The 53,220-nt window shown below is 52.5% G+C and carries 56 protein-coding genes; 47 read left to right on the forward strand and 9 right to left on the reverse strand.

The features are described 5' to 3' along the window. Positions 1-28: 28 nt before the first annotated feature. From LWH94_RS09675 to LWH94_RS09685, 3 genes are read left to right on the forward strand one after another with little or no spacing between them, the layout of a single operon-like run. On the forward strand, positions 29-814 hold the full coding sequence (locus LWH94_RS09675; RefSeq protein ID WP_232902054.1) for a ParA family protein: 786 nt from the start codon (positions 29-31) through the stop codon (positions 812-814). 3 nt (positions 815-817) lie between these two features. Further along, the gene (locus LWH94_RS09680; RefSeq protein ID WP_442914982.1) at positions 818-1,966 is read left to right on the forward strand and encodes a ParB/RepB/Spo0J family partition protein; all 1,149 of its coding nucleotides are present in this window, start codon (positions 818-820) and stop codon (positions 1,964-1,966) included. A gap of 40 nt (positions 1,967-2,006) precedes the next feature. Beyond that, entirely contained in the window at positions 2,007-2,300 is a 294-nt protein-coding gene (locus LWH94_RS09685) for a helix-turn-helix domain-containing protein (RefSeq protein WP_232902055.1), read from the forward strand. A 45-nt stretch (positions 2,301-2,345) separates the two neighbouring features. Here LWH94_RS09685 and LWH94_RS09690 read toward each other — a convergent pair whose 3' ends face one another. Beyond that, the gene (locus LWH94_RS09690) at positions 2,346-2,495 is read right to left on the reverse strand and encodes a hypothetical protein (RefSeq protein WP_232902056.1); all 150 of its coding nucleotides are present in this window, start codon (positions 2,493-2,495) and stop codon (positions 2,346-2,348) included. 192 nt (positions 2,496-2,687) lie between these two features. Between LWH94_RS09690 and LWH94_RS19415 the strand changes: the two genes are divergently transcribed. From LWH94_RS19415 to LWH94_RS09765, 16 genes are all read left to right on the forward strand, one after another. Then, a complete protein-coding gene (locus LWH94_RS19415) occupies positions 2,688-2,930 on the forward strand; it encodes an SPFH domain-containing protein (RefSeq protein WP_269802546.1) in 243 nt (80 codons plus the stop codon). A 37-nt stretch (positions 2,931-2,967) separates the two neighbouring features. Beyond that, positions 2,968-3,636, forward strand: a complete 669-nt coding sequence (locus LWH94_RS09695) for an SPFH domain-containing protein (RefSeq protein WP_442914983.1) — start codon at positions 2,968-2,970, stop codon at positions 3,634-3,636. A 56-nt stretch (positions 3,637-3,692) separates the two neighbouring features. Continuing rightward, the gene (locus LWH94_RS09700; protein ID WP_232902057.1) at positions 3,693-4,136 is read left to right on the forward strand and encodes an NfeD family protein; all 444 of its coding nucleotides are present in this window, start codon (positions 3,693-3,695) and stop codon (positions 4,134-4,136) included. 54 nt (positions 4,137-4,190) lie between these two features. Then, a complete protein-coding gene (locus LWH94_RS09705) occupies positions 4,191-4,709 on the forward strand; it encodes a hypothetical protein (protein WP_232902058.1) in 519 nt (172 codons plus the stop codon). 12 nt (positions 4,710-4,721) lie between these two features. Then, positions 4,722-4,979 carry a hypothetical protein gene (locus LWH94_RS09710; RefSeq protein ID WP_232902059.1) on the forward strand — a complete coding sequence of 86 codons (258 nt, stop codon included), beginning with the start codon at positions 4,722-4,724 and terminating at the stop codon, positions 4,977-4,979. Positions 4,980-5,075: 96 nt separating this feature from the next. Continuing rightward, on the forward strand, positions 5,076-5,975 hold the full coding sequence (locus LWH94_RS09715) for a ParB/RepB/Spo0J family partition protein (protein WP_232902060.1): 900 nt from the start codon (positions 5,076-5,078) through the stop codon (positions 5,973-5,975). A 244-nt stretch (positions 5,976-6,219) separates the two neighbouring features. Then, entirely contained in the window at positions 6,220-7,446 is a 1,227-nt protein-coding gene (locus tag LWH94_RS09720) for a transposase (RefSeq protein WP_232902061.1), read from the forward strand. Positions 7,447-7,664: 218 nt separating this feature from the next. Further along, complete coding sequence (locus LWH94_RS09725) at positions 7,665-8,078, forward strand: hypothetical protein (protein ID WP_232902062.1); 414 nt, start codon at positions 7,665-7,667, stop codon at positions 8,076-8,078. Further along, positions 8,059-8,367 (forward strand): hypothetical protein, encoded by a 309-nt coding sequence (locus LWH94_RS09730; RefSeq protein ID WP_232902063.1) that lies wholly within the window; start codon positions 8,059-8,061, stop codon positions 8,365-8,367. The genes LWH94_RS09725 and LWH94_RS09730 overlap by 20 nt, the downstream gene beginning before the upstream one ends. Before the next feature lie 17 nt (positions 8,368-8,384). Next, positions 8,385-8,645 (forward strand): hypothetical protein, encoded by a 261-nt coding sequence (locus tag LWH94_RS09735; protein ID WP_232902064.1) that lies wholly within the window; start codon positions 8,385-8,387, stop codon positions 8,643-8,645. 533 nt (positions 8,646-9,178) lie between these two features. Further along, positions 9,179-9,439, forward strand: a complete 261-nt coding sequence (locus LWH94_RS09740; protein ID WP_232902065.1) for an AbrB/MazE/SpoVT family DNA-binding domain-containing protein — start codon at positions 9,179-9,181, stop codon at positions 9,437-9,439. After that, positions 9,439-9,801: a type II toxin-antitoxin system PemK/MazF family toxin gene (locus tag LWH94_RS09745; RefSeq protein WP_232902066.1), complete on the forward strand. Its 363-nt coding sequence runs from the start codon at positions 9,439-9,441 to the stop codon at positions 9,799-9,801. The genes LWH94_RS09740 and LWH94_RS09745 overlap by 1 nt, the downstream gene beginning before the upstream one ends. A gap of 74 nt (positions 9,802-9,875) precedes the next feature. Further along, complete coding sequence (locus LWH94_RS09750) at positions 9,876-10,121, forward strand: hypothetical protein (RefSeq protein WP_232902067.1); 246 nt, start codon at positions 9,876-9,878, stop codon at positions 10,119-10,121. A gap of 277 nt (positions 10,122-10,398) precedes the next feature. Beyond that, positions 10,399-10,584 carry a hypothetical protein gene (locus LWH94_RS09755; protein ID WP_232902068.1) on the forward strand — a complete coding sequence of 62 codons (186 nt, stop codon included), beginning with the start codon at positions 10,399-10,401 and terminating at the stop codon, positions 10,582-10,584. Between the two features lie 209 nt (positions 10,585-10,793). Further along, positions 10,794-11,018: a hypothetical protein gene (locus tag LWH94_RS09760; RefSeq protein WP_232902069.1), complete on the forward strand. Its 225-nt coding sequence runs from the start codon at positions 10,794-10,796 to the stop codon at positions 11,016-11,018. A 17-nt stretch (positions 11,019-11,035) separates the two neighbouring features. Beyond that, positions 11,036-11,284, forward strand: a complete 249-nt coding sequence (locus LWH94_RS09765; protein WP_232902070.1) for a hypothetical protein — start codon at positions 11,036-11,038, stop codon at positions 11,282-11,284. A gap of 89 nt (positions 11,285-11,373) precedes the next feature. Here the strand turns inward: LWH94_RS09765 and LWH94_RS09770 are convergent, their stop codons facing one another. Genes LWH94_RS09770 through LWH94_RS09790 form a run of 5 tightly spaced genes read right to left on the reverse strand, consistent with a single transcriptional unit; the run spans position 11,374 to position 15,380 of the window. Beyond that, entirely contained in the window at positions 11,374-11,679 is a 306-nt protein-coding gene (locus LWH94_RS09770; RefSeq protein ID WP_232902071.1) for a hypothetical protein, read from the reverse strand. 17 nt (positions 11,680-11,696) lie between these two features. Beyond that, positions 11,697-13,913 (reverse strand): DNA topoisomerase III, encoded by a 2,217-nt coding sequence (locus tag LWH94_RS09775; RefSeq protein WP_232902072.1) that lies wholly within the window; start codon positions 13,911-13,913, stop codon positions 11,697-11,699. A 21-nt stretch (positions 13,914-13,934) separates the two neighbouring features. Continuing rightward, a complete protein-coding gene (locus LWH94_RS09780; RefSeq protein ID WP_232902073.1) occupies positions 13,935-14,513 on the reverse strand; it encodes a hypothetical protein in 579 nt (192 codons plus the stop codon). Further along, positions 14,476-14,775, reverse strand: a complete 300-nt coding sequence (locus LWH94_RS09785) for a hypothetical protein (protein ID WP_232902074.1) — start codon at positions 14,773-14,775, stop codon at positions 14,476-14,478. The genes LWH94_RS09780 and LWH94_RS09785 overlap by 38 nt, the downstream gene beginning before the upstream one ends. After that, on the reverse strand, positions 14,748-15,380 hold the full coding sequence (locus tag LWH94_RS09790) for a hypothetical protein (protein WP_232902075.1): 633 nt from the start codon (positions 15,378-15,380) through the stop codon (positions 14,748-14,750). Before LWH94_RS09790 ends, LWH94_RS09785 begins: the two co-directional genes overlap by 28 nt. 136 nt (positions 15,381-15,516) lie before the next feature. Between LWH94_RS09790 and mobH the strand changes: the two genes are divergently transcribed. The 20 genes from mobH to traN all read left to right on the forward strand — a co-directional run bounded on the left by mobH (position 15,517) and on the right by traN (position 42,948). Then, on the forward strand, positions 15,517-18,567 hold the full coding sequence (gene mobH, locus LWH94_RS09795) for a MobH family relaxase (protein ID WP_232902076.1): 3,051 nt from the start codon (positions 15,517-15,519) through the stop codon (positions 18,565-18,567). Beyond that, complete coding sequence (gene traD, locus LWH94_RS09800; protein ID WP_232902077.1) at positions 18,564-20,429, forward strand: conjugative transfer system coupling protein TraD; 1,866 nt, start codon at positions 18,564-18,566, stop codon at positions 20,427-20,429. The genes mobH and traD overlap by 4 nt, the downstream gene beginning before the upstream one ends. A gap of 51 nt (positions 20,430-20,480) precedes the next feature. After that, complete coding sequence (locus LWH94_RS09805) at positions 20,481-21,032, forward strand: hypothetical protein (protein ID WP_232902078.1); 552 nt, start codon at positions 20,481-20,483, stop codon at positions 21,030-21,032. Further along, positions 20,989-21,618 (forward strand): DUF4400 domain-containing protein, encoded by a 630-nt coding sequence (locus LWH94_RS09810; RefSeq protein ID WP_232902079.1) that lies wholly within the window; start codon positions 20,989-20,991, stop codon positions 21,616-21,618. The genes LWH94_RS09805 and LWH94_RS09810 overlap by 44 nt, the downstream gene beginning before the upstream one ends. Before the next feature lie 501 nt (positions 21,619-22,119). Continuing rightward, complete coding sequence (gene traL, locus LWH94_RS09815; RefSeq protein ID WP_232902080.1) at positions 22,120-22,401, forward strand: type IV conjugative transfer system protein TraL; 282 nt, start codon at positions 22,120-22,122, stop codon at positions 22,399-22,401. Then, positions 22,398-23,021, forward strand: coding sequence for a type IV conjugative transfer system protein TraE (locus tag LWH94_RS09820; protein ID WP_232902081.1), 624 nt, complete (start codon positions 22,398-22,400; stop codon positions 23,019-23,021). The genes traL and LWH94_RS09820 overlap by 4 nt, the downstream gene beginning before the upstream one ends. After that, positions 23,011-23,958, forward strand: a complete 948-nt coding sequence (locus LWH94_RS09825) for a TraK domain-containing protein (RefSeq protein WP_232902082.1) — start codon at positions 23,011-23,013, stop codon at positions 23,956-23,958. The genes LWH94_RS09820 and LWH94_RS09825 overlap by 11 nt, the downstream gene beginning before the upstream one ends. Next, complete coding sequence (locus LWH94_RS09830) at positions 23,955-25,280, forward strand: TraB/VirB10 family protein (RefSeq protein ID WP_232902083.1); 1,326 nt, start codon at positions 23,955-23,957, stop codon at positions 25,278-25,280. Before LWH94_RS09825 ends, LWH94_RS09830 begins: the two co-directional genes overlap by 4 nt. 12 nt (positions 25,281-25,292) lie before the next feature. Beyond that, on the forward strand, positions 25,293-25,838 hold the full coding sequence (gene traV, locus LWH94_RS09835) for a type IV conjugative transfer system lipoprotein TraV (protein WP_232902084.1): 546 nt from the start codon (positions 25,293-25,295) through the stop codon (positions 25,836-25,838). Between the two features lie 15 nt (positions 25,839-25,853). Next, on the forward strand, positions 25,854-26,246 hold the full coding sequence (gene traA / locus LWH94_RS09840; protein WP_232902085.1) for a TraA family conjugative transfer protein: 393 nt from the start codon (positions 25,854-25,856) through the stop codon (positions 26,244-26,246). Positions 26,247-26,510: 264 nt separating this feature from the next. Further along, positions 26,511-32,000 carry an Ig-like domain-containing protein gene (locus LWH94_RS09845; protein ID WP_232902086.1) on the forward strand — a complete coding sequence of 1,830 codons (5,490 nt, stop codon included), beginning with the start codon at positions 26,511-26,513 and terminating at the stop codon, positions 31,998-32,000. 71 nt (positions 32,001-32,071) lie between these two features. After that, complete coding sequence (locus LWH94_RS09850) at positions 32,072-32,902, forward strand: hypothetical protein (protein ID WP_232902087.1); 831 nt, start codon at positions 32,072-32,074, stop codon at positions 32,900-32,902. A gap of 109 nt (positions 32,903-33,011) precedes the next feature. Then, positions 33,012-33,722: a DsbC family protein gene (locus LWH94_RS09855; RefSeq protein WP_232902088.1), complete on the forward strand. Its 711-nt coding sequence runs from the start codon at positions 33,012-33,014 to the stop codon at positions 33,720-33,722. Then, a complete protein-coding gene (gene traC, locus LWH94_RS09860; protein WP_232902089.1) occupies positions 33,719-36,169 on the forward strand; it encodes a type IV secretion system protein TraC in 2,451 nt (816 codons plus the stop codon). Before LWH94_RS09855 ends, traC begins: the two co-directional genes overlap by 4 nt. Positions 36,170-36,179: 10 nt before the next feature. After that, the gene (locus tag LWH94_RS09865; RefSeq protein WP_232902090.1) at positions 36,180-36,497 is read left to right on the forward strand and encodes a hypothetical protein; all 318 of its coding nucleotides are present in this window, start codon (positions 36,180-36,182) and stop codon (positions 36,495-36,497) included. Next, positions 36,494-37,009 carry a S26 family signal peptidase gene (locus LWH94_RS09870; protein WP_232902091.1) on the forward strand — a complete coding sequence of 172 codons (516 nt, stop codon included), beginning with the start codon at positions 36,494-36,496 and terminating at the stop codon, positions 37,007-37,009. The genes LWH94_RS09865 and LWH94_RS09870 overlap by 4 nt, the downstream gene beginning before the upstream one ends. Beyond that, positions 36,972-38,231, forward strand: a complete 1,260-nt coding sequence (locus LWH94_RS09875) for a TrbC family F-type conjugative pilus assembly protein (RefSeq protein ID WP_232902092.1) — start codon at positions 36,972-36,974, stop codon at positions 38,229-38,231. Before LWH94_RS09870 ends, LWH94_RS09875 begins: the two co-directional genes overlap by 38 nt. Next, the gene (locus LWH94_RS09880) at positions 38,228-38,911 is read left to right on the forward strand and encodes an EAL domain-containing protein (RefSeq protein ID WP_232902093.1); all 684 of its coding nucleotides are present in this window, start codon (positions 38,228-38,230) and stop codon (positions 38,909-38,911) included. The genes LWH94_RS09875 and LWH94_RS09880 overlap by 4 nt, the downstream gene beginning before the upstream one ends. Further along, a complete protein-coding gene (locus tag LWH94_RS09885) occupies positions 38,908-39,915 on the forward strand; it encodes a TraU family protein (RefSeq protein WP_232902094.1) in 1,008 nt (335 codons plus the stop codon). Before LWH94_RS09880 ends, LWH94_RS09885 begins: the two co-directional genes overlap by 4 nt. Positions 39,916-40,083: 168 nt before the next feature. Beyond that, a complete protein-coding gene (gene traN / locus LWH94_RS09890; protein WP_232902095.1) occupies positions 40,084-42,948 on the forward strand; it encodes a conjugal transfer mating pair stabilization protein TraN in 2,865 nt (954 codons plus the stop codon). Between the two features lie 53 nt (positions 42,949-43,001). On the opposite strand, the gene LWH94_RS09895 is transcribed toward traN, so the two are convergent. The 3 genes from LWH94_RS09895 to LWH94_RS09905 all read right to left on the reverse strand — a co-directional run bounded on the left by LWH94_RS09895 (position 43,002) and on the right by LWH94_RS09905 (position 45,746). Beyond that, positions 43,002-43,859 carry a hypothetical protein gene (locus LWH94_RS09895; protein WP_232902096.1) on the reverse strand — a complete coding sequence of 286 codons (858 nt, stop codon included), beginning with the start codon at positions 43,857-43,859 and terminating at the stop codon, positions 43,002-43,004. A gap of 113 nt (positions 43,860-43,972) precedes the next feature. Continuing rightward, positions 43,973-44,866, reverse strand: a complete 894-nt coding sequence (locus LWH94_RS09900; RefSeq protein ID WP_232902097.1) for a hypothetical protein — start codon at positions 44,864-44,866, stop codon at positions 43,973-43,975. A gap of 154 nt (positions 44,867-45,020) precedes the next feature. After that, the gene (locus LWH94_RS09905; protein WP_232902098.1) at positions 45,021-45,746 is read right to left on the reverse strand and encodes a hypothetical protein; all 726 of its coding nucleotides are present in this window, start codon (positions 45,744-45,746) and stop codon (positions 45,021-45,023) included. A gap of 294 nt (positions 45,747-46,040) precedes the next feature. Between LWH94_RS09905 and LWH94_RS09910 the strand changes: the two genes are divergently transcribed. The 8 genes from LWH94_RS09910 (at position 46,041) to LWH94_RS09945 (ending at position 52,916) form a co-directional block, all read left to right on the forward strand. Then, positions 46,041-46,454: a hypothetical protein gene (locus LWH94_RS09910; RefSeq protein WP_232902099.1), complete on the forward strand. Its 414-nt coding sequence runs from the start codon at positions 46,041-46,043 to the stop codon at positions 46,452-46,454. Positions 46,455-46,739: 285 nt separating this feature from the next. Next, positions 46,740-46,925: a hypothetical protein gene (locus LWH94_RS09915; protein ID WP_232902100.1), complete on the forward strand. Its 186-nt coding sequence runs from the start codon at positions 46,740-46,742 to the stop codon at positions 46,923-46,925. Between the two features lie 223 nt (positions 46,926-47,148). Beyond that, a complete protein-coding gene (locus tag LWH94_RS09920; protein ID WP_442914984.1) occupies positions 47,149-48,117 on the forward strand; it encodes an AAA family ATPase in 969 nt (322 codons plus the stop codon). Positions 48,118-48,129: 12 nt separating this feature from the next. After that, positions 48,130-48,777, forward strand: a complete 648-nt coding sequence (locus tag LWH94_RS09925) for a hypothetical protein (protein ID WP_232902101.1) — start codon at positions 48,130-48,132, stop codon at positions 48,775-48,777. Between the two features lie 59 nt (positions 48,778-48,836). Further along, complete coding sequence (ssb, locus tag LWH94_RS09930) at positions 48,837-49,253, forward strand: single-stranded DNA-binding protein (protein ID WP_269802547.1); 417 nt, start codon at positions 48,837-48,839, stop codon at positions 49,251-49,253. A 164-nt stretch (positions 49,254-49,417) separates the two neighbouring features. Continuing rightward, positions 49,418-50,419 (forward strand): phage recombination protein Bet, encoded by a 1,002-nt coding sequence (gene bet / locus LWH94_RS09935; protein ID WP_232902102.1) that lies wholly within the window; start codon positions 49,418-49,420, stop codon positions 50,417-50,419. Between the two features lie 63 nt (positions 50,420-50,482). Beyond that, on the forward strand, positions 50,483-51,493 hold the full coding sequence (locus LWH94_RS09940; protein WP_232902103.1) for a YqaJ viral recombinase family nuclease: 1,011 nt from the start codon (positions 50,483-50,485) through the stop codon (positions 51,491-51,493). A 295-nt stretch (positions 51,494-51,788) separates the two neighbouring features. Continuing rightward, a complete protein-coding gene (locus tag LWH94_RS09945) occupies positions 51,789-52,916 on the forward strand; it encodes a phosphohydrolase (RefSeq protein ID WP_232902104.1) in 1,128 nt (375 codons plus the stop codon). Positions 52,917-53,220 lie beyond the last annotated feature (304 nt).

Below are 53,220 nucleotides of genomic sequence, written 5' to 3' on the forward strand. Positions count from 1 at the left end.
GCAGACCAATGCAACGAATGAGGTACTCATGGCGAAAGTGATCAGCTACGCCAACCAGAAAGGCGGCGTAGGAAAAAGCACCCTTTGTATCCAGACGGCCTTCTACCTGGCGATTAAGCAGGGTAAGAAAGTGTTGGTCGTGGACATGGACGGGCAGGGAAACACTTCCAGCAGGCTGGCCCCAAGGCAAACGCATGAAGACGGGTCGTTTGAACCAATCCTCAGCGGCACAAAGACGGCAGATCTTTTTAAAGACTCTGTGCCGGAGATTGAGGTTATCAAGTGCCCTTCTGGTGTGGATCTGATCCACACCCCCAAGAACGATCCGGATCTGTTCGAGATGGAGGCGGTGCCACTAGACCAGGCAATGAACCCGGCCAAGAACATGGCTGAATTGTTCGATCAGTACGATTACGTCCTGATCGACTGTCCGCCAAGCCTGGGCCGTAAGCTCGTGGCAGCCTTGCTGATGTCTACCCACGTTGTTTGTCCGGTGAAGCTCTCTGGGTTTGCTGTCGATGGCGTGGAAGGCCTTCTGAGAACGATTGTGGGTATCCGGGAAGGGTACAATAACCAGCTCAACATCCTGGGCATCATCATCAACGACATGGATCGGTCGGTGAATCATGACCGCTCGCTGAAAGAGCTGGAATCTTCGGTTCCGGATCTGTTGTTTAAGAACAAAATCATGCACCGTCCGCCTCTGGATTTTGCCATTACCGAGGGCATCCCTGTCTGGGAGTTGCGATACGGGCATGTGGCCGCCAGAGAAGTTGAGGCGGTGTTGGATGAATTGCTGGCTAAGGTGGGGTAACACATGGCTATCGGAAATCTTCAGGGACTGTCCGACCTGGCGAAAGTCGCGGCTGGCCGGAAAGGAAAAGAGGTTCTGACCGTTTCTTTGGATGATGTGGAGTCCAAAGAGCAGGTACGAAAAAACTTCAAGAACATCGAAGAGCTGGCTGACAGCATGCTCGAAGAGGGGCAGCAGACCCCGATCATCGTCTACCCGAAAAACGAGCAGGGTAAATACGTTATCCAGAAAGGTGAGCGCCGCTGGCGGGCGTTGCGTGTGGCCGGGATTGAGACGATTGATATTATCGTGAACGACAAGGCCCAGAGTGAGCTGGATGAAACGGCTGGCGAGCTGGTAGAGAACATTCAGCGAGACGATCTGGAGCCGATGGAAATCGCCTACGCGCTGAAAAAGTTTGCGGATGAGGGCTGGAAGCAGGCCGACATCGCCAAACGAATTGGCAAGACAGCCGTCTATGTTTCAACACACCTGTCGTTGCTCAAGCTGCCCGATTGCGTCATGGATCTGTACGAGCAGGGAATCTGCGGCGACACCGAAACACTGAACAACCTGCGACTGTTGTACGACATTAGCGAGGAAATGTGCGAGGAAGCGTGTGACCGGGCACTGGAGTTCGGTGGGATCTCAAGAAAAGTCAGTCGAAAAATTCTCAACGCCGCCAAGAATCCGGAAATTGAGAAGCCGGAAGAAGCGGCTGAAGCCGCACAAGGCGAGGATCGCCCAGTAGCTGGTGTGATCGGTGGCGAATCCGAACAGCCGGAGTCAGGGGGCTACATGCCTCCAGAAACGGAGGATGGTTCGGAAAGTGCAAACGAACAGGGTGACGGCGAAGAGGGCGGTGAAGAGAGCCAGGCCGCCCAGAAACCGAAGAAAAAGTCTGATTCAGAGACGAAGAAAAAGCCCGAGCCCAAGCACCAGGATGCCATGCCGCCGCTTCCGGCTGACAAAGACTGGAGGTTCACCGAGCCGCAAAACCTCATTGTGGTGGTCAACGTCCCAACCGAGACGGACATCAAACGCGGGATTCTGCTTCTGGATCGTGTCTGCAAGGATCCCAAACAGGTCTGGGTGAAGGTGGCTGAAGGTAGCGGTGAAAAGGAAATCAAAGTGCTGGCCTCCGAGATTGAATTAGTGGGGATGGAAGCCTGATAACCGGAAAGAGTGGAGCCCGGCATAGCCGGGCCATAACATGCCTATGAAAATATCCAGTGACATGAGGCGTAAGCTCGATCTGATCAGGGCCTTATCCACCGCTGAACAGCCGAGCATTCACGACCTCCACCGGGAAACCAAGATCCCGGAACCGACAATCAAGCGACAACTGGCGGCCATGCGCCGTGAATTCGGGATGCGAATACTCTTTGTCCGGGACACCGGGGGGGAGCGAGGGGCAACCGGATATTACATGCTCATGGATTGGGGCATCATCGACCAGGATGCGTTTCATCGACGGTATCCGGAAATTGTTGCCAACGCTGAATAATGCTGTATTGATAGAACAAAACCCCGCCGAAGCGGGGTTTTTTCGTTAATGGAGAGTGGGCCGAAGAAGGGGAGCCTTGATGAAAGTGGGTGTGTCAGGCATCTCCCGTTCGATGAAGCGTTGCCGCTTTGAAAGCGGCCAGCGCATGAACTCGGCAAGGGCTACGGTCTTTTTGCTATGATTCTCGGTACGCATACGTCCTCCTCCAGTGTGATGTGTGCGTGAGAAGGGCTGCAACGAAGGTGAGAGAGCGGTGCGGCCCTTCTTTTTTGATATTATAGGATCAAATAATAATTTCAAGACACCAATACACGGTCTTGTGTTTTGGTTTACAAGAGATCATAATTCGATACCGTAATATCAACCACTACCATAACAGAGGAAGCTATGGACATTACCCTGATCGTTACCGGCGTGATTGCCGCACTTATCATCGCAACCCTGGCCAAGTCGGTGCGGATCGTGCCGCAAGCCGAACTTCAGGTGGTCGAACGTCTTGGGCGGTATAACCGCGTCCTGAGTGGCGGGCTGAATTTCATCGTTCCTTTCGTGGACACCATCCGAGAGAAATTCACGACCCAGGAACAGCTCGTTAATCTGCACCCGCAAAACGTATATCACAAAGGATAATGTCAGCATTACCATTGATGGCCTGGTGTATCTGCGTGTGAGTGATGCGAAGCAGGCCACTTACGAAATCGACAACCTCCAGACCGCCATTGCTCAACTGGCACAGACAACGTTGCGGGCTGAGATCGGCAAAATGGAGCTGGATGAAACCCTGTCCAGCCGTGAAGAAATGAATCAGTCTCTCCAGCAAGCTCTGGATGAAGCCTCTGGCGGTTGGGGTGCAAAGGTCACCCGTGTCGAAATCAGTGACATCTCTGTTCCTGCCGATGTGCAGGAAGCAATGGAAATGCAGCTTCGTGCAGCCCGTGAACGTCGTGCCATCGAAACAAAGGCGGAAGCGGACAAGAATGCCACCATTGCCAAAGCTCAGGGTGATCGCCAGCGAGTGTTCCTGGAAGCAGAGGCTATTGAGCGTATGGCCGAAGCCAAGAAGAAAGAAGACATCCTGCTGGCTGAAGCGGCCCGTCAGCGCGAGATTCTCAATGCAGAAGGCCAGAAGGAAGCTCTGCAACTGATTGCCGAGGCACTCAGAGAGAACCCGCAATCCGGTGAATTCCTGTTGGCCAAGGATCGCATTGAAGCTTGGAACGGTATCGCGTCTTCAGATTCCCAGAACAAGGTTGTGGTGCCTTATGAAGCAACCGAGCTGCTGGGTAGCCTGTCACTGATGAAAGACATGATGGGCCGGGCCAATAAGGCCCACTGAACCGATAACCGTGATCGAGGCCTGAGCCACTGCTCGGGCCTTTTGAGGAGACGAATATGACACTTGCTTGGTGGATATGGATTGCTGCCGGAGTTGCTCTGGTGACCGCCGAGGTCTTTATTGGCACATTCATCATTCTATGGTTCGGGATCGGAGCCGTATTCGCAGGGCTTTTGACGTTGTTGATCCCCGAGCTACACACGGGGGTACAGCTCTTGATAGCCGCGCTGAGTGGCGCTGTATTGATGTTTTTGTTCCGTGATCGTTGCGTGGCAAAGGGCAATGCCGACGAAGAGGATCTTTACACGTTCACCGGAGGGCCGGGGATACTGAGGATCAGCGAAGATGGCACGATGCAGGTTTCTGCCAGAGGCACCTACTGGATGATAGCCAACCCCAAGGTGGTTCCAGAAAGTCGCAGGGTGGATGGTGCAGAGGTGGTTATTGCCAGGTTTGAACACAACCAAGCCGTTTTGGCTGATGACGCCGTTGCAACGTGACAACAAACGCTGTCAGGATGCCCATGATGTTGCAACGTGACAACGAGGCGAGAGATGGGAACGACTGAGTTCGCGCAACTTCCGATCATCAAGAGAGTTGAGGCGGTCGAAGATCTGGAGAGTGAAGGGTTGTCTGCCCGAGAAATCAAAGCGGAATTAGGCTTAACCCGGTATCAGCTCTCCCACCTCAAACGCTTGAGCCGGAAACTGACCCCAGAAAGCCGGTTTCTGATTCAGAAGAATCAACTCTCCGAAGGTCATGCAAGGGCTTTGGTGAGGCTGTCCGGGCGGCAGCAGGAAAACATGCTCCGGGCGACCCTGCAATATGGTTGGAGCGTCCGAAAACTGGAGAACCGGATCAAAGATGATCTGGCAGGCAAAGATGCTGGGCCTGATGCCGCGTATTTCGAGCAACTGGCTGTTCACATCGGAGATACCATCGGGCACCCGGTAAAGGTTAAACCCAACCAGGCCAACCCTAGCAAGGGAGAGATCGTAATAACTTACCTGGGCCTGGATGCATTCGACTCCGTTATGGAGAGGCTCAAAGTCCGTCTGGACGAACAGTTTTAAGGAATTGCTCCGATGACCGTGCGAGTTAAAGTGACGCCGGAAAGGGATCCAACCCGCATTGAAGGCTATTGCCAAATCCCCTCCTGGCCAAGAGAACAATCTGTAATAGCGTTCACGCGCCTGGGTGATCAGTGGATGCTGGCAAGCTCAATGGCGCTACCCTCGAAGCTGGAGCAAGCTTTGGTGGTGAAAAAATGCTTTGACCGCACATTTGAGGCGCTGGCGGAAGTCCAGGGTCAGTGGAACAAGCCGTCGAACTTTCACATGTGAAAGAAAATAGATCCAACAACAGGAAAATTGTGCCTTGCATTTTATAGAATCACTATATGATGCTATAAAGATAACCAAGGAGTGAAGGAGACATTCATGGCACAGGTAAATTCACTGAAATCACTCAACCGCGCCTCTACGGACGTTTCAAAAAGCGATTTGTTTTCCGTCGCCCCCCACCTGATCCTGGAGGAAGACGGTTTCAATACGCGAGGCGCATTCTGTGAAGACTACTACGAGCGTCCGGACATTAAGGCCGGGATCCGTTCGCTGGCGGATGCGTACAAGCGTGGCGACTATGTGCCGCCAATCATCGTTAAAGTGCGTGATGGGAAGGTCTTTGTGCGTGAAGGGCATCGGCGGCGTCGAGCCATTCTTCTGGCCATCTCGGAAGGGGCCGACATCCGTAAGGTTCAGGTGCTGGAGCACAAAGGCGATGAAGCCGAACAAACGCTGCTCATTGCAACCAGTAATGACGGGTTACCTCTGACTCCGTTGGAGAGGGCCGTCATTTATGGCCGCTTGGCTCGCTGGGGCTGGAGTGACCAGGAAATTGCTGAGCGAGTCGCCCGCACGGCTGAGCATGTTCGTCAGGCCAGATCTCTGCTTGAGCTTCCGCTCGAACTGAAGAAGATGATTCAAGCTGGAGAAGTGGCGGCGACCTACGCAGCAGAATTGTTCCGTGAGCACGGAGAAGACGCAGTTTCAGTGCTGAAACAAGCTCAGCAGGAAACAGGTGATACTCCAAAAAAGGTGACTCGCAAGAAGGTCGAAAAGAAGAACGCTCCCAAGATCGGGAAAAAAGTGGTCGAGGCTATGCACAAGAGCGTCAGCTCGCTTACCAAGCGTCTGGACACCCTCAAGGAAGAAGGGGATACGTTTACCCTCACACTGACCAGAGACGATGTGGAGGAGCTCCAGGAGTTGCGGGAGAAGCTGGCTGAACTGGAAGCGGAGCCCAGGGTGGATGAAAAACAACAGGAGCTGACGCTGTGACTCGTGTTGAAGATCCGTCCTCCCAGATGCGCGGAACCTTGAACAAAATGCCGCCGCATTCTACGACTCAATTCTTCGAATGAGTCGCTAGTCAAGGCGGCTTGTCTTTGGAGCTGTTTATTTATACAGTATTGGCATGACCATTATTCGCTCCGATCGACTCCGAATCCACGCCGACAGCCCGGCCCAGCGCGACGCGCTGGCCGAGACGTTGGCGCTGTATCGTCGGTTGGTGCGAGACCTGATGACGGTGGCTTTCACGCACTGGCCGTCGGTTGGCCCCGCCAAAGGCAACGAGGCGGTGGCCGTGATCGAGGGTCTTATCCATCCGACCACCAAGCGGCCGAGTGTTCGGTACCGCTACTTCCAGAATCGGTACTACAAATTCCCCTCCTACCTGCGGCGGGTGGCCATCATGGACGCCGTTGGTCAGGTTCGGTCGTTCATGAGTCGCTACGGCGACTGGCTCGATGGCCAGCGCCGGCACCCGCATTCGCGGCCGCCAAAGCTGACCGCCAGCACCAATACCTTCCCCAGCCTGTACGGTGGTCAGTGTATCAAGCTGAACGAAGAAGCCACGCAGGCCTTCATCAAAGTCCGGTGCCGCAACGACTGGCTTTGGATGAGCTTCCGGTTATCCGGAAAGCTTCGTTATCGCGGTCGCGGGTCCGCGAAATCACCCTTGCTGACCTTTAACGGGAAGCAGTGGGGTTTATCGTTGCCGGAAGCATTCACGCCGGCAGCGCCGGTCAGGACACCGAAGCGTGTGCTGGCCGTGGATGTGGGCATCAACACCGCGGCCACCTGGGTCGTGATCGATGATCAAGGCACTGTCCACGCCCGGGGTTTCCTCCGGCGTCGCGATAAAGACCGGGAGCATCGACTGATGCAACGCATCCGCTCGAAGGCGCGCAAACAAACGCGCCACGGTAGCCGGCTACCAGCCGACTTTTGCGCTCGTGATCACCAGCGCCTCACGCGGCTGGCGGACAACCAGGCGCATCAGATCAGCCGGAAACTGGTCAATCTGGCGCTAACCCACCACTGCGACGCGGTGGTGGCCGAAAACCTGAAGGGTTGGCGCCCGAAAGCCGGTCGCAAGCGTTCCCCGATGAAAGCACGCTTTCATCGGTGGTTTCATCGGATGCTGGTGGACCGGATTCAGAGCAAGACGCAAGAAGTTGGACTTCGTTCGGTATTGGTCTATGCCCGAGGCACCAGTTCCCAGGCCTTCGATGGCTCCGGCCCCGTGAAGCGGGATGAGAGTAACTACAGCCTGTGTACGTTCGCCTCCGGCAAGCGGTACCACGCCGACCTCAACGCCGCGTACAACATTGCGGCCAGAGGGTTGGTCTATTATCAGGGCGGTCGGCGCAAGCCGTCTGCCCGTGCGGGTCAGCCAACGTCTGCCCGCACACCGGGAACCCCGGTGACGCTCTCCACGCTTTGGCGACACGCCGAAGCTGCGTGAGAGTGATCAGAATCCGCGACTCGATTCTCTGAATGAGTCGCCGGAGGGTTCAATCCAGAGCTTTACCAAGCGTGGCGGCCTCGATCCCGGCTCTTTGCGCTTTTAAGTGTCGCGGGGCAGGAGGGGCTCTTTGGTGGCATGCTGCATCGTTTCCGGACGCGATCTGGTACGTCGCTGGGGAGGAAAGCTACGCAGGCCTGTACGAAACCGTGGGCGTTATGTTTATTGCCCTGGCAGCGATAGGTGCTATCCCCTTGCTTCTGATGCCATGGCAAGCCCGGCGAGCAACCATGTCGCCTTTGGAGGTGACAATCAGTAAAAATGAGCTGCGCGTGAGCGGGGGCGGGCGGTATGCCGCAATACTGAAGACTTGGCATCCAGAGCCACAAAATCAGTTCAGCAATGACACGGATCTTGTCGCTGACCCCGGCAAACTGGCCTGGGAGCTGGAATCCTGTTTATATTCGCTGGATCTGCGCCTGAAGCCGTTTGTTGTTGTCAGAATTGATACGACAGAACACTCCCGCGTAACACCCGCAGAGTTGTGTGTAATTGGGATGATCTTTTCAGATTGCAGAAATGTCCTGGATTACTGTGTAGCGGAGGAAAAACATGAAACATCAGAGCTCTAGCTCAGCTAATCAAGCCTACCTCGATGCCTACTTTCTGGAGCGTCGGGGCAAAGAGATTCGCCGCTTCGTGATTGCGCTCATTGCCATGCTAATTGGCTTGCCGATCTCAGGCTTTGCTGAGCACATAACGGCTTTCCTTAACGCTTCTGAAAGCCTCAATTTATCTGAAAGCGCAATCAGCACATTTGGACTGGTGATCAACTTGTGCGGCTTCGGGATTCTGGCTATGTGGATTATGGATGGCAAGGACTATGTGTTCCCGAGAAAGCCGGTAAATCCGAACCAATAGAACGTGGGAATTCGGCCATGTACGTGAATGACGCGGAATGTGAGGCGGCGGGGCTCGACACCAAAGAGGTCGAACGCATTGCCAAAGGGCTTTCGAGGTACGCCAAACAAGCCGAGGCGCTGGGAATCCAAGTTTTTGGTGGAACCGGCTCTGGAAGCCTGCGCTTTAATGATGGCGGATCTGGAAAACTGATTGTTGCCCATCTTGCTGGTGATTTCGACGGTGGCGACGGTGGTTCGGGGCCTTCCGTTGATGGCCTTGAGCGTGGCGAAACATGATTGGAAACCGGTACAAAGTTACCAACTTTATTAGTACGGGTTGCAGGCTTTCCGGCGTTTGAACAGCGAATTTTTGCCAAAAGTTACCTATTCTATTTTCCAGGGTCGTGTTCGCAAATCCATTTTATGCGGCCTTCGGCGCTGATTTATTACCAACTTTATTTCAAGCCCACAGCTCCATCGGGCGAAAGATTTGAGGCTGGATGCTGGAGCAATGAAGCCCGTGCAAGACGACATTCAGGCTGAGATGACCGAATGGTTTCAGTCTATGACTGAGAAAGAGCTTGTTGAGTGAGATGTGATATGCAGCAGATTGGGCAGAGATATAAGGTTGGCACAGGTGGTGCCTTGCATTTCCAATCGAAGGATGAGGTTTTGGAGTTTCTGACCAACGTCTGTGGCATGGTTGCCCGGCAAGGTGCTATCTGGAAAGGCGTAAAGCCGCCAAAAATGTAGATACATGTGTTGACACCAACAGATGTCCGAATTAAAGTAGACACATATGTAGCTACAATCATTAACGCGAGGTTGTCATGCAAAGCGAAATCAAACGCTGGGGAAACAGTGCTGCCGTGCGACTTTCCAGTAAGATCCTGGCGCAAGCCAAACTGGATGTATCCAGCCCGATCAGTATTGATGTAAAGGCAGGCAAGATTGTGATTGAGGCCGCACAGAAGGCTCCGCGTAGGGTTAATCTCCCCTTCTCGGAAGCCGATCTGCTGAAAGGGCTAGATGCCCATGGCGCTCACGCTGACGAGCTTGCGCAGCCCTCTTCAACCGAAATGGGTGTTTGATGGCTCAGTACATTCCAGATCGTAACGACATCATCTGGCTGGACTTCGAGCCCACAAAGGGCAAAGAAATCGGCAAGTATCGGCCAGCACTGGTGCTTTCGTCTAAGCAGTACAACAAACAGACCGGGCTCTTAATTTGCTGCCCGATCAGTACAAGCATTCGCGGTACCGCAACTGAAGTTTCAGTGGATAACCTGGAAAAGCCTTCGGTGGTCGCATCGAGCCTCATTCAAACGCTGTCCTGGAAAGACCGGAAGGCTGATTTTATCACCAAGGCAGAGAATGGTGTGATGGATCAGGTGCTGGTTCGCATTATCCCTCTGATAGGTGCGGATAGCGTGATCGAAAAATTCATTGAGTAGTGGGAAACCGTTGTTAGCGTTACAGCAGTGTTGTGGCGTAATCGCTAAGTATTGGAATTCGGGAGAATCGAAGCATGAGGGACTACTTTTTGACGAAACGCCAAGTAACGAGCCTGTTGGTTGATAGACCACTGAATACCTTTTCCGCCCGCGTGGCTTTTCTGATTCCGATGATTCTGTTCGCAGTTGGTGCAATTTCTGTCATGTTCTTCGGTGCCAAATACACCTTCAGTCAATTACTGGTAGGCATTGGTGTTCTCTTGTTTGCAGCGAGTTGGTTGCCGTTCGCTTTTCAGAAGCCAAAGGTCAGGCATAAATAGATGGGAAACCTGGATGAAGAGTAATGGATAAAGGGCGAGTAAAGACCGAGGCCATGAACCAGCTACATGCAAAAGCGGACAAGGCAACAGCCCAGTGGAAGATTGTCAATCAAATCACATGGCACTGGATTTCCTATGTTATACCTCCAGTGTTCCTGGTGATGTTCCCAGTTTGGTATTTGATGACGTTTAGAAAAAACTATTTGGATAGCCGTGCAGCAGACTAGAAAAATTCAGCGAATTGACTCATTTTCATATTGGAATTCGAGGAAGCGCTATGTGCGACAAGAACGAATTGGCGAACGCGCCTGAGAGCGTTGGTGAAGCGATCCGCGCAAACACGAACAAGCATGTGACCCTGATAATGGATGAAGCTCACCAGGCGGTGCCGTCCAGCAAGGAAAAGGTTGAGCACATGAGAGAGCTTCGAAGGAAGTACAGCGATAAGCCAAAAAACACCTGATTGGAATCCGCAAAGCTGAGGAGCATTTCATGAACAGATCAAACCGGCACCTGACATGAGGCAGTGGCTAATAGCGTTTTCTCTTGGGGTGTTTTGTTCGGGTCTTGCCACTGCCGGTATCCCTGGTATTTCGTCCTGGCTGATCGCTTTCGGGTTTTCAGGGGGATTAATGGCAATACTTCTAGTCAAAGACTGATGGGAAATACGACATGAGAGAAAACAACGCTTTGTTATTGTGCATCTCGGTGTTGGTAATAGGCGCCGTTATTTTTGGATGCTTGACCTACGTGGCTAACGCCGCTCCTGATACAGCACTTCACCACACGGTAACAGCATTATGGGTTCTTTATACTTTGCCTTTGACTGCTGCAACTATTGCTCTGTTGTCGTTGGGTGTTCGCCGCTTAAAGCGTAACTATGCCGACAGAAACTAAGATTGGAAAACGACGCTATGAATTTTGAGTTTGACCAAGAGCAGGAGCAAGGCGACACCTACGCAACGACAGATGGCACCATTTCGGAACCTACGATTCTGGATGCATTGTCCAGCGCGGGAATCTTTAACGTGGAGGCCACGAATTCAGGGAAAGCCAGATTCTCTGATGGTTGTGATGACGTTTACGCGCTGTCTCTAAAGAAGGCACACCTAATTGCCCTGAGCGATGAGATACGCGAACTGGCGAACAGCCTGGAATCATAATGGGAATGCGCCATGGATGCGTTAGTTGAGAAATTCCGGAGTCTTGTCCCTGAATCAAGAAAAAGCCCTCGCTTGGAGGGCTGTGAGCTTCATGGTGTTTCGCTGTGATTAGTTCTATGAATAGGCGGACGAACTTCCCAATTCCGTTTCGGGGTGGATTGAGGGGCTCGGCAAATGACCTGCACATACCCATGACCGGTTAAGTGTTCCATGAGGACATCGAAGTGTGCCAACGGCACATTCCAGCGTTGGCACAACGCCTCAACACTAGGTGCGATCAGAACATTCTCGTCTGAATGGGAACGAAACCGGGCAAGCAGAGCCAGTGCGGGCATGGGCAGCGCATCATCCATAAAGAGCTTTTCTGGAACTACGGTTAACTTGGCTTTGAACATTAACTACTACTCCGTCTTCAGCTGTCGAGGGCGGGTTGTTTACGTCGAGATTTGATTGGCTTGGTGCCTTTACAGTTGGGATAGTTCGAGCATCCCCAAAATGAGGAGGCTTTCTTTCCGTCTTTTGGTTTCCCCTTGCGCCGTAGCATCGGGGAATCGCATTCCGGGCACTTGGGCGCATTCTTGGGTGGTTCCTTGGCTTTTGAAGGATCCTGTGGTTTCCCCCGGTTGTCTGGGAAAGTCTTTCGACAAGGTGGGTTCTGGCAGCCCCAGAAAAAGCCCTTGGAGCCTTTAATGCGCTTGAGGGTGCCGCCGCATGCAAAACATTGGTGAGCGGGAGCTTTCGCGCCAGAAAACGCTCTGGCGAGAACGCCGCCATCTTGGGTCAACTCTCCGGCGTTCTGCTTCAGTTGATCGACCAATCCGCAAATCCATTTGGAAATGTGGGCCATAAAGGTCGTCATGTTTCCTTCACCCGCAGCAATCTTCTCCAGCTCCTGCTCCCAGGCAGCGGTCATGCCAGGTGATTTAACGGCGGCTGGCAGAACGGACACCAGTGCATGAGCTTTTTCAGTCGCCAACAACACCTTTTTCTGGCGCTTGAAGTAACCCTTGTCTACGGCTCCCTGGATGATGCCCGCACGAGTGGCTGGAGTACCCAGGCCAGCGGTGTCTTTGAGGATCTGCCGGAATTTCTCTTCTGTCACAAACCGGGCAATGTTCTCCATGGCCGATAGCAGCGATGATTCAGTGAAGTGGGCCGGTGGCCGTGTCATTTTGTCCTGAAGTGACGAATCCAGAATAAGGGCAGGCTCCCCTTGGTTTACCCGAGGAAGGGAGGATTGTTCTTTCGTTGCATCGTCTGTCTCGCCTTCATCCGCAGGGGAGCTTTCACTGTCAGAGTTGAATAGCACCTTCCAGCCTTGTTTCAGTGGCATCTTACCTTTGGCTGCGAAGAGATGGTTGCCGCAGGTCACCTCGATAGAGGTTCGATTGAACTCAAAGGCGCTGTAGAACTGTGCAATGTAGAAACGGCGGATTGCATCATAGAGGTTGAATTCGACCTCTGACATGGCCTGGATGTTGGTTCGGGCCGGTGTTGGGATAATGGCGTGGTGGGCCGTTACCTTTTTGTCGTTAAAGGCACGGGAAGACCTGTTGGGATCCGCACCGGCCACGAGCCCAGAAACGTTCTGATCGGACAGAATCATGGACTGGAGGATGTCCGGGATGTCCTCCCGCTGAGATTCCGGGAGATACCGGCAGTCGGTACGCGGATAGGTGGTTGCTTTGTGCGTTTCATACAAAGCCTGCGCGGCATCAAGAACCTGTTGAGCGGTGTATCCCCATCGCTTGCTGGCGTATTGCTGCAAGGAAGTCAGATCGAAGGGGAGAGGGGCTGATTCCTTCCCGGCCTTGGTTTCAGCCTTGCTGATGATAGCCTGGGCACCTTTGACCTGGGCGGCCACCTGCTCGGCGTATGTTTTGTTGATACAACGACCCTGCTCATCAGAACATTCTTCAGGCGGCACCCAGCTCGCGGCGAATTGTCCGTTCTGAACAGAGATGCCAGCTTCCAGCGTCCAGAAGGGAGAGGGCTTGAAGTTCTGGATCTCCAGATCCCGTTGGCAGACCAGGGCTACCGTGGGGGTGATTACCCGGCCAACATGCAAGGTTTGATCAAACCCGATCTGTCGCGTTAGAACAGTGTAAAGGCGGCTGATGTTCATCCCAATCAGCCAGTCTGCTCGCTGGCGAGCCATGGCAGCGTAGTAAAGCGGCATGGTGTCTTTGCCATCCCGGATGTTCGCCAAGGCTTTGCGAATGCTGGTATCGTCCAGTGCGGTCAGGCAGACCCGTTTTACCGGGCCTGAGTATCTCACCCGATCCAGAAGCGACCGGGCAATGGCTTCCCCTTCTCGGTCATAGTCCGTTGCGATATAGACTGTCCCGGCTTGCTTCAGGAGGCCTTCAACCACTTTGTATTGTTTGTACGCCGCTTTCCGCACCTTTTGCCGCCAACTGTCCGGTGCAATCGGTAAGGTATCCAGCGACCAGGACTTGTACTTCTCGTCGTAGTCGTCTGGCATGCACATTTCCAGTAGGTGGCCGTAAGCCCAGGTGATCGTTTTCCCTTGACCGTCATGCAGGAAACCCTCGCCACGATTTTTAACCCCCAGAACGTTGGCCAGATCTTTGGCTTGGGAAGGTTTTTCACAGAGATACAGTTCCATAAGGCGCTCCTTCTGCGGCCATCAATGGTAAGTAGCTGAGGGGTAGGGTGTGACGGCTGCTTTTATGGCTGGAGCCACAAAGGCGTCGAAACCGGGAATGGCTTCAAATTCATATTGCCGTTGTGACAGGGTGTAGGGCTCAAAAGCGATGTCGTCTTCTGTGTCTGGGTCAACAGACAAAGGAAGCGAAGGTAAATACACGGCACCGGCGCGGTTCAGGCATTGAATCGTCGCTGCCATGGAGAGCTTTTTCAGAATGCCGGTGATCAGCTCATAATCGAGATCGGTGGAGGCTTCATCGAGATCCTTTTCAAGCAAGTAGGAAAACAGTCCGATTAAAGTCGCTTCCTTGAAAAAGATGATGTCATTGGGCTTCGCTATGTCTGAGGGGCACTGGAACGCATTGCTCGCTTTTGCGATGTCAGCAGAACATCGGAACGCACCGCTCAGTTTGTGAAGGTCGGAGGTTGCAAGAATCTGCAACCATTGGCCCAGAAGAAAATCCTGATCATCAGGGCGCGTCATTGAAAAGACGATTAGCGACTTTGCCAGTGGCATATCGCTAATCTCTGGGAATGATTTCAGGATGGGCAGATCCATGATTGTCTCCCTTGATTAGACGTAATGCGGATGGCTCAGGTTCAATGAATGGCCGCCACTGAGCGGCCAGTGAAGCAACGTCATCGTGATAGTTCGCTAAGTTGTCCAGAACTCCGGCAATGACCAGGCAAGCGTCTTTGGGTGATCCGCGCACACCCGCTTCTTTGAGCAGCACCAGCAGCTCATCACAGAGCTCAGCCTTGCGAGCCAGTAAATCTTCCGATGACTGAAGCGTTATTGGTTGAGAGAAAGTGCGGCACATGGGTTCACTCGTGATTGCGGTCTGACACTGTTGCGAACGATGTCGCGCTGCGCTGACGTAACACCGGAGCTGGTACAAAAGTTTGTCCATGCCTTCAGGTAATCGTCATAGCTATGGGATGGAGGATCACAGGAGTCTGAGAGAATAGATGGGATGCCTTCGTGGGCTCCATGCTTTGTGACGAACTTCCAATCCGGCTCATCCATACCCTCGCCCTGATCACAGAACCGTTCCCAGCGGGACAGCTCGTACAGAGAGAAGCCAACCTTCCCGGTATCTTCAGTCTCTTTGCTGGCGGCAGAATCAATGTCGTCAAGAACGCCCGCCAATTCATTCGGATTAACAGCGTCCTTTTCAGGGGCCGGAATATTCGCGTCATTCCCGGAGGTTTGAAGGGTGCCCTGGCCAAGCACATGGATATAAGCAGGTTGTCGCAGAGCGGCCCCGCCACGACCCATGTTGTCCCAGGACAAAGTAAGATCTCGGGTTACCCGCTGTTCTTTACTCTCAATAGGAGTGAATTCGGGTTCAGGCTGGGGCTCTGGGGAGCTGGCGCAGCCACCAACCAGGGCCGCCGAAATCAAAACAAGCGAAAATCGTTTCATTGAGCAATTCCTGTTCAGCCGTTAAACGTGCAACAAGTCTAAAGGCTCCCCCTCAAAACCCTTGCGGCTGTAATTACCCAATTTGGACAGAAACACGCTTCTTGCTGGGAAGAGAAATCTGGGACGATTAAGCATCTTGTCTGATCAACCAGAGTTGACCTTAATGTTAAACGCTATTTCTCGCTTGTTTGGAAAGCCGGTTTCTGCCCAAGCCAACTCTGTGGAAACCTTTTCTGAAGAAGACATCCCCCGGTATCCGCCATTTGCAAAAGGATTGCCGGTGGCCCCCATAGATAAGGTGGTGGAAACCCAAAGGGATCTGGTGGAACGGATCCGCAATGCATTGGGCTTTACTCGGGAACAGCATGAGAAACTGCTGCTGCCAGTCATTAAACGGTACGCCGAGTTTGTTCACCTTCTGCCTGCCTCAGAAGCGCACCATCACCGGGGCGCTGGCGGACTCTTCCGGCACGGGCTGGAGGTGGCGTTTTGGGTTGCGCAGGCTTCCGAGGCAGTCATCTTTTCCATGGAGGGTTCTCCTCGTGAGCGCCGGAATAATGAGCCGAGATGGCGGTTGGCCAGTTGCCTGTCTGGCCTGCTACACGATGTTGGTAAGCCGCTCTCCGATGTGTCCGTTACGGACAAAGACGGTGCTGTTACCTGGAACCCTTATGCGAACTCTCTGTACGGATGGGCTCAGCAAAATCAGATCGACCATTACTTTCTTCGCTGGCGGGATAACCGCCACAAACGCCATGAGCAATTCTCTCTGCTTACCATCGAGCGGATCATTCCTGCCGATGCCCTGGAGTTTCTGTCGGAGGCCGGGCCGGAAATACTGGAAGGAATGCTGGAGGCCATTGCTGGCACCAGCACCAATCAACCCATTACCCGGTTGATGCTCAAGGCTGACCAGGAAAGCGTTGCCAGAGATCTGAAGCAAAGCCGTCTGGATGTTGATGAATTTTCCTATGGTGTCCCGGTCGAGCGGTATGTGTTCGATGGGATTCGCCGTCTCGTCAAAACCGGCAAGTGGAAAGTCAACGAGCCCGGTGCCCGCGTGTGGCATGTTCATCAGGGGGTTTTCATCACCTGGAGGCAATTGGGCGATCTTTATGAGCTAATCACGAAAGACAAAATCCCCGGCATCCCGCGTGATCCCGACACGCTGGCGGACATCCTGATTGAACGTGGCTTTGCCATTCCCAATGTCGTGGCCAGTGATCAAGGCGAGCAGGCGCAATATCGCTATTGGGAACTTTGTCCGGAGCTGCTCCAAGAAGGCCGCCCTGCCGGTTCTGTGAAGCTCATGGTTTTGCGGCTTGAATCCAATGAGCTGGTGTTCACCACTGAGCCTCCTGCGCCTGTTAACGCGACTTTGATTGGTGAATCATCAGAACCTTCGATTGAATTCGAGAACCTGGATGCGGGATCTCAAGAAGGCCAAAACGGAGATGATCAGCCTGGGGCTCAAGAGACCACTGAAGAACCGGGCGAGGCCTCTCAGGAAAGTTCTGACCAAACAGAAGCCGAATCGGATAAGCAAAAGGATTCTGGAGCAAACTTCCAGGATGCCTATGAAGTCATCGCTTCTGTGACAAGTCAGCAGAGTGACAACTCAAATGACTCACCGCTGGATGGTCTTCTTAACGGCGATTCCAGCGCCAGCGTTCCCTTGTCGATCTTCGGAATGGAGGAGCCTAAAGCTGACAGCCAGAAACCAGCAGAAGCACCCAAGTCTGACGCATTAGAACAAAGCAGCGTGGTTTCTGAGAGTGATGAGGCACACGAAGAGGCTGCACGAGATGCCGGTGAGCCAGAACAACAAAGTGTGCCTGAGAGCCAGGAAGCGCAGGCTGACACTGTTCCAACAGAACAAACAAGCCCGAGCGGAATAACAGCACCATCCGAACAAAGTTCCAGCGAGAACATAGGTGATCCTGCTGGCGATTTCGACCTGAGCAACTTGTTCCCTGGAACCAAAGCCAAGGCCAAATCGAAAGCCCGAAAGCAAGAAAACTCCCCGAAACAGAGCAAGAAGCCTGAAACGGACAAGCCTACCGTTAAGCCTGAGATCGAGCCAGTGACGCAGGCTTCGTCTGCACCAGAAAAGCAGGTTGGCCCAGGCAAGCCAACACCAAGCCTCCAGCAGCAGGAAGTTTCATCTAAGAGCGAGAGTCTGTCTGATCGTGACGCTTTGGCTCAAACACTGAGCGCCTTCCCGGATAAGGCTCGTGGACTGTTGGAGAGAGCGATACTCCCTGTCGTGGATGGGGATATGGAGCTGGGGGATACCTTGTTCATGCTGAACCATCGTCCGGCCATTGTCTTTCCCGAGGGTGCGGAGCGATTGGGCGAACCAACAGATATTCTGAACACGCTCTGGGAAGCCAAGGCCATTGCTGAAGACCCAGTGGTTCCGGGTAAAAAAATTCAGTCGGACGACCGGTATCAGGGGTTGGTGTTGATTGAAAGCCTCGGCTCACTGGTCAGAAAGGCTTTGAGTGGAGCGGAAGCTGCGCGGGAAGAGTCGCAAGAAGCTGTGCTCGCAGGCTTTTTGGCGGGGATGACTGGTAAGGCCGCCACCCGCAAAAAATCCAGTGCCGGGGCCAAGAAAAATGCTTCTTCAGAACAAAAGCGGGCGATGCCCCCTGCCAGGAAACAAGCCTCCCCCGCAAAGCCTCGGAAGCCCCAGACAAGATCAACATCAAACAAGCAGCCGGGCGACGACCAGCCGCCTAAGCAGAATGCCATGCGGGTGCGTCCTCCGAGAAAACAATCCAGCCGGACGAAAGCTCAGGAAACAAAGAAGCCTGTTGCCAAGCAGGAGGTTGTGATTCCGGAGATCGAGGAGTCTCAGATTCTGTCCAAGGGCAAGAGTGCGTCTGATGATCAGATTGCAGAGATTACGCCCAAGAAGGTTACACCCGCCCAGGCAATAGCCAAGCTCAAAGACATGATGATCAAAGGTGAGGGTCGATGGCTTGTAGAGCCTGTACGGACAGAACAAAGCCCGAAAGGGAAGTCTCTAGTGACCAGCGGCAAGTCGTTTGAAGTGATTGCCGGTGAGTTCGCTGACATCAGTAAAGCCGCTCTTCGAGGCCACCTGAATAACGGTCAGAAGCGGCCTTTTATGTTTTACAAACAAGGGAAACTGCACCTTCTCATTGAGGACAATCGGCAATGAAATACAACCCTCTTGAATACGAGATGCCCTGGCGACCCAATTATGAGCGGCAGGCTGTTTACGGTTGGGTGGCGGCCAGCGCCGCTGCGCTCGGCGTTAACCAGATCAGTGCGATGCCCCCGGAGCCTTTCTATTGGATGACCGGAATCTGTGGGGTTATGGCCATGGCTCAACTGCCGAAAGCCATAAAGCTCGCCAACTTGCAGAAACACCTGCGAGGCCGGGATCTGGAGTTCATATCCTTTGAGGAATTGCGGAAGAAGATTGCTGGCAACCCAGACGAAATGTGGGTTGGGACAGGTTTTGATTGGGAGAACCGGCATACTCAGAGAGTGTTCGAGATAATGAAGATGGACTGGTCGAATGTTGTGAATCAACAAACGGCTCCGGGGGTGTTCGGCAAATTATTTGGCAAGAAAGAAGACAAGAAAGAAAAGCCCATGGGGGCGACCTGGATTCATGGTATTGAGCCCAAAGAAAAGACATTAATGCAGCCGCTGAAGCACACAGAAGGACACACCCTCATTGCTGGAACCACCGGGGCCGGGAAGACCCGGATGTTCGATATTCTGATCTCCCAGGCCATTCTCCGGGGCGAAGCGGTGATTATCATTGACCCGAAGGGCGATAAAGAGATGAGGGATAACGCTCGCCGGGCCTGTGAAGCCATGGGAGAGCCGGAACGTTTTGTCTCGTTCCATCCGGCCTTCCCTGAAGAGTCCGTCCGGATTGACCCGTTGCGCAACTTCACCCGAGTTACAGAGATTGCCTCCCGGCTGGCGGCCCTGATTCCTTCGGAGGCCGGTGCGGATCCCTTTAAATCCTTCGGCTGGCAAGCCCTGAACAACATTGCCCAAGGACTGGTGATGACGTACCAGCGCCCGAACCTACGCCTTCTTCGTCGGTTTCTGGAAGGTGGGGCTGCTGGCCTTGTTATTCATGCGGTTGAGGCATACGCCGAACAGGTAATGCCCGGCGAGTGGGAAGCGGAAGCAGAGCCTTACCGTGACAAAGTGAAGAACGGAAGCCGAGAGAAGATGGCCTTTGCCATGGCGCGGTTCTATCACGATGTTATTCAGCCTCAACAGTCCAGCTCAGAGCTTGAAGGCCTGCTGAGCATGTACCAGCACGACTCCACGCACTTCTCGAAAATGGTCGCCAATTTATTGCCGATCATGAACATGCTCACTTCGGGAGAGCTGGGCAAGATGCTATCCCCGGATCCGGAAGATCTGGATGACTCCCGAGGAATTACCGATACGGCAAAGATCATCAATAACGGCCAGGTTGCCTACATTGGTCTGGATTCACTGACTGACAACATGGTGGGCAGCGCCATCGGCTCGATTCTGCTTTCTGATCTGACCGCTGTGGCCGGTGACCGGTACAACTTTGGGGTCAATAACCGCCAGGTAAACATCTTCGTGGATGAGGCGGCTGAGGTCATCAATGATCCTTTCATTCAGCTCCTGAACAAAGGCCGGGGCGCAAAACTGCGCTTGTTCGTGGCTACCCAGACCTTTGCAGACTTTGCGGCTCGGATGGGCAGCAAAGATAAAGCAATTCAGGTGCTGGGTAACATCAACAATACCTTTGCGCTTCGGATCGTGGATAAGGAAACCCAGGAATACATCACCGATAACCTTCCGAAAACCCGCGTGAAATATGTCATGAGGACACAAGGGCAAAACACGCATGGTGATGAGCCCATTATGCACGGAGGCAACCAGGGGGAACGTCTCATGGAAGAGGAGTGCGAAATGTTTCCGCCTCAGTTACTCGGGATGCTCCCCAACCTGGAGTTCATCGCAAAAATATCCGGTGGCCATTTGGTGAAAGGGCGGCTTCCTATTTTGACGTAGCCGGATGAGTCATTGAGTTTCAGAAAGATCAGAAAGTTCGAGGTTTAAAGCATGTCAAAAGCGAGTGCTTATGACCGGGTATTAGAAGGGTTGCGATCTCGGGGAAGAAAAAATATCGAGCTGCTCCACTTGTTGCAGTTCGATTGGCCGCTTTCACAGTTCGTTTTAGAAAAGATCTGTGAATACATTTCTGACCAGATTTACGCCGATCAAGAACCGGTTATTTACGAAATTATTGAAGGTGCGTTGGCCCGTTATAGCCAGGCTGTCCACGCGGAGAACGAATCGAAGATTGAGGATCCGATTCGGTTTGGGATCTTCATCGAAGCGTTGATTTCCGAAACCTCCAGGGTGCTGGAGATTGAGATTCGGGACTCGCAGGGCTGTTGCTGGACTATCGAGAGTGGAATCAGTTTCGGGGAGTGGTACAGCAATCGACAGGATCCCGAGAGTCTGGAAATTCATCGCAAAGAACATCAAAACGAAAAATCGTTGAGATCTGCACTTTATGAACTGATCACCAGTGAGCAGATTCGACATGTGCTGAGGAGAGTGAATTATGAAGAAGCCGTTTTGGCTGGTGGCATGGCTGCTGGTCATTGAGTTGGCCGTGGTCTTTGTCTTGGTGCCAGGGGACTGGACAAACCGGACTATTGAAAAAGAGAGTCGCTTGATTGAGGCCAATCTCGGATCTCAAGCCCGCACATGGATCTACGGCAAAGCGGATCAATGGTATCAGGCGGCCATGATGGACTCCGGGTTTTACGAGGGGATCTATCGGACGATGATTCCCAGCAACGACCAGCGAGCAAACTCCAGAGGTATGCAAGACATGGGGAGCTGGTGGTTCCGGTGGGTTCAAAGCCGCATTGAAGCATTTGCCGATATTGTCTACCAATTCATGTCGCGCTTCGCACTTCTGGTGATGTGGGCTCCGTACATGCTGTTGCTGCTATTGCCTGCTCTCTACGATGGGCTTATGACGCGGCAGATCAAGCGGACGAACTTTGATTACGCCTCCCCGGTTGTTCACCGTTACAGTACAAGGCTCTCCGGAGGCTTGCTGGTTGGTCTGGTGATTGCCTTCAGCGCCCCAATAGCCATGAATCCGGTGATCATCCCGGTGGTCATGATGGTGTGCTGTGTGTTGCTGGGGCTAATGGTCGGCAATTTGCAGAAGCGTATCTGACCGTTTCAGGTGTCTTGTTGTAAGGCACCTGATTTGAAGACTTTCACATGTGAAAGAAGTCTCGCTCCTCGGAAACTTTCACATGTGAAAGAAATTCCCTCCGCAATGACCTCTTATGCACCCAAAAAAGGCAAAAGTAGATTGTGTGATTGGGGGCGAGCTATCTGATAATCATCGTCGGATCGGTTGAGAAAGGGAGTCTGCATGTTTGCCCATAATGACGCGAAAGAACAAACATCGCCGTTAAAGGGGGTCTGGTTTGTGTTTTTCACGGCGGGCGTAATTGCTGGCCTGGAAGTCTCTGGCGTTAGCTTATCGGGTGTGCTTGCTCCTCTCATCAGGTGAGCAGCCTCCCTTTTCTCCTTATCCTCCCACCTGCGGCTCCTTCGGGAGCCGTTTTTTGTTTCAACCTGCTGGAATTGCCCAAAACGGGCGGGAACAGACAGCAGCATTATCAGCCACTTGTCAGAAAATAAGAGCATTCAACAAAAGGAGTGCTCTATGAAACCTGTCCGAATTCCAAGGCGAGTTGATGAACCGCCGCACCTGCTGATGTGGAGTGCGGATGAGTTGAGTCCGCTGTTAATGGGGATTTTTGTTGGGGTCATGATTGATAACCTGTTGATTTGTGCAGGTATAGGTCTGCTCGTAACAAACCTCTATCGTAAATTCCGGGATAACCATCCAGATGGCCTATTGCTGCACATCCTGTATTGGGCGGGCATTCCGGTATCCAAAGGCAAGTGCTTTAGGAATCCATTTGTCCGGAGGTATTTCCCGTGAATCTGAAGTCATTCCTCAAAACCTGGGAGGGCACACAGGCTGAGAACCGGTGGGCCAGATTGTTCATCGCAGCCCTTTTGGTGATTGTGTTTGTCCTGGGAAGCTTGCTGTTCCGCAAAGAAACGATTGTCACCATTCAGCCGTTCACCCTGACAGATGAAGCATGGGTGACGCAGGAGAACGCTTCAACCGGGTATAAGGAATCGTGGGGCTTTGCCTTGGCGCAACTGCTCGGCAATGTGACCCCGGCCAGCGTTGACTTCATTAAACAGCGCATCGAGCGGCTTTTGTCTCCGGCCATCTACAGCGATGTCATCAATGTTCTGGAAGTACAAGCCCGGCAGATCAAGCGTGACGGCGTGACCATTCGCTTTGAGCCGCGTTTTGTGGAGTACGAACCTAAAAGCAACAAAGTGTTTGTTTACGGGTACTCCTACACCAGAGGCGTTACCAACGGCATCGAAAAGCGTGACGAACGAACCTACGAGTTCAAGATTCAGATCGCCAATTATCTCCCGGTTATCAATTACGTGGATACCTACAGTGATCGCCCGAGAACTGAGCGAGTTCTCGAACGGATGAGGAAAATAGAGGAGCGCCGGAGCGAAAATGAAAATTAAACAATCAGCATTGGCGCTGGCTGTGACTTTGGCCACATCAACTGCCGCTATGGCTCAAGATGCCATCCCCGTGGTTCCAGCCAGCGTTATGAAAACAGCAAACGAGCAGGCTCGCAAGGTTGCCCTTGATACAGGGTCGCAAGAACGTGCAGGTCGCACGAATCAGATGCGAGGAGCCGCCATTTCAGAAGAAGCCGTGCTGACGATGACGCCCGGTGTGAACCAGATAATTCCGGTGGCCATAGGCCATCCGAACCGCATTGTTACGCCTTTTGGTAACCCTGAAGTCGTGTCCACCTCTCTTTCAGGCGGGCAAAAAGAGGGGGAATGCGGAGAAGTGTGCATTAAAGACAATGTGGTTTACGTGGCGACTGACAAGGAGCACCCGGTCACCATGTTTATTACTGAGAAGGGCAGCGAAACCCAGGCGCTTAGTCTGACCATGGTTCCTCGAAAAATCCCGCCTCGTGAAGTGTTCCTCAAGATGGACGGTCAAAGCATTGCTGGTGGGCTCTACTCCAGCCCAAAGGCTGAGAAATGGGAAAAGAGCCAGCCGTATGTGGAAACCATCCGGACGGTATTCCGCAAGCTGGCGCTGGGAGAGATCCCGCAGGGCTACACCATGACAGAAGTGCCTGACACGGTAGCCCCACCAGTATGTGACCAACCAGGCATTGAAGCCTCATTCCGCGAAGGACAAATGGTTATCGGCCATAGCTTGTCCGTTTTTGTTGGTGTGGCGGAAAACGTTTCCGGCAATGCCATTGAGTTTCAGGAAGCAACTTGTGGTGATTGGGATGTCGCGGCGGTGACAACCTGGCCACATAAAGTCTTGGAGCCTGGCCAGAAAACAGAGGTGTATATCGCCCGGAAGGAAATCAAGGGTAAAGCACCTTCATCCAAACGACCCTCACTGCTGAGTGGAGGTGCGCAATGATGCAAGGTTTTTGGGAAAAAATGACCCCCAAAACCAAGCGCATAGCGGTTATTGCGCTGGCGGGTTTGGGGCTCTTGGTTCTTGTCGGTTTCTTTACCGACGAATCGGACACTCGTCCGAAAACAACCAGCCGTGAAGAGAGTATCCGGCACATTCTGACTGACTCTGATACTCGTGAGGTTGGTCTGGAGGCACTGGCCGCTGACCTTGAGGTGATGACCCGCGAAAACCGGGATCTCCGAAAGGAGCTGGAGAGGATCCAGGCTCGACTGGAAAAAGGCGAACGGTCGCTTCAGGAAAGCAGAGCTTTGAGCCGTGATATGGCGCGTGTGCAAGAACAGCTTCAGAAGCTGCGAGAGGAAGGGGTTCCTGTGTCACGTAAAGAGCAAGACGATGCCTCACCGGATGTCGCGGAAGACAGTAGCGAGGGAGACGCCAGCAACGCGCCAGCCTCAGCAGAGAGCAGAGATTTTTCTGACAACTACGAGCTGGCCGGTGCTGATCCGGAAGAGTTTTTCCGGAACGCTCCCGTCCCTGAAACCTCACCATCGACTCCAGAAGGGGAGCGTGGCCGAAGAGGTGAAAAAACACAGCCCAAAGGGATGATGATCGCCAGTTACTCCTCCTATACAGCGAGTGAGGATGAGTCCGAGGAGCAGGACGCCAAAGAGAAAGAAGTGTTTATGCCAGCGGGCTCCATCATTACCGGTGTCCTGATTAACGGTATGGATGCGCCGACAGCACAGGGCGCTCGACAGGATCCGTTCCCTGCCACTTTGCGGATTCAGAAGGAAGCCATCCTTCCTAACCGATACCGAGCAGACATTAGGGAGTGTTTCTTGATTGTCTCTGGCTATGGTGATCTGAGCTCTGAAAGGGCGTACTTGAGGGGCGAAACGCTCTCCTGCGTGAAAGATAACGGTGATGTGATCGAGGCACCGCTGGATTCTTATGCGGTTGGTGAAGACGGCAAAGCCGGTGTTCGTGGCCGATTGGTGTCCAAGCAAGGCCAGATTATTGCCAAGTCTTTGATGGCCGGATTCCTGAGTGGCGCAGCAGAGGCGTTTGACGTTGATGCGATCCCAACTCTGAGCCTTGAGAACAATGGCCGAACTCAGTATCAGGAAAACGACTTCACCCGTCAGTTCGCTCAGGGAGCCGCTGCGAAGGGTGCAAGTAACGCGCTTGATCGTATTGCTCAGTTCTATATCGACATGGCCGAAGGCATCTTCCCGGTAATCGAGATTGATGCTGGCCGTCAGGTAGAAGTCATCATCACTCGCGGATCCTCACTCAAGGTTCGCGGTGCAAAAGCTGAATAAAGGGGCGGAAAAATGCTGAAAGTTACCAAAAAGGGCAAAAAGAGAGGCCAGGGTTTTAAATCCCTTTTAGTACCATTTTCAAAGATGCTGATAGCAGGTGGCTTCCTTGCAACGCTCAGTGGCTGTTCTGCTCTCAACATCGGTGAAAGTGAATACGCATGTCCTGGAATGCCTAATGGTGTCCAGTGCATGTCGGCCAGAGAGGTGTATGCCGAAACGGATAACGGGCGAGTGCCACGGCCAATGAGTCCGGAAGACGTTGAGAAGCAGGCAGAAGCCGACTCTGAAGATGAGGAAACTCGCAAGACTTCCTCTGAAAAAGTGGAGAGAGATGAGGTGATTGATAACTATGTTTCACCGCGTCTCCCCAACAAACCTGTTCCCATCCGAACTCCGGCGCAAGTCATGAGAATCTGGGTGGCACCGTGGGAGGACACGAACGGAGACTTGATTGTGACCGGGTATGTCTATACCGAAATTGAGCCGCGCCGTTGGGTCATTGGGAAAGGTGAAACTGGAAATGAGCCTGTTTTCAGGCCTCTGCAATCTGGAAAGTAAGCAAAGGAGCTTAATATGAGCATCAAGCAAACCCTTGAAACTGTAAAAACCGTAAGCAAGTCCCCGGCTGCGCTGGCCATGGGCGGCGTTGCTATGGCATTTCTTCTCTCAGACGCTGCGTATGCAGGTGGCGGTGGTACGGATGTGGCGTTCGACACCGTATGGGAAACTCTGCGTGAGTGGACGACCGGTACACTCGGTAAAATCGTGGCAGGTGCCATGATTCTGGTCGGCATCATTGCGGGTATCGCAAGGCAGTCTTTGATGGCCTTTGCTGTGGGCATCGCTGGTGGGATGGGTTTGAACTACAGCCCGGACATCATCGACGCGATCATGACCGCAACTCTGGAGAAGGCTCCGACCATGACTCCAGCAGTAATTCAGTTCAGCAACGGATTGGGTGGCTGATAGCTTCCTGATTGCAGTTGAAGCCTGACACACCCTCGGCTTGTTACGCAAGTCGGGGGTGTTTTCATTTCAGGCTTGCCTAACACATCCCGCCTCAACTCCAGTCCTGGATTTCTTTCACATGTGAAAGAAATCGGTGTTCTTTACCTCTGTCGTCGCTTCACACAGTTATGCACCCGAAATGGGCAAATAGAGAGAGCAAGATTTCTGCTTTGCCTTGTTAGGATTAACTGCGTGTTAATCCACCTTGCAAGGGAGAAACCGATGAACACAATAAAACGCAAGGCTCTGGCTGCGGCTGGTGCGTTTGCGCTGCTCTATGGAGGAGGGGTTCAGGCCGACCTCCTGCAATACTCCTTTACTGGAGCAGACGGCACTCAGCACACGCTTGAGCCAAATACGACCTATGCGAACCCTACAGGAAACATGAGTTTTGCCCTGAGTGCCGGGGTAGATCGGAAAGTCCGGATGTCGATCCTGGACAGTGCCGGGAAGGTGTTATCAAGCGAAACGAGCGAGCTGCTTGGGGCGAACGACAGAATCACTGTCGGAGGCAATCAATACTACGGAGCGTTTCTGAGCCTCCCGGCTCCGAAGCAGGGCAGCTATGAGCTGAAGGCAGAAATCCTGGCCGGTGATGGCTCGTCCATAAAGGTGGATAGCCATGAAATGATAGTGGACACCACGCCGCCTTCAGCCTCATCAATGACGGCCACCAATGGTGGGTATGGCCAGGTTACTTCCGGAAGCGTCTGGAAACTTGGAAGAGGGGGATCCGCCGATACGTTCTTTCGCGTCACTGACGTAACGGATGCCTCTCCAATTGCGGAAGCAACGGTATCCTTGTATCGGGGAGACGGCTCTCTGCACTTTGAGCGCAAAGCCAACTACGATGTGCCGAGCCAGCGAGTTGACGCCAGGAATGACTCAGGCTTTTTCCCTCCCTCTAATTTGGATGAGAACTTCAGAGTTCAAATCCAAGTTAAAGACCAGGCTGGTAATACCTGGAAGTCTCAGAAACAGACTGTGCGCTGGGACAGCATAACGGATGCGCCTTCAAAACCCTTTGGGGTGTTTGACCCAAACTCCAGTAATGTTCTTGGCCCAGGGCTAAAGGGGTTTGTGCCTTATAAAGCCGGTATGGAAGTGAAAACCAACCCGATTCGCTTGGCTTACCGGGTGCCGAAGGATAATTGGCACCAATATGCCGAAGGCGGCATCGCATTGGTTAACTATATGGGTGAAAAAAGCGTTGTCGGAACAGACAGCAATTACGTGTATATCGTCTGGTCGGCCCCATACGGCAATACCAATGGTAACTATACGCGGTGGTCGAACTTCGGCCAGTGGGGAGGTGCTGGTATCTCCTATAGCTTGAATCTTGCCTCTTCAGCCCCGAAAACGCCTGTTCTGCGCTCTGTTGAATATCATTTCAGTGATGTGGGTTGGCATTCATTCTACCGGCAGCCTATTGATAACAGCCTGCTCCCGTTGTCGTTTGACAAAATCCGTGTGAATGTCGATGAGAGGCCTTACGATCAAGTCGCGTCACATCGCGGTAGCTGCACAATCCCTGCCGGAAAAACAAGCTGTATCATCAGTTCTGGTTACACTATGCAGCCTGGTACAACTGGCTATATCCATAACCCCGCAGTGGTGCGGAGTGCTGACAAGAAGCTCATGGGGTATGTCCGGTATGCAGAGGTTAACTGGAATGATCAGCACTATCCGTCGCTCAGCTACGAATATGATGAGGGCTCGCAAGAAGTGACGGTGTATGTGACTCAACCCAGCAGGGGAGCATACTTTGATCGGTTGAGACTGCGTGATGCCTGGCTTGAAGATGGGCAGGGTAATACCCTTTCTCCTAGCGGCGGGAAGGTTGAGGAAAACAAGGAAAATTACACGTTCAAGTGGGACTTGAAGACTCTGCCAGAAGGTAATTTCAACCTTTATGCCGTGGCTCAGGAGCGGCATGGCCCGAAAACCAAGATCGCTCTCTTCCCTATGACTTCAGATCGGACGCCTCCCCAACTGGACATCCAGACAACGGGCGGCGAAAAGGTATCAACTCTGGATCAATTCCTGATTTCGGTTACGGATACCTACGATACCGAACCTCAGATCACAGACATTCGCCTGGAAGGCGGCCCGGCTGATGATCGCGTTCAGTTGTCTTGGCGTGAAGAATCCCCCGGTATATTCCGGCTTGAGTACCCCATCATGTTTCCCAGCCTGAAAGCAGGGGAGGGCTACACGCTGACAGTGACCGCAATGGACGCTCAGGAAAACGCGACAACGAAAGATTTTCAGTTCCGTTACGAGCCTCGCCAGATTTCGTTGGCAGATGGCATGGATGGAAAGCTGATGATTCCGGCTGTCGCTCAGGAGTTCCAGCGTCTTGATGGTGGCCACGTCATTCAAACGGAGCCGATAACACTCAGCGGCGATACCGTGGTGAGCGGCACCTATGATGTTTTCGCAACATTGCGTTCAGATGCTGAAGTGCCGTTGGTTGTAAATGGTGTGGTGATCCGTCCTGGCGAAACCATGTCAGTTATGAACCAACATAACTTTGCCAGCTCTGGAGGTAGGATAAATCTGCCACTCCGACCCGCTGAAGGTGGTATCGAAGGCACCTCCAATCTTCTGGTGATGACTTCAGCGCCAAACTCCCCTGTCCTGGTTCTGAACGTGAATACATGGGAGGGTAAGGCCAAGCTCTCGGCTGAGAATTGGGAGGTTCGTCAGGTCATTGATCCGGTGAGTATTACCGCCTCACCAGAAACAGGCGTGGCATGTCGCCTTACCAGCGATGAAGAGGCCGCAAGATCTACGGATCCAATCCGGGATCCTGTTTGTTTGATTGAATGGGATGAAACCCCGGATGAAACCGAGCAAGTCTCTGCTGAGGCGCAAGGTCTTAAAATGACCGCACTCAAAGGTCAGGCAGTGGCCTTGGGAGAGCAGCCCGTCAGCTACAGCATGTACCTGTTCAGCGGGGATGGCCGTAAAATCCGCGTTGGTGGCGGTCACGAAACCCTGAAGGTGACTTCAGCCTTCGGATCCGTTGGGTATAAACCGATGAACGATCTGAACGAAGTCTATCGGGTTATCCAGGACTTTGATGTTCGGATGAAACAAAGCAAAGGCCCATCCTGCTCTCTCACCTTGGATCCTGCTCGCGCTCAAGACGCCGCCGAGTCCAGAAGGGTCGGAGACGCAAGCAAAACGTGCTTGTTTGAGTGGGTCGAAGTCCCGGATGGCATCCAGCAGGATCCCGTGTCTACCACACCGTATCTGTTCGGCACCTTGAGGGAGAAGACCGCCCACAAATTACGCTGGCGCGTCAGCATTTTCTCTCGCAATGGAACACGAGTGACGCTGGCTACCGAAAGCCATGACATTGATGCCATTGACCCTCCGGCACCGGACATTCGTGTTTGGTCGTCCTATCACTACCAGGACGATCTCTACATGGTGCCCAAAGAAGGCGGCCATATTGGTGATGCCATCTTTGATGCTGAGCCAAGCCCGCTCGACATAAGGGTTCAGCGTGGAGAGGAAGAGCTGACGAACGAAACCTTCCAGCCCGGTCGTGGCATGTTCAGTCAGATATACCGGAGGTTGAATACAGAGCCTGCTGAGCTATGGGATGAAACCAGCTTTAGCTTTGACGCGGCTTACAATCTGCTGCCGGAAATTTCGTCTGAAAAAACCATTCGAGCTATTGCGGTTCCGGGAGACAACATAGCGCCTCGGATTGATGTGGGCGATGTTCGGGAAGCTCTGGATAATGCCCCCTTGCCGGTTTCTGTGCAGATCACAGATCTAATGGCTCCAGACATGGAATATGACCCAGAAGTGATGGGCGAGTGGGAAATCCGCTTGGGACGCGAAGAGCGTTTCAACGAGATCACACCAATGACTGAGTTCACTGATGCGCCGGATGGAAGCGTTAGTTTCGATCTGGATCTGACCGGTATTGATCGTCTTGTGCGCCTGATCGCTGAAGCTCGTCTGAAGAGCCCGATTGAGGGCTATGAAAGGATCGAGAAGAGTCAGCGTCTTTACATGACGGTTCTCCGGGGTGGTGCAATTGATGCTGATATAGAAGCTCGACGCCTGTCCGGGCCTGCTCCATTTACGACCGTCTTGCAGGTCGGCCTGGAGGATCTCCGCGACCGCGCTGCAACTGGCGATGTAGTGTGGGAGGTCAGTGCAGATGGTGGCAAGAGCTGGGAAAGCGAGACGCGAACAGACCGCAATCGAATGCGCTGGTACAACACCTTCCAGAAAGGTGAGTATCTGGTTCGTGCCAAAATCATCAACAGCAACTCGGGGATCGAGTCCTATACCGAAACAGTTGAGGTTATCGCGTATGACCAAGTGACCGTGGAGGTAGAGGGTGCTGAAACGATGTTCGTGGGAACCAGCGAAACCTACAACGTCAAAGCGGTTGGGCCAAATGGCGAACCAATGGAAGACGCTGTGATCAAGTGGACAGAAGACCGGGGCAAGAGCTTCTTCCATGTGGGCGACAGCTACACAGTGAGCAGCGATGAGCCAAAACGGTTCCGGTTTGAAGCGTGGGTTCGAGATGCCACGGCCCCGGATGATGACCGCTACGCCTATACTCGTGCCCGTGTTAGCGCAAGCTTCCAGCCGATTCGAGGCCCGAAGGTCTACCTCCGAGGCCCGAAGGTGATTGAGGTCGGCAAAGAGTACCAATACGAGGCGCAACTTGCTCCTCCCTATCGCGGCATGGAAGTTGATATGGACGGTTACTTTGTTCTGCCGAATGGAGAGCAGGCTTCGGGACAAACACTGACCTATGCGCCAACGGAACAAGACCTGGAGACTGGTCGCATCAAGCTGAATTACGTGGCGTGGGTAGAAGGCTTTAAGGACGCTGGAACAGAGGCCTCACGGGAGCTCTATGCCCGAGTCTGGAAGTACGTTTGGCCCAAGTTCACTCTCTACACCCGAACATCCGCCATGGTTGCTCCGGTGGAGGTCAGCGCCTATGCGCGAGCTTTGTCGTTCCGTGGGAAATTGGATAATCCGGTTTACACCTGGGAAATTCCAGAGGGTGATGGTGTGGAAGTGACCGATAAGCGTTGGGATGATCTGCGCAAACTCGTGATCACTGAGCCTGGCACCTACACCCTGAAGGCGACGATAACTGACGCCAGAGGTAACGATGCTGTTGTTGAGCGTACCCTTGAGGTCGGTGAGGCTGATCCGTATGAGGTAGGAATCAGCTTCAATGCCTCAAATTCGCACAACAGGGCACCTCTTGGGCTCTATCTCCGTCCCTCCGTCCAGGGCGGGCATCCGAGAGATCAGGTCACCGATTACACGTATTCCGTGAATGGTGAACCCATCGAAACCAGAGGCATTGTTGCCCGGCTTGAGCTGCCCGAAGGACAGCACGATGTGGGCCTGACCATCAAAACTCTGATGGGAGAGGAAATCACCGAAACCAAAACGTTCAACGTTGTCCCCAACGTACCTCCAACCTGTGAGGTTGAGGTAACAGACAGCTCAAGTTCCTGGATGTTGAGGGCTACATGTGAGGACGTTGACGGCGATATGCAGTCATACCAGTGGAAGGTAAACGGAAATGAGTTGGCGGCCAGGTCTTATCGTTTGCGGCTCTACAAGAGCACGTATGACGACATCATGCCGATGATCGAAGTTGTTGGTATTGATGATGCTGGAGACGCTTCAGATCCGGTAATTGTTCAATAATGACAAAGTAGGGAGAGATGGCCCGGCGAATTGCCGGGCCTTTTCTTTCACATGCGAAATCAGGAGTAAGCATGGAAGAAATTGTCGGTGCTCTCTTGCAACTGGCCAAAGTGATTGGGGTGCCTGTGCTGGCCAGCCTGGCACTGTGGGGCGCAAACGAATTGTATTACCGGGCGTTTGGCCCATACCGGTACAAGGCGATATTGTTATCAGGAAGTGTTGGTACGCCAGTTCATGAGCTTAGCCATGCTATAACGGCCATGGCATTTGGAATGAAAGTGACAGGGATTCGGTTCTACTACCCCGACCCTCAATCCCAAACCCTGGGCTATGTGTCTTACCGGTACAATCCATACAATTTCGTTCACTCCCTGGGCATCTTCTTCACAGGGATCGCGCCTTTAATCGCCGCTTCATATCTGGTCTATGCAGCCTTTTACTTGTCGGGGCTGCCCAACCTTCACGAATACCTCATTCTGTCCAGTGATGAGGCGTTGATGCACTCCGGAACCGTGAATGTGGTGGGGCAATGGAGCGCAGATCTGCTGGGCAAGACAAATAGCTGGCAGACAATCCTCGTGTTGGTGGTGGCAATGATGTTGGGGCTGCACTCCACGCCAAGTGGTGCGGATCTAAGAGGGAGTATGCGGGGCGCATTTGCAGTTCTGGTTGTGATCGCCGCGTATTGGGGGGTGCTCAAGTTACTTCCGATGCTACCGGACATCCTCATGGTGAAGTCCGTCGAATGGTTAAACCATTTGGGGACAGCCATTTTCCAGCTCGCTCTGCTTTCAATCCTGGGTGCAATGGTAATGACCGTAGTCGGTGGTGCTGTTTCCCTCTATACGCGATACAGGAACAAGCCTCTGGATCCTGCCTCTCAAGTGCCCGACAACTCGTAGACAGGCAAACCCGCTGGAATTGCCCAAAATGGGCGGTTTCAGAGCCCTTCGTTTTTAGCCTCCAGCTATAAACTGTTTCTCGTTTAATCATCGCCCAACGAGGACAGTTATGCGCAAACAGATTCTTAACGCCATCGCTATCGCGGGGCTGTCACTTTCAACCATTACTGGTGCTCATGCGGTTGAGCTGGATCTCGCCCCCGGAAAGAACAAACTGGACGCTATTGTAGAGCTGCCAATCAAAAAGGTTCGTGCAGTTGAAGCCAATGGTGAAATCCTGTTCCTGTCCGAGAACGGGCGATTTGTTCTGAGGGGACAGCTTTATGATGTCTGGTACAAAGATACCGTTGACACCATGAAGGAGATGGAAGATACCGCCACCCGAATTCACTTCGACCGCATGGGAGCGGATCTGGATGACTACAACACCCTGAGCATTGGGGATGGTGAAAAGCAGGTTGTAGCGTTCGTTGACCCCCAATGTCCTGTTTGCCACAAACTCATGAAGGATGCTGAAAAGCTGGGGGATGATTACACCTTCAAGTTCGTGGTTGTTCCCGCCCTGGGAGAAAAATCCAACGAGCTGGCTCGCAAGGTCTTCTGCGCCAAGGACAGAGAAGATGCGCTGGAAGCATATATGAGCCAAGACCTCGAAACCCTGCCTCAAAAAACAAGCTGTGACACCGCCCAATACGACATGACCCTGATGATGGCAACGCTGCTGGATGTGCAGGGCGTCCCATTTGTCGTGGCACCGGATGGGCGAATGAGTAAAGGAAGGCCGAGTGAGCTGGAAAACTGGCTGGAGGGCAAGCAGTGAATAGCATTGTTTCGATAAAGAAAAAGCTTCACAAGAAGGTGATCCCGGAGGAATTCAGAGCCTCCGGAATCATCCCTACGCTCGCGTATGACGAAGATGAATATGCGTTCCTGATGGAAGACAAAACCCTGGGATTTGGCTTTATTTGCCAGCCGCTTTATAGCTCCACGGAAAAAGTGCAGGAGCGGACGGTTGGCATGCTGAACCAGGAGTTTCCCGCCCAATCCACCATGCAGTTCATCCTTTTCCGGTCGCCTGACATCAAGATGGATTTGAACCGGATGGTTGAGCTCCGTGATGGTCACTACGATGAGCTTCTGACCTCGGTGATTCACGAGCGAGTGAACTTCCTTCAGAACCACACGAATGAAAAGATCATCGCCAAGAACGACAAGGGCTTCTACGACAACGGCTTGATTCAGGACACGAAACTGATCGTTACGGTGAAAATGCCGATCAAAGATTTCAAGCCAACTGAAGATGAGATGAACAAGCTGGCGGATCTTCGGGGCAAGGTTGAATCGTCGCTACAAAGTATCGGTCTTCGTCCTCGTCCTATGACTGCCGTTTCGTACATTCGCATTATGGGCACCATGCTCAATTGGGGGGATAACCCATCCTGGCAGAACACAACGACAAGCTGGGACACCGACCGCCCGATTTGTGAGCAGGTATTCGACTACGACACCGATATTACGCTCAGCAAGAACGAACTTCAGTTGGGCAAACAACACGTAAAAATTCTTTCCGCCAAGAAGCTTCCGGATGTCTTCTACTTTGGTGATGCCATTACTTATATCGGTGACATAAGCGGTGGCAACTCGAACATCAAAGAGAACTACATGATCGTCACCAACATCTTTTTCCCGGATCCGGAAAAGATGAAGGCAACGCTGAATCGGAAGCGCCAATTCGCTGTGAACCAGGCCTATGGGCCGATGCTGAAGTTCGTGCCAATTCTGGCGGACAAGAAGGAAGGCTTTGATGTCCTTTATGACTCGATGAAAGAAGGCCAGAAGCCGATCAAAATCAGCTATTCCATGCTCATTTTTGCGCCGACCAAAGAACGGGCCGATGCTGCGGCCATGGCCGCACGTAACATCTGGCGTGAAACCCGTTTTGACCTGATGGAAGACAAGTTTGTGCTTCTGCCAATGCTGGTCAACAACCTGCCGCTTTGCACAGACCGAAACACCGTTCAGGATCTGTTCCGTTATAAAACCATGACGACTGAGCAGGCAGCGGTGCTCTTACCACTGTTCGCGGAATGGAAGGGCACGGGTACATACCACACCTCCCTGATTTCCAGGAACGGCCAGCTCATGAGTTTGTCCCTTCACGACAGTAACACCAACAAAAACTTGGTGATCGCGGCGGAATCCGGCTCCGGTAAATCCTTCCTGACTAACGACCTGATCTGTTCCTACCTGTCTGAAGGCGCTCAGGTGTGGGTTATCGACGCAGGTAAATCCTACGAAAAGCTCTGTGATGTTCTGGAAGGGGACTTTGTTCACTTTGAGGATGGCACTGGCGTTTGCCTAAACCCCTTTGAATTGGTTGAGAACTACGCCGATGAAGAAGACGCCATTGTGAGCCTGGTAAGCGCCATGGCCTCCGCGAAAGGGCACCTCTCCGAATGGCAGATTTCTGCGCTCAAACGAATCATGTCGGACGTTTGGGATGAGAAGGGCAAGGCCATGAAGGTGGATGACATCGCAGAGCGGTGTCTGGAGGAGCACCAGGATCAGCGATTGAAAGACATTGGCACCCAGCTTTTCCCGTTTACCTCAAAGGGCAGCTACGGCAAATACTTCGCTTTTGATAACAATGTGTCCTTTCAGAACAGATTCACTGTTCTGGAGCTGGACGAACTCCAGGGCCGGAAACACTTGCGTCAGGTGGTCTTGCTCCAGCTTATCTATCAAATCCAACAGGAAGTGTTCCTGGGTGAGCGTAATCGCAAGAAGGTGGTTATCGTGGATGAGGCCTGGGATCTGCTCAAGGAAGGCGAGGTTTCCGTCTTCATGGAACATGCCTACCGGAAATTCCGGAAGTACGGCGGCTCCGTTGTCATTGCGACACAGAGTATTAACGACCTCTATGAAAACACAGTTGGCCGGGCTATCGCGGAAAACTCAGCCAGTATGTACCTGCTGGGGCAGACCGAAGAAACCGTGGAATCGGTCAAGCGTAGTGGCCGACTCACCCTCTCTGAAGCTGGCTTCAACATTCTGAAGACGGTTCATACCGTTCAGGGCATCTATTCCGAGATCTTCATCAAGTCAAAGACTGGCGTAGGTGTCGGACGATTGATCGTAGGCGAATTTCAGAAGCTGCTTTACTCAACCGACCCGCGAGACGTTAACGCTATTTCGCAGTACACCAAGCAGGGCATGAGTATGCCCGATGCGATACATGCGGTCATGCGTGACCGGGGTGTGCATTAGGAGGCTCAGGATGGACATTAAATCAATCGTAATTGCTGGAATCCTTGGCGCGGTTGGGGGTACTGGAGCCTCCTACCTTTTGATGGAGAAGAACCAGGCTGCACTGGATGACCGGTTGGCGCATAGCCCCCCTGTGGTTGTTGTGGATTTTGCCGCGATGGCCATGAACTACCCGGAAGGCGCAACGCCTGAAGAAGTGGATCGTTTGATGACGAAAACCAATGAAGCGGTGTTAAAGCTTCATGAGGCCGGGTATCTCGTGATTGATGCGGGTGCCGTTGTGGCGGCACCTGATGACCTGTATTTGCCAGAGGACGTTATTCAATGAAGTGGGTGGTCAAGAAAGAGTCTTGGCCGCGATTTATCGTCAAATCCGGCGTTGTCCTGGTGCTGATTATCACAGCAGGACTGGCTTTTGCTGACCGTTACCGCATTGGCATAGATCGGCAGCTCGTGAAATGCATCCCTGGCTACACCTTCTACCTGATTGATACGAAGGATACAGAGCTGAAACGGGATGCAATTTATTCCTTCTCTGCGGAAGGGCTGGAGCCCGTGTACGAAGACGGTACTCAAATGGTCAAGTATTTGCGGGGCAAGCCAGGTGATCACGTAGAAATCAGCAAAGAAAAGAACGTCTATGTGAACGGCGAGTATCAGGGCTATGGGCTGAAGCATGCCGAAAAGTTGGGCCAGCCAGAAGATGCCTTTTTTGGTGAAACCACTTTGAGCGAGGACAGCTACTGGTTCATGGGAACCAGTAGTGAAAGCTTCGATTCACGTTATTGGGGAACTGTAAAACATGATCAGATCATTGGCCGGGCGTATCCCCTTTTCTAAGGTCGCCCTGATGTCACTGGCAGTGACAGCGGTTGGCCTAAATGCTCGCGCAGAAACCGGTGGATCGGTTCTCACCGAACAGGATATGGAGATCGTTCAGCAATCAAAAGCCTTATCTGAAAAGGCAAGAGAGGTTGAGATTCCGGACTGGTTAAACGCCAGCTCAGCAAAGTTTAATCAAGCCCATCAGGAGGCCAGAGATCTCGTCAGCCAGTTGCAGCGGAGCAATCCGACGATGAAAAGTATGGCTGATGAGGAAAAGGCCAGAGAACGCTTCTCGAAGGATCCTGTTCTTATTTTTGCGTCTCGCTCACTTGGGAAGCAGGGGCTTAATGATGTGCTCGTTGCAGCCTCTCAGAACCCCGATAGCGTGGTGGTTTTCCGAGGGATCCCCGAACACGCCAACCTGGGTGAAGCTCTACTGGAAATTCAAAATGTTGCAGCGGAACTCGATCCTGTACCAAACGTGGTCATCAACCCTGTTTTGTTTCAGGAATACAACGTCACCTCCGTCCCAACCATTATTGTTCGGGAAGAACAGTTGAACTTAACCAAAGAGTTGCCGGAAGAGATTGCCAGAGTGTCGGGTCTTGTTAACCCGGACTGGATCCAGGAGCAGGTTGATGCGGGGGAAACTGGTGACTTCGGTGCGCGTGGCCCCGTAGAACAAATCAGTGAGCCAGACCTCATTGAATTGATGAAACAACGCTTCGCCAACATTGATTGGGAGGCTCAAAAAGAAAACGCGAAGAAAAACTTCTGGAAAAAACAGACCTTCAGGATTCTGGCTGAAGCCCCTGAAGACAGAACCCGCGAGGTTGATCCCACGGTCGTTATCACGCAGGACATTCTGACACCGGATGGCAAAGTCGTGGCCCGCCAGGGTGACAGAATCAATCCACTGGAGATTCGTTCGTTCACTCAGGCCGTGGTTGTCCTGGATCCCTTGGACGAAGACCAGATTGAAAGAGTCAAAAGCCGCCTGCCAGACATCAAACGTCAGCCTGGGGTTCAGTCCGTAACCTACATCGTTACGCAGTTGGATCGGGATGAGGGCTGGGATTCCTATACAGAAGTCACTGACACTTTCGATGCTCCGGTATTCCTGCTGACTCCAGATGTAAAGCAGCGTTTTGAGCTGGAGTATGTGCCGTCAATCATTACCGCTGATGGAACCAAATTTGTTGTTGAGGAGCTGGCGGATCGGGAGGGCGACCAATGATTCATCCTGTGTTTCAGCCTATCTATTGCGCGGAATCAGGTTCCTTGGTGGGCGCGGAGGTACTGGCCCGGTGGTGTGACAACAGTCAGTGGGTATGCCCAAGTGATCTGAACCAGAAGATACAGTGGTTAGACGTTGATCAGGAGATTCTCAGAAACCTGCTACGCAATGTGGAAACCATTAAATCGAAATATCCCATCCTGTTTATCAACGTGTCAGCAGATACGTTGAGCTCCCCTGAGTGCCTGTTTTCGTGGACAGTGAAGGTGAGAAAGCTTCAGGCCCAAACCGGCATAAAGCTTTGTTGTGAAGTGACTGAGACTGTACCGAATGACTTGCTAAAACATTCCTGGAACACGCTCAAAGGCATGGATGTCTTGCTGTTCATGGATGACTACGGGCATGAAAATTCCACATTCAGTCGGCTCATTGACTACCCGTGGGATGGATGCAAATTCGACATGAAGAGGCTTCAGGCTGGCTATACGGAAGACCGTTGCGCGATCCGGTACTGCCTCGATTCCGGTTTGTCTGTTGTCGGAGAGCAGGTGGAGAACGCCAGGATAGCTTTGAAGGCAATGGAAGAAGGGCTGATTTGGCATCAAGGTTTTTATTATGGAGACGCAGAAAAAGCCATTGGTGTTTCGGTAGAACAACAGGGGGCAGTAGCAGAAAAATGAAGAAAGTTCTCTTAACGCTCATGTTCGTCAGCAGCCTGGCAGTGGTGTCTGGCCGGGCCGTAGCAGACCCCGGCTGCCAGGATGCACAGGTGATCGGCCCTAAAATGGTGACTGATATTTGCTGGACATGCATTTTTCCGCTGAAAGTAGCTGGCACCACTATTTCTGATGCTGGATACATGCCCGATGAGGCAGTAAATAGCCCGCTGTGTATGTGTGAGGACAATCAGGGTGTGCCTCAGCCCGGCGTGACTACATCAATGTGGGAACCGGCGCGACTGGTAGAGTTCCAGCGTGTTCCCGGCTGTTCTTCTGTTTTGAACGGATCACAGTTCCCGGTAGACCGATTGAATCAAGGCCACCATGGCGAAGCGGTCTATGACGGTGGTGATGGGTCTTTCATGCACTATCACTATTACACCTATCCGGTCATGCAAATGCTGGACATGTTCGTGAAGCAAAGCTGCAACCCGGATGGTTATGTAGAGCTCGATCTCATGTACCTATCGGAACTTGATCCGACCTGGAACAACGATGAGCTGGCATTCTTCACCAATCCAGAAGCGGCGGCGGTGGCCAATCCAGTGGCTACGCTTGCATGCACCGCTGATGCGGTATCGGCAAGTACCGGACGCCCCCTGAAGTCTCTATTCTGGTGCGCTGGTAGCTGGGGCACCCTATACCCACTAAGTGGTAACCAGAACGGTGGTAAGGGAGTCATTCGGGATAGCAGCCTTCTTAAAACACGAGTTCTTGCTGCGCTTCATCGGCGGGGTTTGGCGTGGGGCACAATGGGTGAGGATGCAATGTGTGAGGGTACGCTCGTTCCAACTCTGCCCAAAACACAATACAAGTTCACCATGCTCCATCCGGTGCCTGAAACAGATTCTGATCATGTGATTGGAGAGTCCACACTGATTTGGGGAATGGGCCGCACGATACCAGCTATTGGTCAGGATCCAATCTACATGATCTGGCGCTGGAACGACTGTTGTAACACCTAAGTCCATTCCATCAGGGAGCCCGGCAACAAATAGCCGGGCTTTTCATTCCCGGATCCCTACTGCCAGTTAGCTCTTTGCGCCCTTTTTGGGCAATTCCAGACACCTAAATACTGACTGCTTTCTCGTAATATTTTTGCTTAAACGAATGAACTGTGTGTCGAGATAACGATGAGAAACTACCCGCGATTTCTGAAGGCGTTTGCGTACCTGCTGAGCTTCACGACTTCGATGATGCCGCTGCATGGATACGCTGCGAACCAGCCAAATGTGGATGCCCAGGACTTCATTTCGCAATTGGGACGCGAAGGCCAGGCCTTCGCCAAGGAAATTGGGAGCGAAATGTCCGCGACTCCCGCCCAGGTGCAGAACGGCACTGTCTCGATTCCAACAAGGGATGAAGAGGGGAATCTCACCTACCAAGGCGGCAGCCAGTTCAGCGTCAACAATCTTTATCCGGGAACGAACTCCGAAAACTCACAGCTTGCGTCTGAGTATTTCAGCGATGGTGTTGCGCCGAACGTGGGTGACCTTGAGAACATGCATGACTCGGAAGAGGCAATGGGGGAAGTCGGGGGTGAGGCAAAGGATTCACTCTGGGAAGATGCCCATAGCGATACGCCGTCTATTTCAGGTGCCGCCTACAAGGTGTTGCTGGACTCTTCCAATCTGAGCCGCCCTGATTTCAGTAATGATCCGATCATGGATCTGACCAAGAACACCTACGACAACATTGATCTTATTTCGGAAGGGTTCGGAGATTGTACCGCTGAAACAACCTTCAACGACATCACCATGTCTGTCCATAACCCGGAATATGAAACCTGTCAGCGGGTAACGGATAAAAGTGGCACTTGTGAGATTGTGCATGATTATGAGGCTGCGGTCATAAAACACCATGACGGCCCATATAACCTCAAGCCGTGTGATGGTGAGTATGGGTGTTCGAGGCTCTGGATCGGCAAGGTGGGGGACAACTATTGGGGCGGAAGCTGCAAGATTTATGAGGAGCATACTGCCGTTAAAGTCGTGAACCCGGATGCGATCACTTCAGCGGTACTGGAGTACGCAAAATGGGACGATTACATGCAAGTCTGGGTAGGGGAGCCAGGGAAAGAAGTTAAAGTCTGGCAAGGCCCGAATAATAATTTCCCTCCCGAAACAGCAGGTGCATGTGAGCTTTCAACAAGTTGGTCGAAAAATCCTAACGTAAACCTGACCAACATCTTTAAGAATGCAGACCCAAACTCAGTTTTGAACTTCAAAATTCGGGTTTCTGTAACTGGCGGTGGTGAAGGCTTTGGCCGAATCAAGGTCAAATACGACCCATCTCAGGCAATCATCCGTGATGAATGGTCGCCAGACGAATGCATTGAATCGGCTTTGGGCGTGGCAGATGGGTTTGCTGAAGGTAGCTTTAGCTGCGTCGATGATCCGAGAAACGCAGAGGGATGCACCTTCACCAACGGCATTAAAATCTGCCAGAGCAGCTTGAAGCCTTCGCCACTACCCGGCATTCCCAATCTCTGCAAGAAAGTCGCTGTTACGGCTGACTACGATTTCTACAAAGGTGATCTTGAGTGTTACACAGACATCAATGGGGAAGAGGTCTGTCCCGTTAATGATGGTGGGAACCTCAATACCTGCACGGAATATGAAGAAAACCCTCAATGCGGCTACATTAGCTCGGAGTGTGTCGAGGGTGCCAAAGGCAATTCCGGTGTCTGTTACGTGCAGGAAGAGACATGGGACTGTGGTTCGAGTGTAGACATAGATACCGTAGAGAAAAACACCGAATATCAGTGCGCCGGAGCGATCCGCTGCATGGGGGATGATTGTCTGGATCCCTCTCAATCAAATGACCAAACCGGTAACTTTGCCAAAGCCTCAGCTCTGCTCAATGCTGCACAGTTTATGACCCAAGACATGACCTGTTCAGGGCAAGACGAAGAAGGTAACGCAACTGGAACTGAGAACGTCGAGTGTTCAGCGTTTGGCGGTGAGCCTGGTGAGTGCAAGATAGCCGTGGGTGGCGTATCTGATTGTTGCGAAAAACCTTCTAACGTCAGCATGGCGGACTACCTGAACATGATCATGGCGGTGCCCAAGCTCGATGGGGCCGTGCGTTCACTGTCGGATGGTAATGTCGTTAAAAGCGCCTACCAGGGACTCAGAGAGCCAGTCATGAACGCCTGGACAGAGGTATCTCAGCCGTTCACCAGTTACATGGACAACATCTCCGGTGCCATGGAGCAGGTGTGGTCGCCCATCGAAGAGCTTAAAAATCAGTTAATCGAAGAGCTCAAAGAACAAGCGAAGAAGATGCTCCAGGAAGTCATGGGGAACCTGGCTGAAGATGGAGCAACAGAGGCAGCGGCCACCGCAGCGGCAGACCGGGCTGCTGAGGAGGCAATGACCGAGATGGCGACTCAGGCCGCCTCGATGCTCGGGGCGGCAATGACGATATACACGGTCTATGTCGTCGCTGTCGCAGTGATCCAGATGGTCTGGGCCTGTGAACAGGAAGAGCTAGAAATGAACACCAAACGCGCTACGGATGCTTGCTCGAAGGTGGGGTCGTATTGCAAGAGCGAAGTGCTGGGAGCTTGCGTTGAGAAACGGCAGGTGTACTGCTGTTTCAATTCGCCGCTTTCTCGGATCATTCAGGAGCAAGCAAGGCCGCAGCTTGGCATGGGGACTTCAGCTCGACCGTTTGGCCCAACCAAAAACCCTGATTGTGGTGGAATACCTCTGGATCGGATTTCAGAGATCAATTGGGATGAGATCAATCTGGATGAGTGGCTGGCCATTCTTCAGCAAAATGGTCACTTCCCGGAAGCGGGTAACATCTCGATGGATTCCCTGACTGGTTCGGGAAGTGACTTCAACATCCACGGTGACCGTGAACCTGCGGATGTGCGGGCTATGAATCGAATAGACGACATAGATGTTGATGGCAAGCGTGTGGAAGCCAGTGAAATGATCCCAATTAACCCTGGGGGTAACGGGTATATACCTGGAGCCCAGCAGCAATAAGGATAAAAAACCCGGCCTATTCAGCCGGGTTTTGTACTTAAAGGGCAAAGAGGTTAGGACTTGGGAATCAAAAACAGCTCTGCCTTGCCTTGATTCAGAATGTACGGATACTCAATCGTTTTGCCTTCGCCAGTCTTCACTTTTCCGGGAGCCAGATACAGGTATGACCAGTCTGGCATGCCTTTGCTAATGTTGGCGTAAAGCTCGCTCTCTGGCACTGAGCTGTTGTCGTTAACCAGTAAGTTCAGGCGATGATATTTTCTCCCGTGACCAGATGAAAAAACGTATCGCTCTTCACCCGTGTTGGTTTGTGTAATGAAGCTGGGTGCTGGCGCGGTGCGAGGCTCATAAACCTGAAAGCGAACCTGGCACAAATCTTCAAGATCGGTAACTCCTTTCTCATAAGCCGGGCAGTCCCAATCATTATTGATGAAGTGGACGACAACAGTACCTTTCCGGTCGTAAATCGTTTCGTGGGTTGCTCCCATGTCATTCAGCGCATCGGCCACCGCAACTTTCACATGTGAAAGAAATTCCTCCTGAGCAGCTTGTTGTGATTTCGCCTCCTCCATCGGCATCCAAGCCATCATGCTATTTCGGGCACCATGGGAATCCGGCTCTGAAAGGATACTGAGAGCGTTAACCCCCACTGTTTGCCATGATGTCATGCCAAGTTGTGGCTTCATATATCCGGCACTGACAAAGCCAACGTTCGCCATAGATTCAGTGATGGAGCCAAGTTTATTTGCCGGAACTTCGGTGTCTTCAATGTCCTGAACCAAACCACCGGCTCTGGCGATGTTGTAGGCCTCGCTGTGGCTTTCCTGGTACTCATAAGGCGCTGACATAGAGGCGCAACCAGTGAGTGTCATAGAGGCAACCAGCGCGGTTACAGCGAACAGATTTTTCATTTGGACTTCTCCTGAAAATTCGTAAAGGTCAGTTCCATAGTATCAAGAACGCAAAAAATGCAACTGTGAAAGCGATCTGAGGGACTTTCACATGTGAAAGCCCCGCAGAATCCTTATCCTTTCAAGTCCTCGGGGATGATGAATGGCATCAGGTTGCCTAGATGAAGGATGTACGGGAAAGGGATGGATACACCGGCAAAGTTCTGGACTTGGCCTGGAGCAATATAAAGGAAGCTATAGTTGGGCAGCTCCTCGCTTACAGCCTCATAAAACTGAATCTCGTGAGCTTGAGAATTTTCGCCTAATTCCAGCTCAATATAGCTTCGAGCGTCAGCGGTATTGGGAGTGAAGGCATATCGGTCGCCTTCCTGGCCTATCAGGAACTCTGGCGCGAGCGTTTTCTCTGGCTCTGCAATGTGGATCGTAACCCTGCAAGATTCAGCACCAGGATTGTCTCTGGATGTCACGGCGGGGCACTTCCAGTCCTGTGCAGAGAAGAAAATAGTAGCTCGTGAACCGTCCCTCTTGACGAAATGGGGCATTTGCCCGCGTTCCATGGTGCGAGTGACAGCCTCTGTGGCTTTAGTCAAAAGGAGCTTGTGAGCATCAGACACAGAATCAGCCTGATCGAGAGGCATCCATGCAAATAGGTGGTTTTTGGTTTCTGGGGCGTTGCCCTTGGTCTGGAATTCCTTTGTGCGGTCAACCCCCATAGCTTGCCAGGTTATGGCGTTGTAGTGGCCTTGGTTAATCTGTGACATTGCCATCGCAACAGCGGTGCTTCGCCGTGTGCTGCCGGAGATAGTGAGGTCTTCAACGCCGGTTAAGCCCGCCGCATTCGCTTGGTTCCAGGCACCGGATCTGTCTAGTCGGTAGCCTTGTTCGGACATCATTGGCGTGTCGCTTGACGCGCCGTTTGACGCGCCGTTTGAGGCGCATCCGGAGAGTCCTGAAACGGCTGTTACGGACAGGAATAGAAGAGCTGACAATCGGGTGATATATCGCATGACGCTTACTCCTTGCATGGATACTGACTCGGTTTATAGGGTCAAAAAATGATTCTAGCTAAACGCTGGCCAAAAAAAACCCCTCAAACAAGTGAGGGGAAAGAGCGAGGTTTCGCTTAGGGATTTACGGAGCACAACTACTGGATAGTAAACGTTACGCGGCTTTAGTCTCCTTTTCTTTATCCTTAGCCTTCTTCTGTTTTGTGGTCTGGTTTTCCTCGTCGCTGGACTCGGATTCGCGGGAAAGTTCTGGATCAGTTGTTTCCTGTTCCGGGGCCGCCTCTGCCACTTCTTTTTCCTTGCCCTTACTGTGGGCGGAAATTCTGGCCCGTTTCTCAATGCCAATGATCTTCCCGGCGAGTTTGATCAGTCGTTGCTGCCACTGGAATGTTGCGTCAGAACGCTGCTGACTGCTCAGGATGCTGTTCAGCCATAGCGTATCGACAAGACTCATCAGCTCATCAAGGCTACGGATAAGCCGGGCAATTTGGGCCACCTGGGGAGAGGTGATTTCAATGGTGTATTCAGCCGGGGCGCTGTAGCCGGGAACAGCGTCAATGCCATTGTCAGCCATGATCTTCCTGAGCTGGTTCATTGCATTGTCCATTTCCTCGGAAGTGGCACTGATATGGTTCTGGATGATCTCTTCGACCTGATCAATTTCCTCCTGGTCACCAATAATCCGCAGAATTACATCCAGGGAGAAAAGGGCACTGGAAACCCGGTCGAAACTACGCTCCATGACCCGTTGTGCCTGAAGAGAGTTCACAACCAGCTTCTGCCGGAATACCGGGCGAGAATACGGTTGACGTTCAGCCTGTGGCGAGGCTTCGGGGCGGTTTGACTGTTGTTCGTTCGTTACAGCGATTGCTTCTGCCATGATCCATCTCCATCGGTTATGCGATCAGTAAACGCACTGGAAAGGTTACCGGTGAAGATCCGGAAGGGAGAAACGTGTTTCCGCCCAAAAAGGACAAATAGAGCGGTTTACACCAGAATAATTTGAGGTATATTTGAGGGTAATTAGTCGCGCTGCGGCTAAATGAGGTAGCTGGCCTCTCCAAACAAACAGCAATTTGAAATAGCGCCGTATGGCGCAGGTCTATGAAACCTTCCCTATCCGGGGGCATCTCCCCGGTCGGGTGATGCTCCCTCCAAATTCAGGAGCATCATCATGTATCTGCTTTTCTATTTTGTAGCACTTGCCGTAACTATCGCTTTGTTGGGTGTGTCTGCCTGGGCTTTTGCTATGGCTTTCCGTTATCTGACACGACAGTTGCATAAGGCCGTTGTGTGCGCTCTTCAGCGTGTGCAATTGGTTGTCAGCCGCACATCTCAGTTCGGCTACAACAAAGCAATTGTTCCGACTTCACGCTTCACTGCCAAGTGGATCTGCTTCGGAGCTGTTGCCGCTACACGGTCTGTAAAGGCCGTCATGCAAAAGAAGTCTTCCAAAGAGCAACCTGAACAGGATGCTGTTGAGGAAGATGCTCAGACTGTGATTCTTTCCGAGCCGCAGCCTGAGATCGACTGGGATCAATTTGAGGTTCCAGCCTTCATCCGCAAGGGCAACGTCCTTGTCTGGTAAATAAAAGCTCCTTTCGGAGCTCACAACTGAACTAAACCCGTCAGGGGCAACACTCCTGATGGGGATGTGTTGCCCCCTCAATTCGAGGAGTAACACATCATGTTTGGTATTGAACTTGTATTCACTGCTTGCGTCATCTCTGGTTGGTATGTGGCTAAGCCCTTCCGCAAGATGGTTCGTGGCGGTTGATTCTAAATTGAAGCACCTTTCGCGTGGGCCTTTTGGCCCACCCCCAAAGGGCATTTTTGAAGTGCTTTTTGGAGGTGGGCCAAGAGGAAAAACAAGATGAAAGGTGATATTCACTTCTATGACGACTGTGCTGGCAAGCTGTACCTGAACGATGGTCGAGAGATCAGGGTCAATCCGAAGCTGTTCTCAAGCGTGGAACAAGCTCTCAAGATTCTGAAGATCTGGGCCAGAAGCCGCAAAGTTATCGGAGCGGAGGACGAGATTGCCGCATTTGTCGTCTAAGGAACAGGGCTCCAGCAGGAGCCCCGTTCCTGCCCTCAACCTGAAAACCAAGTCTGTTTTCTAATGACAAGTTCATTGGAAAGCAGATTTTGCTCTCATTGTGAGAGTGAAAAGTAGGTAGCTGGCCTCTGAAAAGAAACAGCAAATTTCATTAACCCCACCAGGGGCGTACCAGCCCGGTGGGGGGATTGGTGCGCCCTGATTTTGATTAGGAGTGCTCCAAATGACTGAAGTCGTTAAATATTCAATCCGTAAGGCTTTCGGTATGCAGGATGTTCCCGAGAAGGTAACAACTTTCGGGTTCGCACCTAGCGACGATCCTTACATTCCGTCGAAAGACGAAACCTACGTGTTCCGAAAGGAGTTTATCCGGGAAGTAACCGCTTTCCTGAAAAACCCGTTCGGTGATGCACTTTATGTCACCGGGCCTACGGGCTCAGGCAAAACCTCTGGCATCACAGAGATAGCAGCTCGCCTTTTCTGGCCAGTTCAGCAAATCACGGCCAATGGTCGGATGGAGCTGACTGACCTGATTGGGCACCACGCGCTTGTCTCTCCCAAGCCAGGTGAACCCCCGGTCATGCAGTTTATGTATGGCCCCTTGGCAGTTGCCATGAAGAAAGGACACATCCTCCTCATCAACGAGGTGGATTTGGCTGATCCAGCCGAGCTTTCAGGACTGAATGATGTTCTGGAAGGTCGTCCTTTGGTTATCGCCCAAAATGGCGGTGAAATCATCAAGCCTCACCCGATGTTTCGGGTAGTTGTCACCGGTAACTCAACAGGTTCTGGTGATGCGTCTGGTCTGTACCAGGGGGTAATGATGCAAAACATCGCTGCAATGGATCGTTATCGCTTTATCGAAGTCGGGTATCCCGACGAAGCTACTGAGCTGGGAATTCTCGGTCGTGTAGCTCCGACACTGAATGAAGGCATCCGGAAAGGCATGGTGAAAACCGCCAATGAAATCCGGAAGCTGTTTGTCGGTGAGAACGGCGATGACGGTCAGATCGGCGTCACAATGTCCACTCGTAACCTTGTGCGATGGGCAAAGCTCACTCTCCAGTTCCGGGGAGCGCCTAACACGCTCAAGTATGCGCTGGATCAATCCTTGCTGACCCGCACCTCTAACGAGGAAGGTGAAGCGATCCTGCGTATTGCGAAAGATGTGTTTGGTGATCTGTGGCGTTGATAGGGGGCGATTATGACCAACAAACCTTTTGTTGCGTCAGAACAGACAAACCCTGAGCTTCAGCCAGATAATCTGGGTGATGCGATGGTAAACGCAAAAAAGTCTGGAACTGGCGTAATTAATTGGCTCATAACCACACCTAGAAGCATTGCAAATAAAGGAGGAGCCAAACGGCTCCTTCTGGGCTTCATCACGGGTGTTTTCTACAAAAACCGGGAGAAACTTGGTTTCTCCGTGAAATTGAAAAAAACAGGAAAAGACGAATCCACTGAAATCATGCCAGAAATTTTGATGGCTGATGACAGCGGATTCGAGCTGAAGGTGGATTCCAGTCTTGGCGAGAACGTCCTTCACCCTTTCACTCTGGAAGGGGCAGGCGAAATCAAACCCGAGAATGGCCATAAGCCACTACTCATGTTGATCTGCTTACAGGAGCGGTTTCGCAGTGAGTGGCCTGGTGCCGACGATTCCCTGGTGACGCTTTGTGACGAACAAGGCAACACCGTTGAATACGTCAACTTCAGTTCGCTTGAGCCTGTCATTGAACGGATGGGGTTCGACTATGATGCTGCTCGCGCCGATGCCGTAAAACTCGGCCTGGCGGAAAAGCAAGTAGATTGGTCGTCCATTCAATCCGAAATCGAAGATTGTTATTTCTAAACAAAACAGGGGATGGTCTTCCTGAAAGGGCAGGCCTTCCTCACCACCGGAGGTGAAATATGTCAGTTAACAAAGTCACATTGGTTGGCAATTTGGGTGCTGATCCAGATGTCCGCTACATGCCGAGCGGTGATGCAGTTGCGAATTTGTCTGTGGCGACCAGTGAACACTGGAAAGATCGTCAAACAGGCGAACCGCGAAAGCATACTGAATGGCATCGAGTGGTACTGAAAGGACGCTTGGCCGAACTGGCTGGGGACTTCTTGGAAAAGGGTTCCAAGGTCTATCTGGAGGGTAAAAATCGTACCCGAAAGTGGACTGGCCAGGATGGTGTTGAGCGTCAAACCACTGAGGTTCAATGCTGGGAGATGATAATGCTCGATCCCAAAAAAGAGCCGACAGAACAAGAACCGCAGCCACAACCAACCGGGAATTGCGACGGGCTTAGCTACTATGACGATGCTATCCCCGTCTAGGCCTTGTGCTGGATGGAAGGCTGTTGATTTCGCAATCCAAAACCTAGTCAGGGTGTGTTTCGACGCGCCCTGATCTCTTTATGAAACCCCACTTGGGGGCACCAGCCCCCAGGGGGTCATGGTGCCCCTCAACTAATGTCCGTTCAGGACAGAGGAGAAGCATCATGACAGATAAAAAATCACTGGTTACTCGCATTGCTGATCGGTATGGCGTAGATAGCGCAAAGTTCTTCGACACACTGAAAGCAACCGCGTTTAAGCAGCGTGACGGATCCGCCCCGACCAACGAGCAGATGATGGCTTTGTTGGTCGTGTCGGAACAATACAACCTCAACCCGTTCACCAAGGAAATCTATGCGTTTCCTGATAAACAGAACGGAATCATCCCGGTAGTGGGTGTTGATGGTTGGAGTCGCATCATCAATGAGCACCCTCAGTATGATGGCATCGAATTCGTTTACGCGGATCAGATGGTCAAAATGCCGGGTGCAAAAGTTGAATGCCCTGTCTGGATTGAGACGGTGATCTATCGTAAAGATCGGTCGCGTCCCATTCGGATTCGGGAGTTCCTTGATGAAGTGTATCGTGAGCCTTTCCAGGGCCAAGGTCGCAATGGTGCATTCACTGTTGACGGCCCCTGGCAGACTCACACTAAGCGGCAGCTCCGGCACAAGTCTTTGATTCAGTGTTCCCGCGTAGCCTTCGGCTTCTGCGGTATCTACGATCAGGACGAAGCGGAGCGTATCCGTGAAATGAACCAGGCAACGGCCATCAACCCGGCTATTGCTAATCTGCCGCCATCGGCTGTAGAAACCTCCCGGCAACCGCTTCAGATCGACCATAAGAAAATGGATCCGATCCTGCAAAAACTGGCGAGTCGTGCTGTTCAGGCTAATGCCTGGAGTGCGGCACACCAGTATGCAGAAGAGCGTTTCAAGGGTGCGGAGCTTGAGTATGCCGTTCAGTTCCTCCGGGATCGTGAGCTGGATGCGATGGAGCCGCCTGTGAGAACCGCCGAGGAGCTCAAAGCTGAGCTGGAGGCTGAGTCTGCGAAAAGTGGTGGAAACTCTACTTTCACAGATGAACAATCCAGTGAATCGGCTGAACAGCCGCCTCTGCCTGGTGAAGATGACTTCTTTGCCGGTGATGAGGAGGGCGAGCAGTAAGTAACCCCCAACAGGGAGATTTCCCCCTGTTGGGGGGATCTCCCTCTAACCGAGGAGAGATCAATGAAAATCGTCAACTTGTCCCAACGAGACGATGATTGGCTTGAATGGCGCAGAGGTGGCATCACCGCCACTGACGCAACCATTCTTCTAGGCCGGTCACCGTACAAAACTCGCTGGCGGCTGTGGGCAGAAAAAACGGGCTATGCCCGTGAAGTCGATCTGAGTTTGAATCCTCTCGTTCGTCGTGGGGTGGAAAACGAAGACCGGGCTCGCCAGGCGGTTGAGGAAAAGCATGACGACTTGCTCCTTCCTGCCTGTGTTCAATCGGAACAATATCCTTTGATGAGAGCGTCTCTGGACGGTCTTTCTTCGGATGGGAAACCGGTTGAGCTCAAATGCCCCAGCAAAAGCGTTTGGGATGACGTTTGCGCTAACGGAACAAACAGCAAGCCATACCAGCTCTACTACGCTCAGGTGCAGCACCAGTTGCTAGTCACCGAGGCGAAAGAAGGGTGGTTGGTCTTCTGGTACGAGGACGACATCCGGGAGTTTGTCATTCCCAGGGATGAGGCCATGATTCAGGACTTGCTGGCGGAAGCCAAAGAGTTTTGGGATCTTGTCCAGAAGCGTAAAGAACCCGAGAAGGATCCAGAAAAAGACCTCTTCATCCCCCAGGGATCAGAGGCTCAAGCCTGGATCAGTGCAGCAGAGGAATATCGTGTTTATGAAGCCGAAGCTCAGGAGCTGAAGAAGCGACTGGCTGAACTTCAGGAAAAACAGAAGCCTCTTCTGGACGAAATGAAGTCGCTGATGGGTGAATACTTTCATGCTGACTTTGGCGGCGTGATGGTCACTCGTTACAAAGTGGCTGGTCGGGTGAATTACAAGAAGCTGTTGGCCGAACAGGCTGCAAGCGTTTCTGAAGATGATCTGGAAAAGTACCGAGATAATGCATCCGAGCGGTGCCGTGTCACGGTTACGGATTCAGTGAAACCACGGTACATCGTTGATGAGGAGGCCTTAGCCCCTCTGGAAAACGTGCCGGAAGAAGCCGAAACCTTTTGGTTTTAACGGCTGGTTTGGGGGCGCAAGCCCCCTTTCCCGTGGGGATTGCACTGATGCAGCAATCCCCACCGGAAAGGCGGTTTTGCTCTCACTGTGAGAGTGAAAAGTAGGTAGCTGGCCTCTGAAAACAAACAGCAGATCAATCAATCCAGAGTGAACACTCTGGACTCCTTCCTGATGAAACACGCCCTGACTCCGGTCTTGAGCGTTCCCCTGAAATCACCTCTCCCATCCGGAGAGAGAAAGCCAGGTTTATCGGCCCCTGACGGGAGTCGGTGAACCCTACTCATGGAGGTTCCTTATGGACAACGTTTTATCCGATGTCTACGACGACCGTGTGGTAATACCTGATGCACAAATGAATCTCTTTGGCCTTGAGCCGAAGGACATTATTGCGCGTCAGCCAGCCGTGCCGGGGGTGTTTTTCGACGCGCCTGACATTGAGCTTGATTATGATATTGCAGTGATATGTATGTCCGGTGGCAAAGACTCGTTAGCGGCGCTCAAGTACCTTTTGGATCGAGGCTTTCCGGCATCCCGGATTGAGCTTTGGCATCATTTGGTAGATGGGCTCGAAGCTGCTGACAGCTTTATGGACTGGCCATTCATAGACGATTACTGCGTTAAGTTGGCAGAAGCTCTCGATATGCCGTTGTACCGCTCGTGGTTGAAGCATGGGTTCAAAGGGGAAATGCTCAAGCATAATTCCCGAAGCCATCCTCACCTCGTTGGAACACCGGACGGTGTTGTTGAGCTACCGCGAAACGCAGCAAAAGAGGCAACTCGCCTGAGATTCCCGCAACAAGCGGCAAGCCTCCAGACGCGCTGGTGTTCCAGTGCGCTGAAGATCGACGTTGGCCGCCGGGCGCTGACTTGCCAGGAACGATTCATCGACAAAAAGGTGTTATTCGTGACTGGAGAGAGGCGGCAGGAATCCAGCAATCGGGCGAAATATAATCAGTTGGAGCCGCATTCAACTGATACTGTTCGCAAGAGTGCCAGACCACTAAAGCCTCGCCATGTGGATGCATGGAGGCCGGTTCTGCACCTGAGCGAAGAGGAAGTATGGGAAATGCTGTGTGATTGGCGGATCAACCCTCCAGTGCCTTATCGACTAGGGTGGGGGAGATCCAGTTGCCAAACCTGCATTTTCAACGGCGACCGTATTTGGGCGACCATTGCCCATTATTGGCCTGAGCGCGTCCAGGAAATTGCTCAATACGAAGAGCAGTTTGGCACCGCGATCAGTCGAAATGGCAAAACGGTTGTTGAAAGAGCAAGGTTGGCTGAACCCCTGAAGATTGATGATGAGCAGGCACTTCGCCAGGCGAGTCGTCATGACTACGAGCTACCCATATTCGTTCCGGAAGGACAAAGCTGGACGCTACCTGCCGGAGCCTTTAGCGGTGTCTCTGCGGGCGCAAGCTAACCGTTGAATCCTGCCCTCCGGGGCAGGATTTTTTGATCTGCACCCGAAAAAGGCAATTCCAGTGCGTATTCCAGACCAAGGTTGCCACTGATTCCAGACGAAGCCTGCCACCCATTCCACGCGAAAGCTGCCACTGATTCCACGGCAAAGCTGCCACCTTGGCAGGCTGCCTGATTTCCCCATCAAAACGTCCGGCGCGGGATAACTAACGGTACTCTGCTCCTTTTCATCCGGAGAGGGTCAGATGCCAGCGAAGAGGTTATCCATGCGTAAAATCAAAGAAGTCCTTCGCCTCAAGTGGGAG

Source organism: Marinobacter sp. G11 (assembly GCF_021282325.1).
Classification (GTDB): domain Bacteria; phylum Pseudomonadota; class Gammaproteobacteria; order Pseudomonadales; family Oleiphilaceae; genus Marinobacter; species Marinobacter vinifirmus.

Bases quoted from the DNA above. Each gene is read 5' to 3' on its own strand.
- LWH94_RS09675 (WP_232902054.1), top strand. From the start codon at position 29: ATGGCGAAAGTGATCAGCTACGCCAACCAGAAAGGCGGCGTAGGAAAA.
- LWH94_RS09680 (WP_442914982.1), top strand. From the start codon at position 818: ATGGCTATCGGAAATCTTCAGGGACTGTCCGACCTGGCGAAAGTCGCG.
- LWH94_RS09685 (WP_232902055.1), top strand. From the start codon at position 2,007: ATGCCTATGAAAATATCCAGTGACATGAGGCGTAAGCTCGATCTGATC.
- LWH94_RS09690 (WP_232902056.1), bottom strand. From the start codon at position 2,495: ATGCGTACCGAGAATCATAGCAAAAAGACCGTAGCCCTTGCCGAGTTC.
- LWH94_RS19415 (WP_269802546.1), top strand. From the start codon at position 2,688: ATGGACATTACCCTGATCGTTACCGGCGTGATTGCCGCACTTATCATC.
- LWH94_RS09700 (WP_232902057.1), top strand. From the start codon at position 3,693: ATGACACTTGCTTGGTGGATATGGATTGCTGCCGGAGTTGCTCTGGTG.
- LWH94_RS09705 (WP_232902058.1), top strand. From the start codon at position 4,191: ATGGGAACGACTGAGTTCGCGCAACTTCCGATCATCAAGAGAGTTGAG.
- LWH94_RS09710 (WP_232902059.1), top strand. From the start codon at position 4,722: ATGACCGTGCGAGTTAAAGTGACGCCGGAAAGGGATCCAACCCGCATT.
- LWH94_RS09715 (WP_232902060.1), top strand. From the start codon at position 5,076: ATGGCACAGGTAAATTCACTGAAATCACTCAACCGCGCCTCTACGGAC.
- LWH94_RS09720 (WP_232902061.1), top strand. From the start codon at position 6,220: ATGACGGTGGCTTTCACGCACTGGCCGTCGGTTGGCCCCGCCAAAGGC.
- LWH94_RS09725 (WP_232902062.1), top strand. From the start codon at position 7,665: ATGTTTATTGCCCTGGCAGCGATAGGTGCTATCCCCTTGCTTCTGATG.
- LWH94_RS09730 (WP_232902063.1), top strand. From the start codon at position 8,059: ATGAAACATCAGAGCTCTAGCTCAGCTAATCAAGCCTACCTCGATGCC.
- LWH94_RS09735 (WP_232902064.1), top strand. From the start codon at position 8,385: ATGTACGTGAATGACGCGGAATGTGAGGCGGCGGGGCTCGACACCAAA.
- LWH94_RS09740 (WP_232902065.1), top strand. From the start codon at position 9,179: ATGCAAAGCGAAATCAAACGCTGGGGAAACAGTGCTGCCGTGCGACTT.
- LWH94_RS09745 (WP_232902066.1), top strand. From the start codon at position 9,439: ATGGCTCAGTACATTCCAGATCGTAACGACATCATCTGGCTGGACTTC.
- LWH94_RS09750 (WP_232902067.1), top strand. From the start codon at position 9,876: ATGAGGGACTACTTTTTGACGAAACGCCAAGTAACGAGCCTGTTGGTT.
- LWH94_RS09755 (WP_232902068.1), top strand. From the start codon at position 10,399: ATGTGCGACAAGAACGAATTGGCGAACGCGCCTGAGAGCGTTGGTGAA.
- LWH94_RS09760 (WP_232902069.1), top strand. From the start codon at position 10,794: ATGAGAGAAAACAACGCTTTGTTATTGTGCATCTCGGTGTTGGTAATA.
- LWH94_RS09765 (WP_232902070.1), top strand. From the start codon at position 11,036: ATGAATTTTGAGTTTGACCAAGAGCAGGAGCAAGGCGACACCTACGCA.
- LWH94_RS09770 (WP_232902071.1), bottom strand. From the start codon at position 11,679: ATGTTCAAAGCCAAGTTAACCGTAGTTCCAGAAAAGCTCTTTATGGAT.
- LWH94_RS09775 (WP_232902072.1), bottom strand. From the start codon at position 13,913: ATGGAACTGTATCTCTGTGAAAAACCTTCCCAAGCCAAAGATCTGGCC.
- LWH94_RS09780 (WP_232902073.1), bottom strand. From the start codon at position 14,513: ATGGATCTGCCCATCCTGAAATCATTCCCAGAGATTAGCGATATGCCA.
- LWH94_RS09785 (WP_232902074.1), bottom strand. From the start codon at position 14,775: ATGTGCCGCACTTTCTCTCAACCAATAACGCTTCAGTCATCGGAAGAT.
- LWH94_RS09790 (WP_232902075.1), bottom strand. From the start codon at position 15,380: ATGAAACGATTTTCGCTTGTTTTGATTTCGGCGGCCCTGGTTGGTGGC.
- traD (WP_232902077.1), top strand. From the start codon at position 18,564: ATGAAATACAACCCTCTTGAATACGAGATGCCCTGGCGACCCAATTAT.
- LWH94_RS09805 (WP_232902078.1), top strand. From the start codon at position 20,481: ATGTCAAAAGCGAGTGCTTATGACCGGGTATTAGAAGGGTTGCGATCT.
- LWH94_RS09810 (WP_232902079.1), top strand. From the start codon at position 20,989: ATGAAGAAGCCGTTTTGGCTGGTGGCATGGCTGCTGGTCATTGAGTTG.
- traL (WP_232902080.1), top strand. From the start codon at position 22,120: ATGAAACCTGTCCGAATTCCAAGGCGAGTTGATGAACCGCCGCACCTG.
- LWH94_RS09825 (WP_232902082.1), top strand. From the start codon at position 23,011: ATGAAAATTAAACAATCAGCATTGGCGCTGGCTGTGACTTTGGCCACA.
- LWH94_RS09830 (WP_232902083.1), top strand. From the start codon at position 23,955: ATGATGCAAGGTTTTTGGGAAAAAATGACCCCCAAAACCAAGCGCATA.
- traV (WP_232902084.1), top strand. From the start codon at position 25,293: ATGCTGAAAGTTACCAAAAAGGGCAAAAAGAGAGGCCAGGGTTTTAAA.
- traA (WP_232902085.1), top strand. From the start codon at position 25,854: ATGAGCATCAAGCAAACCCTTGAAACTGTAAAAACCGTAAGCAAGTCC.
- LWH94_RS09845 (WP_232902086.1), top strand. From the start codon at position 26,511: ATGAACACAATAAAACGCAAGGCTCTGGCTGCGGCTGGTGCGTTTGCG.
- LWH94_RS09850 (WP_232902087.1), top strand. From the start codon at position 32,072: ATGGAAGAAATTGTCGGTGCTCTCTTGCAACTGGCCAAAGTGATTGGG.
- LWH94_RS09855 (WP_232902088.1), top strand. From the start codon at position 33,012: ATGCGCAAACAGATTCTTAACGCCATCGCTATCGCGGGGCTGTCACTT.
- LWH94_RS09865 (WP_232902090.1), top strand. From the start codon at position 36,180: ATGGACATTAAATCAATCGTAATTGCTGGAATCCTTGGCGCGGTTGGG.
- LWH94_RS09870 (WP_232902091.1), top strand. From the start codon at position 36,494: ATGAAGTGGGTGGTCAAGAAAGAGTCTTGGCCGCGATTTATCGTCAAA.
- LWH94_RS09875 (WP_232902092.1), top strand. From the start codon at position 36,972: ATGATCAGATCATTGGCCGGGCGTATCCCCTTTTCTAAGGTCGCCCTG.
- LWH94_RS09880 (WP_232902093.1), top strand. From the start codon at position 38,228: ATGATTCATCCTGTGTTTCAGCCTATCTATTGCGCGGAATCAGGTTCC.
- LWH94_RS09885 (WP_232902094.1), top strand. From the start codon at position 38,908: ATGAAGAAAGTTCTCTTAACGCTCATGTTCGTCAGCAGCCTGGCAGTG.
- traN (WP_232902095.1), top strand. From the start codon at position 40,084: ATGAGAAACTACCCGCGATTTCTGAAGGCGTTTGCGTACCTGCTGAGC.
- LWH94_RS09895 (WP_232902096.1), bottom strand. From the start codon at position 43,859: ATGAAAAATCTGTTCGCTGTAACCGCGCTGGTTGCCTCTATGACACTC.
- LWH94_RS09900 (WP_232902097.1), bottom strand. From the start codon at position 44,866: ATGCGATATATCACCCGATTGTCAGCTCTTCTATTCCTGTCCGTAACA.
- LWH94_RS09905 (WP_232902098.1), bottom strand. From the start codon at position 45,746: ATGGCAGAAGCAATCGCTGTAACGAACGAACAACAGTCAAACCGCCCC.
- LWH94_RS09910 (WP_232902099.1), top strand. From the start codon at position 46,041: ATGTATCTGCTTTTCTATTTTGTAGCACTTGCCGTAACTATCGCTTTG.
- LWH94_RS09915 (WP_232902100.1), top strand. From the start codon at position 46,740: ATGAAAGGTGATATTCACTTCTATGACGACTGTGCTGGCAAGCTGTAC.
- LWH94_RS09920 (WP_442914984.1), top strand. From the start codon at position 47,149: ATGACTGAAGTCGTTAAATATTCAATCCGTAAGGCTTTCGGTATGCAG.
- LWH94_RS09925 (WP_232902101.1), top strand. From the start codon at position 48,130: ATGACCAACAAACCTTTTGTTGCGTCAGAACAGACAAACCCTGAGCTT.
- ssb (WP_269802547.1), top strand. From the start codon at position 48,837: ATGTCAGTTAACAAAGTCACATTGGTTGGCAATTTGGGTGCTGATCCA.
- bet (WP_232902102.1), top strand. From the start codon at position 49,418: ATGACAGATAAAAAATCACTGGTTACTCGCATTGCTGATCGGTATGGC.
- LWH94_RS09940 (WP_232902103.1), top strand. From the start codon at position 50,483: ATGAAAATCGTCAACTTGTCCCAACGAGACGATGATTGGCTTGAATGG.
- LWH94_RS09945 (WP_232902104.1), top strand. From the start codon at position 51,789: ATGGACAACGTTTTATCCGATGTCTACGACGACCGTGTGGTAATACCT.